Source organism: Cryptosporangium aurantiacum (genome assembly GCF_900143005.1).
In the GTDB taxonomy this organism is placed as follows: Bacteria; Actinomycetota; Actinomycetes; order Mycobacteriales; family Cryptosporangiaceae; genus Cryptosporangium; species Cryptosporangium aurantiacum.
On the sequence record NZ_FRCS01000011.1, the window covers coordinates 228,849 to 279,494 of the forward strand.

At 71.0% G+C, this 50,646-nt stretch carries 49 protein-coding genes and 2 pseudogenes (1 of these 51 cut by a window edge); 27 read left to right on the forward strand and 24 right to left on the reverse strand.

Annotated elements, in window-relative coordinates; all coding sequences use genetic code 11:
* Nucleotides 1–578, reverse strand: partial view of a SigB/SigF/SigG family RNA polymerase sigma factor gene (locus tag BUB75_RS31220; protein ID WP_073261916.1) — the 5' portion only. The gene continues 214 nt to the left of window position 1, outside the view; only the first 578 of its 792 coding nucleotides appear in the window; it begins with the start codon at nucleotides 576–578; the stop codon falls past the left edge of the window.
* A gap of 511 nt (nucleotides 579–1,089) precedes the next feature.
* Nucleotides 1,090–1,935, reverse strand: a complete 846-nt coding sequence (locus tag BUB75_RS31225; protein ID WP_073261918.1) for an SDR family oxidoreductase — start codon at nucleotides 1,933–1,935, stop codon at nucleotides 1,090–1,092.
* A gap of 119 nt (nucleotides 1,936–2,054) precedes the next feature.
* On the opposite strand from BUB75_RS31225, the gene BUB75_RS31230 reads away from it, so the two are divergent.
* Nucleotides 2,055–2,675: a TetR/AcrR family transcriptional regulator gene (locus BUB75_RS31230; protein WP_073261920.1), complete on the forward strand. Its 621-nt coding sequence runs from the start codon at nucleotides 2,055–2,057 to the stop codon at nucleotides 2,673–2,675.
* Here the strand turns inward: BUB75_RS31230 and BUB75_RS31235 are convergent, their stop codons facing one another.
* The 3 genes from BUB75_RS31235 to BUB75_RS31245 form a co-directional block, all read right to left on the reverse strand.
* Nucleotides 2,676–3,827: a serine hydrolase domain-containing protein gene (locus tag BUB75_RS31235; RefSeq protein WP_073261922.1), complete on the reverse strand. Its 1,152-nt coding sequence runs from the start codon at nucleotides 3,825–3,827 to the stop codon at nucleotides 2,676–2,678.
* A 135-nt stretch (nucleotides 3,828–3,962) separates the two neighbouring features.
* Nucleotides 3,963–4,256 carry a putative quinol monooxygenase gene (locus tag BUB75_RS31240; protein ID WP_073261924.1) on the reverse strand — a complete coding sequence of 98 codons (294 nt, stop codon included), beginning with the start codon at nucleotides 4,254–4,256 and terminating at the stop codon, nucleotides 3,963–3,965.
* Between the two features lie 22 nt (nucleotides 4,257–4,278).
* Entirely contained in the window at nucleotides 4,279–5,328 is a 1,050-nt protein-coding gene (locus BUB75_RS31245; RefSeq protein ID WP_073262073.1) for an aldo/keto reductase, read from the reverse strand.
* 102 nt (nucleotides 5,329–5,430) lie between these two features.
* Here BUB75_RS31245 and BUB75_RS31250 point away from each other — a divergent pair, with 102 nt between their 5' ends.
* A complete protein-coding gene (locus tag BUB75_RS31250) occupies nucleotides 5,431–6,339 on the forward strand; it encodes a helix-turn-helix transcriptional regulator (protein ID WP_073261926.1) in 909 nt (302 codons plus the stop codon).
* A 13-nt stretch (nucleotides 6,340–6,352) separates the two neighbouring features.
* Here the strand turns inward: BUB75_RS31250 and BUB75_RS31255 are convergent, their stop codons facing one another.
* From BUB75_RS31255 to BUB75_RS31265, 3 genes are read right to left on the reverse strand one after another with little or no spacing between them, the layout of a single operon-like run.
* The gene (locus BUB75_RS31255; protein ID WP_073261928.1) at nucleotides 6,353–7,681 is read right to left on the reverse strand and encodes a radical SAM protein; all 1,329 of its coding nucleotides are present in this window, start codon (nucleotides 7,679–7,681) and stop codon (nucleotides 6,353–6,355) included.
* Between the two features lie 10 nt (nucleotides 7,682–7,691).
* Nucleotides 7,692–8,186 carry a flavin reductase family protein gene (locus BUB75_RS31260; RefSeq protein ID WP_218617869.1) on the reverse strand — a complete coding sequence of 165 codons (495 nt, stop codon included), beginning with the start codon at nucleotides 8,184–8,186 and terminating at the stop codon, nucleotides 7,692–7,694.
* A gap of 33 nt (nucleotides 8,187–8,219) precedes the next feature.
* On the reverse strand, nucleotides 8,220–8,831 hold the full coding sequence (locus tag BUB75_RS31265; protein ID WP_073262075.1) for a TetR/AcrR family transcriptional regulator: 612 nt from the start codon (nucleotides 8,829–8,831) through the stop codon (nucleotides 8,220–8,222).
* A gap of 63 nt (nucleotides 8,832–8,894) precedes the next feature.
* On the opposite strand from BUB75_RS31265, the gene BUB75_RS31270 reads away from it, so the two are divergent.
* The 3 genes from BUB75_RS31270 to BUB75_RS31280 all read left to right on the forward strand — a co-directional run bounded on the left by BUB75_RS31270 (nucleotide 8,895) and on the right by BUB75_RS31280 (nucleotide 13,921).
* Entirely contained in the window at nucleotides 8,895–11,972 is a 3,078-nt protein-coding gene (locus BUB75_RS31270) for a glycoside hydrolase family 2 TIM barrel-domain containing protein (RefSeq protein WP_073261931.1), read from the forward strand.
* Between the two features lie 2 nt (nucleotides 11,973–11,974).
* Nucleotides 11,975–13,162, forward strand: a complete 1,188-nt coding sequence (locus BUB75_RS31275) for an MFS transporter (RefSeq protein ID WP_073261933.1) — start codon at nucleotides 11,975–11,977, stop codon at nucleotides 13,160–13,162.
* A gap of 99 nt (nucleotides 13,163–13,261) precedes the next feature.
* Nucleotides 13,262–13,921: an HD domain-containing protein gene (locus tag BUB75_RS31280; protein ID WP_073261935.1), complete on the forward strand. Its 660-nt coding sequence runs from the start codon at nucleotides 13,262–13,264 to the stop codon at nucleotides 13,919–13,921.
* A gap of 163 nt (nucleotides 13,922–14,084) precedes the next feature.
* On the opposite strand, the gene BUB75_RS31285 is transcribed toward BUB75_RS31280, so the two are convergent.
* The 4 genes from BUB75_RS31285 to BUB75_RS31300 are packed head-to-tail and all read right to left on the reverse strand — an operon-like array spanning nucleotide 14,085 to nucleotide 20,215.
* Nucleotides 14,085–15,536, reverse strand: a complete 1,452-nt coding sequence (locus tag BUB75_RS31285; protein WP_073261937.1) for a class I adenylate-forming enzyme family protein — start codon at nucleotides 15,534–15,536, stop codon at nucleotides 14,085–14,087.
* Nucleotides 15,526–16,239, reverse strand: coding sequence for an ABC transporter ATP-binding protein (locus BUB75_RS31290; protein ID WP_073261939.1), 714 nt, complete (start codon nucleotides 16,237–16,239; stop codon nucleotides 15,526–15,528). Before BUB75_RS31290 ends, BUB75_RS31285 begins: the two co-directional genes overlap by 11 nt.
* Nucleotides 16,236–18,965, reverse strand: coding sequence for a branched-chain amino acid ABC transporter permease/ATP-binding protein (locus BUB75_RS31295; protein ID WP_073261942.1), 2,730 nt, complete (start codon nucleotides 18,963–18,965; stop codon nucleotides 16,236–16,238). Before BUB75_RS31295 ends, BUB75_RS31290 begins: the two co-directional genes overlap by 4 nt.
* Complete coding sequence (locus tag BUB75_RS31300) at nucleotides 18,965–20,215, reverse strand: ABC transporter substrate-binding protein (RefSeq protein ID WP_143175515.1); 1,251 nt, start codon at nucleotides 20,213–20,215, stop codon at nucleotides 18,965–18,967. Before BUB75_RS31300 ends, BUB75_RS31295 begins: the two co-directional genes overlap by 1 nt.
* Nucleotides 20,216–20,506: 291 nt before the next feature.
* Here BUB75_RS31300 and BUB75_RS31305 point away from each other — a divergent pair, with 291 nt between their 5' ends.
* The 13 genes from BUB75_RS31305 (at nucleotide 20,507) to BUB75_RS31365 (ending at nucleotide 31,830) form a co-directional block, all read left to right on the forward strand.
* Complete coding sequence (locus BUB75_RS31305; RefSeq protein WP_073261946.1) at nucleotides 20,507–21,724, forward strand: CaiB/BaiF CoA transferase family protein; 1,218 nt, start codon at nucleotides 20,507–20,509, stop codon at nucleotides 21,722–21,724.
* A 23-nt stretch (nucleotides 21,725–21,747) separates the two neighbouring features.
* Nucleotides 21,748–22,104 carry a Zn-ribbon domain-containing OB-fold protein gene (locus BUB75_RS31310; RefSeq protein WP_218617871.1) on the forward strand — a complete coding sequence of 119 codons (357 nt, stop codon included), beginning with the start codon at nucleotides 21,748–21,750 and terminating at the stop codon, nucleotides 22,102–22,104.
* On the forward strand, nucleotides 22,097–23,293 hold the full coding sequence (locus tag BUB75_RS31315) for a thiolase family protein (RefSeq protein WP_073261950.1): 1,197 nt from the start codon (nucleotides 22,097–22,099) through the stop codon (nucleotides 23,291–23,293). The genes BUB75_RS31310 and BUB75_RS31315 overlap by 8 nt, the downstream gene beginning before the upstream one ends.
* On the forward strand, nucleotides 23,287–24,741 hold the full coding sequence (locus tag BUB75_RS31320) for an aldehyde dehydrogenase family protein (protein WP_073261952.1): 1,455 nt from the start codon (nucleotides 23,287–23,289) through the stop codon (nucleotides 24,739–24,741). The genes BUB75_RS31315 and BUB75_RS31320 overlap by 7 nt, the downstream gene beginning before the upstream one ends.
* Nucleotides 24,742–24,752: 11 nt before the next feature.
* Nucleotides 24,753–25,952 (forward strand): amidohydrolase family protein, encoded by a 1,200-nt coding sequence (locus BUB75_RS31325; protein ID WP_073261954.1) that lies wholly within the window; start codon nucleotides 24,753–24,755, stop codon nucleotides 25,950–25,952.
* Complete coding sequence (locus BUB75_RS31330; protein ID WP_073261956.1) at nucleotides 25,952–26,143, forward strand: ferredoxin; 192 nt, start codon at nucleotides 25,952–25,954, stop codon at nucleotides 26,141–26,143. Before BUB75_RS31325 ends, BUB75_RS31330 begins: the two co-directional genes overlap by 1 nt.
* 3 nt (nucleotides 26,144–26,146) lie before the next feature.
* Nucleotides 26,147–26,908, forward strand: coding sequence for an SDR family NAD(P)-dependent oxidoreductase (locus tag BUB75_RS31335; RefSeq protein ID WP_073261958.1), 762 nt, complete (start codon nucleotides 26,147–26,149; stop codon nucleotides 26,906–26,908).
* Nucleotides 26,905–28,149 (forward strand): cytochrome P450, encoded by a 1,245-nt coding sequence (locus tag BUB75_RS31340; RefSeq protein ID WP_073261960.1) that lies wholly within the window; start codon nucleotides 26,905–26,907, stop codon nucleotides 28,147–28,149. Before BUB75_RS31335 ends, BUB75_RS31340 begins: the two co-directional genes overlap by 4 nt.
* The gene (locus BUB75_RS31345; RefSeq protein WP_073261962.1) at nucleotides 28,146–28,574 is read left to right on the forward strand and encodes a nitroreductase family deazaflavin-dependent oxidoreductase; all 429 of its coding nucleotides are present in this window, start codon (nucleotides 28,146–28,148) and stop codon (nucleotides 28,572–28,574) included. Before BUB75_RS31340 ends, BUB75_RS31345 begins: the two co-directional genes overlap by 4 nt.
* Entirely contained in the window at nucleotides 28,571–29,284 is a 714-nt protein-coding gene (locus BUB75_RS31350; RefSeq protein WP_073261964.1) for a TetR/AcrR family transcriptional regulator, read from the forward strand. The genes BUB75_RS31345 and BUB75_RS31350 overlap by 4 nt, the downstream gene beginning before the upstream one ends.
* Complete coding sequence (locus tag BUB75_RS31355) at nucleotides 29,250–30,305, forward strand: phosphotransferase family protein (protein ID WP_073261966.1); 1,056 nt, start codon at nucleotides 29,250–29,252, stop codon at nucleotides 30,303–30,305. The genes BUB75_RS31350 and BUB75_RS31355 overlap by 35 nt, the downstream gene beginning before the upstream one ends.
* Nucleotides 30,305–31,294: a phosphotransferase family protein gene (locus BUB75_RS31360; RefSeq protein WP_073261968.1), complete on the forward strand. Its 990-nt coding sequence runs from the start codon at nucleotides 30,305–30,307 to the stop codon at nucleotides 31,292–31,294. The genes BUB75_RS31355 and BUB75_RS31360 overlap by 1 nt, the downstream gene beginning before the upstream one ends.
* 95 nt (nucleotides 31,295–31,389) lie before the next feature.
* The gene (locus tag BUB75_RS31365) at nucleotides 31,390–31,830 is read left to right on the forward strand and encodes a GTP-binding protein (RefSeq protein WP_073261970.1); all 441 of its coding nucleotides are present in this window, start codon (nucleotides 31,390–31,392) and stop codon (nucleotides 31,828–31,830) included.
* A gap of 20 nt (nucleotides 31,831–31,850) precedes the next feature.
* On the opposite strand, the gene BUB75_RS31370 is transcribed toward BUB75_RS31365, so the two are convergent.
* Complete coding sequence (locus tag BUB75_RS31370; RefSeq protein ID WP_073261972.1) at nucleotides 31,851–32,579, reverse strand: class I SAM-dependent methyltransferase; 729 nt, start codon at nucleotides 32,577–32,579, stop codon at nucleotides 31,851–31,853.
* A 130-nt stretch (nucleotides 32,580–32,709) separates the two neighbouring features.
* Between BUB75_RS31370 and BUB75_RS31375 the strand changes: the two genes are divergently transcribed.
* The 3 genes from BUB75_RS31375 to BUB75_RS31385 are packed head-to-tail and all read left to right on the forward strand — an operon-like array spanning nucleotide 32,710 to nucleotide 34,892.
* Nucleotides 32,710–34,119 (forward strand): MFS transporter, encoded by a 1,410-nt coding sequence (locus BUB75_RS31375; RefSeq protein WP_073261974.1) that lies wholly within the window; start codon nucleotides 32,710–32,712, stop codon nucleotides 34,117–34,119.
* Between the two features lie 9 nt (nucleotides 34,120–34,128).
* Entirely contained in the window at nucleotides 34,129–34,575 is a 447-nt protein-coding gene (locus BUB75_RS31380) for an SRPBCC family protein (RefSeq protein ID WP_073261976.1), read from the forward strand.
* Nucleotides 34,572–34,892 (forward strand): ArsR/SmtB family transcription factor, encoded by a 321-nt coding sequence (locus BUB75_RS31385; protein WP_073261978.1) that lies wholly within the window; start codon nucleotides 34,572–34,574, stop codon nucleotides 34,890–34,892. Before BUB75_RS31380 ends, BUB75_RS31385 begins: the two co-directional genes overlap by 4 nt.
* 137 nt (nucleotides 34,893–35,029) lie before the next feature.
* On the opposite strand, the pseudogene BUB75_RS31390 reads toward BUB75_RS31385, so the two are convergent.
* Nucleotides 35,030–35,170, reverse strand: a pseudogene (locus BUB75_RS31390) (serine hydrolase); the annotation flags it as partial.
* Between the two features lie 336 nt (nucleotides 35,171–35,506).
* Between BUB75_RS31390 and BUB75_RS45655 the strand changes: the two are divergent.
* Entirely contained in the window at nucleotides 35,507–36,022 is a 516-nt protein-coding gene (locus tag BUB75_RS45655) for a hypothetical protein (RefSeq protein WP_073262077.1), read from the forward strand.
* Between the two features lie 9 nt (nucleotides 36,023–36,031).
* On the opposite strand, the gene BUB75_RS31405 is transcribed toward BUB75_RS45655, so the two are convergent.
* The 8 genes from BUB75_RS31405 to BUB75_RS31440 form a co-directional block, all read right to left on the reverse strand.
* Nucleotides 36,032–36,859 carry a PaaX family transcriptional regulator gene (locus BUB75_RS31405; RefSeq protein ID WP_073261980.1) on the reverse strand — a complete coding sequence of 276 codons (828 nt, stop codon included), beginning with the start codon at nucleotides 36,857–36,859 and terminating at the stop codon, nucleotides 36,032–36,034.
* Nucleotides 36,856–38,064 carry a kynureninase gene (locus tag BUB75_RS31410; RefSeq protein WP_073261982.1) on the reverse strand — a complete coding sequence of 403 codons (1,209 nt, stop codon included), beginning with the start codon at nucleotides 38,062–38,064 and terminating at the stop codon, nucleotides 36,856–36,858. The genes BUB75_RS31405 and BUB75_RS31410 overlap by 4 nt, the downstream gene beginning before the upstream one ends.
* A gap of 1 nt (nucleotide 38,065) precedes the next feature.
* Nucleotides 38,066–38,857, reverse strand: coding sequence for a tryptophan 2,3-dioxygenase (locus tag BUB75_RS31415; RefSeq protein WP_084741940.1), 792 nt, complete (start codon nucleotides 38,855–38,857; stop codon nucleotides 38,066–38,068).
* 134 nt (nucleotides 38,858–38,991) lie between these two features.
* Nucleotides 38,992–40,578, reverse strand: a complete 1,587-nt coding sequence (locus tag BUB75_RS31420; RefSeq protein WP_073261984.1) for a hypothetical protein — start codon at nucleotides 40,576–40,578, stop codon at nucleotides 38,992–38,994.
* Nucleotides 40,575–42,362 carry a choline/carnitine O-acyltransferase gene (locus BUB75_RS31425; RefSeq protein ID WP_073261986.1) on the reverse strand — a complete coding sequence of 596 codons (1,788 nt, stop codon included), beginning with the start codon at nucleotides 42,360–42,362 and terminating at the stop codon, nucleotides 40,575–40,577. The genes BUB75_RS31420 and BUB75_RS31425 overlap by 4 nt, the downstream gene beginning before the upstream one ends.
* A gap of 2 nt (nucleotides 42,363–42,364) precedes the next feature.
* Nucleotides 42,365–43,198, reverse strand: coding sequence for a methyltransferase type 12 (locus tag BUB75_RS31430; protein WP_073261988.1), 834 nt, complete (start codon nucleotides 43,196–43,198; stop codon nucleotides 42,365–42,367).
* 18 nt (nucleotides 43,199–43,216) lie between these two features.
* Nucleotides 43,217–44,068 carry a HalD/BesD family halogenase gene (locus tag BUB75_RS31435; RefSeq protein WP_073261990.1) on the reverse strand — a complete coding sequence of 284 codons (852 nt, stop codon included), beginning with the start codon at nucleotides 44,066–44,068 and terminating at the stop codon, nucleotides 43,217–43,219.
* A 109-nt stretch (nucleotides 44,069–44,177) separates the two neighbouring features.
* Nucleotides 44,178–44,810 carry a TetR/AcrR family transcriptional regulator gene (locus BUB75_RS31440; protein WP_073261992.1) on the reverse strand — a complete coding sequence of 211 codons (633 nt, stop codon included), beginning with the start codon at nucleotides 44,808–44,810 and terminating at the stop codon, nucleotides 44,178–44,180.
* 74 nt (nucleotides 44,811–44,884) lie between these two features.
* On the opposite strand from BUB75_RS31440, the gene BUB75_RS31445 reads away from it, so the two are divergent.
* Nucleotides 44,885–45,796, forward strand: coding sequence for a zinc-binding dehydrogenase (locus BUB75_RS31445; RefSeq protein WP_073261994.1), 912 nt, complete (start codon nucleotides 44,885–44,887; stop codon nucleotides 45,794–45,796).
* Between the two features lie 115 nt (nucleotides 45,797–45,911).
* A complete protein-coding gene (locus BUB75_RS31450; RefSeq protein WP_084741928.1) occupies nucleotides 45,912–47,273 on the forward strand; it encodes an FAD-dependent oxidoreductase in 1,362 nt (453 codons plus the stop codon).
* Between the two features lie 46 nt (nucleotides 47,274–47,319).
* On the opposite strand, the gene BUB75_RS31455 is transcribed toward BUB75_RS31450, so the two are convergent.
* Together BUB75_RS31455 and BUB75_RS31460 are read right to left on the reverse strand one after the other, a co-directional pair.
* Nucleotides 47,320–48,186: an alpha/beta fold hydrolase gene (locus BUB75_RS31455; protein ID WP_084741929.1), complete on the reverse strand. Its 867-nt coding sequence runs from the start codon at nucleotides 48,184–48,186 to the stop codon at nucleotides 47,320–47,322.
* Between the two features lie 132 nt (nucleotides 48,187–48,318).
* Nucleotides 48,319–49,068, reverse strand: a complete 750-nt coding sequence (locus BUB75_RS31460) for a helix-turn-helix transcriptional regulator (RefSeq protein ID WP_073261998.1) — start codon at nucleotides 49,066–49,068, stop codon at nucleotides 48,319–48,321.
* A gap of 48 nt (nucleotides 49,069–49,116) precedes the next feature.
* On the opposite strand from BUB75_RS31460, the gene BUB75_RS31465 reads away from it, so the two are divergent.
* From BUB75_RS31465 to BUB75_RS31475, 3 genes and pseudogenes are all read left to right on the forward strand, one after another.
* Nucleotides 49,117–49,512, forward strand: a complete 396-nt coding sequence (locus BUB75_RS31465; protein WP_073261999.1) for a hypothetical protein — start codon at nucleotides 49,117–49,119, stop codon at nucleotides 49,510–49,512.
* The gene (locus BUB75_RS31470) at nucleotides 49,509–49,880 is read left to right on the forward strand and encodes a DUF4345 family protein (protein WP_073262001.1); all 372 of its coding nucleotides are present in this window, start codon (nucleotides 49,509–49,511) and stop codon (nucleotides 49,878–49,880) included. Before BUB75_RS31465 ends, BUB75_RS31470 begins: the two co-directional genes overlap by 4 nt.
* 124 nt (nucleotides 49,881–50,004) lie before the next feature.
* Nucleotides 50,005–50,403, forward strand: a pseudogene (locus tag BUB75_RS31475) (VOC family protein).
* Nucleotides 50,404–50,646: the final 243 nt, after the last annotated feature.

The window sequence follows — 50,646 nt, forward strand, 5'->3', positions numbered from 1 at the left end:
TCGACCTCACCCAGCGACTCGGCCAGCGAAGGCCCGTCGGTGATCGGCGCGTCCAGCGCCACCGGCGCGTAGGAGTTCGTCAGTTGCAGGCCCTCGCGGACCGCCTCCACCGGGACGCCGAGGTGCTGCGCGAGCGTCCCGGCCGTCGGCGCCCGGTTGTCCCGGTGACTCAGCTCCGCCGCCGCCGCGTCGAGCCGCAGATACATGTCCTGCATCCGCCGGGGCGGCCGGACATACCAGCCGTGATCCCGGAAGTGACGCCGGATCTCCCCGGCGATCGTCGGCACCGCGAAGGCCAGGAACACCGTGCCCCGGCTCGGGTCGAACCGATCCACCGAGGTCACCAGCCCGATCCGGGCCACCTGGACCAGATCGTCGGTCAGCTCACCACGGCGGACGTAACGACGGGCGATGTGCTCGGCCAACGGCAGATGCACCACGATCAGCCGCTCGCGGAGCATCGACCGCTCCGCGGTGTCCGCGTCCGGTGCCGCCAGACGCTCGAACAGCGGCGCGACCTGAAAATAATCGGAGTAGTCGAGGTGATCGGTGGGCTCGATGACCGGGGCCAGAGTCATGTCCGTCCTTTCTCACGAACGCGATGTCTGACTCTGTTCCGGCTGAGGGTCCGACCGCACCAGGGACCCTCCCGGGCCGATCACTGGTGTGTCACCGGGGGTACCGGGGGCCGGCGGGGGCCGCAGGGCCTGAGTGCACCGGGCCTCGGCGGGCCGGGACTTAGCGGACCGATCACGCGGCGGCTTCCGGCGCGGCCGCCGATCCCGGCGTCCGCGTCGGCCCGGCCGACCGAGTCGGCGCAACCCCGCCTCGGCCTCCGCCGAATGCTGCTCGTCGTCCCGATCGCGACGATCCTCGCCATCGTTCTCGCGCTCATCGCCGCAGCCGTGCAGGTCGCTTTTCCCCGGTATCGCGGGGAAAGCGTTCATCGACTCGACGTGCACAACGGACCATTCACCCGCAACCTTCGGCGGACGCGGAGTGCGCACCTTGCGCTCCGGATCAGGGGTATGCGAGGACGAGGTTGCCGTTGCCAGGGCCGTGCCCAGCCGTGGGACGGACCCGACGCCATCAGGCGTCCCCGGCAGCCGAAACCGCGTGCTCAGCGGCCCGGCTCACCTTCTCCCACCCGGCCCACGTCTCCATGCGCCGACGCGAGATGTCGAACGCCAGGTCGTACACCATGCTGCCGAGCAGCAACCGCAGCGGCGGGTCGTCGCTGTCGACCAGTTCGAGCAGCGCCTCGGCGGCCAGCCGGGGTTCGCTGTCGACCGAGCCTTCCGCCCACTGCTTCTCCAATTCTGCGCGAAGCGGCGCGTACGCCTCCATCGGCGTGGTCGATGCCATGCTCGTGTACAAGTCGGTCCAGTACCCACCGGGCTGCACGATGCTGACCTTGATCCCGAAGGTCGCAGCCTCCATGGCGAGCGCCTCGCTCAGACCTTCCAGCGCGAACTTGCTCGCGCTGTACATCCCGGTGCTCGGGAAACCTCCGAGCGCGGCGATGCTGGAGATCTGCACGATGTGGCCGGAACGCCGCGCACGCAGGTGCGGCATCACGGCTTGGCTGACCCAGAGCGCCCCGAACAAGTTGACCTCGAGCTGGGCCCGCGCCTCGGCCTCGGTGAACTCCTCGACCATGCCCATGGACATCGTCCCGGCGTTGTTGACGACGACGTCGAGCGAACCGAACCGCTCGACCGCGGTGGCCACCGCGGCGAAGACCGCTTCCCGGTCGGTGACGTCGAGCGGCAGCGTGAGCAAGCGGTCGCCATGACGCGGGTCGAAGTCGTCGCGGGTGATCGTCCGGGCCGCCGCGACGACCCGGTCACCGCGGTCGAGCGCGGCCACGGCGAACGCACGACCGAGACCGCGGCTGGCGCCCGTGATGAACCAGGTGCGTGAAGGGGTGCGCATGGAATCTCCGATCTCACGCGACGAGACGGTTCGTCTCGTCCTATGCCGAGGAAAGTAAACCACGCGGAAACCGCTGTCAAGACGGTACGGTCCGTCTCGTCCCCTGCTAAGGTCGTTTCATGACGACGCGACGAGCCTCGCCGAACGCAGCCCGGCGGAACGAAGCCTCGCGGCGAGCCACCCTCACCGCCGCATTCGACCTGCTACAAGAGGTCGGCTACGCCAAGCTCAGCATCGAGGGCATCGCCGCGCGCGCCGGCGTCGGCAAGCAGACCATCTACCGGTGGTGGCCGTCGAAGGGCGCCGTGGTCTTCGATGCGTTTCTGCTGCTCAGCGAGAGCGCCGAGGGCGGGCCGCCGGTCCTGCCCGACACCGGCGACCTGGAAGCGGACCTCACAGCAGTGTTGCTCGCCACGATCGAAGAGTTGAACGACCCCCGGTACGACCAGCCGATGCGCGCGCTGGCCACCGAGATCGCCCATGACCCCGAACTGGCAGCTGCCTACGCGGAACGGCTCGACGGGCCGTTGAAGGACGCCAAGCGGCAACGGCTGCGCAGTGCCCAGCAGGCCGGGCAACTCGCCGACGACCTCGACCTCGACGTCGCGGTCGAGATGATCTGGGGACCCGTCCTCAACCGATGGCTCCAACGCAGCGGACCGCTGACCGCCGACTACATCGACCGCGTCATCACGACGGCCCTCAACGGCCTGCGCCCCCGCCCACCGGCAGCGGGATGATCACTCCCGCCGGGCCACCGCCCGAAGAAACGCGACGGTCTCCAGTTCCCGGTTGTCGGCCTCCTCCGTCGAGGTGCCGTACCTGCGGTTGGCCGAGAGCTTCACGATCGTCGTACTGCTCACCCGGTCGACGTAGACGAACTGGTTGTAGACGCCGATCGCGCTGAACTCGCCGCGATCACCGGCGGGCAGCCACCACTGATAGCCGTACCCGAGGTCCACGTGCTCACCACCGACCAGCGGCTGACCGGCCTCCAGGTGAGGAGCCGCGACCGTGATCGAGGCGTCCACCCAGGCGGCCGGGACGATCTGCTCGCCCTGCCATCGGCCTCCGCTGCGGTAGAGCTCTCCGACCTTGGCGTAGTCGCGCGCGGTGAGGTTGAGCCCCCCGAACGCCACTTCGGTACCGACGGCGTCCAGCAGCCAGTATCCGGCCGACTCCATTCCGAGCGGCTCGACCAGCTTCTCGCGCATGTAGTCGGTGAGCGAGCGGCCGGTCGCCCGGGCGACCAGCGCGCCCAGCACCTGGGTCTCGCCGGAGTTGTAACGGCAGACCGTCCCCGGAGGGTTCTCCCGCACCATCGACGCGACGAACTCGTCGAGAGTGCCGATACCGGCCATCGCGGCGGTCAGGCGGAAGATGTCGGACTTCGGGTCGTTGTAGTCCTCGTTCCAGCGCGCGCCCGACGACATCCGCAGCACGTCGCGAATCGACACCTGGTCGTAGGCCGAGCCCGGTTGGACCGGCACGTAGTCGCTGATCGGCTCGTTGATGTCGGTGATGTGCCCCTCGGCGACCGCGATGCCGGCCAGCGCCGAGACGAAGCTCTTCGCCACGGACATCGACAGCCACTGGACGTCCGGTCCACCGGTCAACCAGTAGCTCTCGTACCGCACGGCGCCGTCGACGAGTACCAGCAGCGCGGCGGTGTCGGTGTCGGCGAGGAAATCGGCGGTCGAGCGTGTTTGCCGCCCGAACGGGAACGTGGCCGGCAGGCGGATCGGATCGCCCTGCGGCCAGGAATACGGCTTCGACGAGGGAGCCATCTCGCTGGTGGGGACCAGGTCCTTCATCCGGCAGAAGTTCTCGTGCTGGGGCGCCCCGGTGAACAGCCCGAGCTCGGCCATCGAACTGCGCGGTAGGTCTGTCACGGTTCTCTCCTCAACGGCGAGGTTCGCCGCGGACAGGGCCTCGGCTCGCCGGCGACGGTGGATCTCGACGCCTTCCCGGCCGCGCTCGGCGCGCCGATCGAGAAGAGCGATCGAGACCCACCGTAATGAGACCGATCAGTCTTCGATGGTGGTCCCGCGAACCAGCCAGGTCGGGCCCTCGGCGATCGGCTCGATCACGGCGAAGAACGCCGCGAAGTACGGGCCCGCGCAGTGGGCGTCGAACGCGGCTTCGTCCGCATAGGCCTCGTTGAGGTAGAAGCGCTCCGGCCGCTCTGGGTCCTTGATCAGCTCGAACCGGAGCGTGCCCGGCTCGTTGGCCGCCGAGTCGCGGCCGTCCTGCAACGCGGCGGTGATGAACTTGTCGTGGTGCTCGGTGGGAACGTCGAACGCGACAGCGATGTGGTACATGGTTTCTCCTCGGTGCGGATGGTCAGGCTGCGGGACGGAGGGGGCCTTCGCCGGCGCCGGAGCCGGCCAGGGCGGCGGTGATCGTGTCGAGGTCGTCAGCGGTCAGACGCAGGTCGGCCGCGGGTGTCCAACCGGCTACCTGGTCCGCTCGGCGGGCGCCGACGATCGCGCCGGTGACGCCTGGCCAGGCCAACACCCAGGCGACGGCCACCGTGGCCACCGGCACGTCGTGACGCGCGGCGACGGTGCGGAGCGCGTCCGCGACCAGGAGGTTCGCCGCCAACCGGTCGGTGAAGTCCGGATGCGCGCGCCGCCAGTCGTCGGCGGGGAGCGACGCGACGCGTCCGACGTCGAACGCGCCGCTCAGCAAGCCGGAGGCCATCGGCGAGTACGCGATCACGCCGGTGTCGTGCGCGGCGGCCCAGGCGATCTCCGGTGCCGCGCCGCGGTGGATCGCCGAGAACGGCGGCTGAATCGCGTCGACGTGCGCGATGGCTTCCGCACGGTCCAGCAGCGCGACGTCGTGGTTGGACAGTCCGATCGCGCGGATCTTCCCCTCGGCACGGAGGTCGGCCATCAGCTGCCAGTAGTCCTCGACCGGGGTGGCGAGCCGTGACCCGCCGAGGTCTCCGACGCCGCCGAGCAGCTCGCCGTCGCCCGGCCAGTGAACCTGGTAGAGGTCGATGGCGTCCACGCCGAGCCGCCGGAGCGACGCCTCCAGGTCCCGCCGGACGACGTCCGGGTGCATGGTCTTGCGGACCGGCCCGAACGGATCGTCGGACACCAGCCCGCACTTCGTGAACACCAGCGGCCGGTCCGCGGCGGGAAGAGCACGCAGCGCGCGGCCGACGACTTCCTCGGAGTGGCCCGCGCCGTAGATCGGGGCCGTGTCGATCCAGCTCACCCCGGCCTCGACGGCAGCGTGAACGGCGGCGACCGAGTCGGCGTCGTCCTGTGGACCCCAGCCGAAGCCCCAGCCCTGGCCGGCGATCGCCCAGGCGCCGAAGCCCACCGGTGTGATCGGAATGCCGCTCCGGCCGAGTGGCCGGGCGGCGAGCGTCGTGTTGGTCATGGCGTTGATGCTCAGCGGTTGTGGCCGCGGCAGGCAGTTGGCGTCCACCCTGGGGCTGCGAACCCCTGGCACTCGGGCCGCCGCCGGAGGGACGATTCCGGCATGGATCGTCGTACCGAGTTCGGTGCCTACCTGCGTTCCCGTCGAGCGCGCTTGCGTCCGCAGGACGTCGGGCTCTCCGAGGGCATCGGCAACCGCCGCGTTCCCGGCTTGCGCCGGGAAGAGCTCGCGTTGCTGGCCGGCGTCAGCGTCGACTACTACGTCGAGCTCGAGCAGGGCCGCGCAGGCGCGGTGTCCGACGTCGTGCTCGACGCGATCGCCCGTGCACTTCGTTTGGACGACGCCGAGCGCGCCCATTTGGCCAACCTGGCTCGCCCCGAACCGCCCGCGCGACGGCGGCGCGTTCCGCGGGCGACGGTGCGGCCGGGGTTACGGCTCCTCCTGGACACCGTCGACGGCCATCCCGCGTACATCGTCGGGCCGCGCACCGAGGTACTCGCGTGGAGCCCGCTCGCGGCGGCGCTGTTCACCGACTTCGGCGCGCTCCCGGCCCAGCAGCGGTACATGGCGCGGCTGGTCTACCTCGACGAGAGCTGGCAGACGCTATACGTCGACTGGGAGAGCAAGGCCGCCGACGTCGTCGGGTTCCTCCGCCTGCAGGCCGGTCGCCTGCCCGACGACCCGGACCTCGCCGCGCTGGTCGGCGAGCTGTCGGTCAAGAGCGACGCGTTCCGCACCCGATGGGCCTCGCAGAACGTCCGCGAGAAGACGTTCGGCACGGTCGCGCTCCACCACCCGGCCGTCGGCGACCTGGACCTGTCCTGGGAGAGCCTGCGCTCCCCGACCTCCGACGACCAGACGCTCGTCGTCTACTCCGCGACGCCGGGGACGCCGACCGCGGAGCGCCTGCGCCTTCTGGAGAGCTGGAACGCGCCGGCCGCGGCTCCGCAGCGAACCGCCGATCGACCGACCAGTACTCCGCAGCCCTCCGACCCGGGCCGACCGCGGTGACGGCGGCCGGGGCTCATCCGGCGGAAGTAGCCTTCTCCGGCTCAGCGGGCAGGCTGTCCATGAACGAGCTGACCGAGAACACCGCGTTCCCCGGCCCGGGCGGGCCGTAGCCGGGCGGGCTGGTCAGGCCGTTGGCCTCCATGACCGCCCGGTAGGTCTGCAGCAGCCGCACGTGGTACTCCAGCGGCGCACCCTGCGGGTTGGACTTCCCGAGCGGTGTCGTCGGCTCCGGGCACCAGGTGGTGAACCGCGGAGTGATACCGCGCGACATGAAGTACTGCAGGCCCTCGGCGGTGGAGTCGATCGCCTCGTCAACGCTGGTGAAGCCGTGCGGCGCGGCCATCTCGATGCCCGCGACGAAGTTCGGAATGACGTTGCGCGGCCCGAACACCTCAGCGGAGTCGAGGATGCGGCGGTGCCACTCTTCGCGTCCGACATATCGTTCTTTGCCGGGGCAGTGAAGCTCGAAGAGCTTCTTGTCCCACACCTCATAGTTGGGGTGGTAGATCTGGATGCCGTAGTCCTTGAAGCGCTGCACGTCGGCGCGCGGCAACGCCTGGGCCACGACCTTGCCGATCCACCGGCCCGGGAAGCGCTCCTCGATCGCCTGGGCGTAGCGGCCGTAGAAGTCGGCCTCGGCCAGCCCGTCGACCTTCCGCGTGATGCTGCCGCCGGTCAGCGTGTACGCCTTCGACGTGCGTGCGGTGTCGTACTTGTCGATGATCGCCAGCGCTTCGAGGATCTCGTCGGTCGGCTTGACGGCCGTGTACGGACGCCCGGCCGCCTTGTGCTGGCGGTAGTTGTGGTTGATGTCGCAGTACTGGCACTCCTCGGTGGCGCCGAAGTACTGACAGAGCCGGTACGCCGTCAGGTAGATGAGGTAGCCCCACTGGATCGTGGGCGCGACCTCCATCACGGACTTCCCGTTGGGGAGCGTGTGCCGGTAGTAGTCGGGCATCGGCGGCAGGCCGACGTCCGCGATCGGTCGATCGTCCAGGTACAGGCGCATCCGACCGTCATCATCGGTTTTGACGCGATACGGCGAGCCGGGGTTCACCCGCACCGACACGACCGTGCGGCGCAGCTCGTACGGACCGCCGGTGAGCACGATCTCCTCCGGCGGGCGGCGTAGCGCCGCACTGCCCAGCTCAGGCAGGGTCCGGTGGTCGAACGAGAAGATGAAGTACGACTTCGGCTTGACGTCGCCGTCCTCGTTGTCGGTCAGGGCCGAGTCGTCGAAGGCCAGCCCGCCTCGCAGCAGATCCTCCTTGATGACCGCTTCCTTCGGCACGTGCGGAAAGCGACCCATCAGGTCTTCGACGAGGTCAGTACGGGTTGGCATAGGCACGATTTTACGCCGGTGACGTGACGAACTCCCTGCGGTGGTAGATCAGCCGCCCGTCGTCCGGGCCGTGGAACACCTCGAGCACGGCCGCGACCACCACCGTGGAGTCGCCGACCGGGAGGCGGTGCAGCGGAGCCGCGCGGAGTGCGGCCAGCGCACCCGGCAGGATCGGCTCGCCCGACGGCAGCGTGTCCCATCCCTGGTCGGGCGTGAAGCGGCGCCCGTCGGTGTGCGCGAACTCGTGCGCCAGGCCGGCGTGCGTGGAGCCGAGCAGGTGGACGACGAAGCTCGGCGCCTCGAGGATCGCGCCCGCGGCCGACGTCCCCATGACCGAGAACGACAGGGCAGGCGGAGCGAGCGAGACCGACGCCACACTGGAGGCGGTCAGCCCGACGGGACCGTCCGGCCCGGCCGTGCTGATGACCGCTACACCCGTGGGGTACCGGCGGAAAGCCGCCTTCATCCCCTCGGTGACCTGGTCTGTTGCCGTTACGAGATCCACGGGCGGAGGCTAAAACCTCAACCTAGGTGCAGGTCAAGTGGAGGGCGCCGGGCTCTCCGCGGGTAGCACGATCACGTCGAAGAAGCTCTGCAGGTGGGACGCGATATCGACCGCGTCAGGGTCGAGCAGCCACTGGAGCTGCAGACCGTCCCAGAGCGCCACCAGCGATGCGGCCGCGACCTCCGGCGTCATCCCTGGCCGGAGCCGGCCCGCGTCCGCCAGGTCCCGGAACTTGCGCGTGTACTCGTCCCGGATGCCCGCGAGGCGTCGGCTCATGTACTCGCGGCCCGGGTTGCCGCGGGTGACCGCCTCACCGGCCAGCACCGTGTACAGCTCGATGACGCCCTGGATCGTCTCGTTCGCGCGGACCTGGCGAAGCACCGCGTCGATGAACGCCCCGCCGGGGGGTAGCACGACCTCGCCCATCTCGTCGCGCTTTCGGAGCACGGCCAGCAGCAGGTCGCTCTTCTTCGGGAAGTAGTGCAGGAGGCTCGTCTGGCTCATGCCGACCAGGTCAGCGACCTTCTGCAGCGAACCGCCCGCGTACCCGTGCGCGGCGAACACCGTGAAAGCGGCGTCGACGATCGCGGCCCGGCGTTCGGCTGCTCCCGCGTACGGCCCGCGTGGGCGCCCGGCACTGACCACCGCACCAATGTAGGTCACCCGAACTTCGAGTAGCTACTCGAAGTTCGTGCTAGCGTCGCCCCCATGTCTTCCGACTACCTCACCGACCGCGGTCCGGGGCGTGGCCGCCGCAGCCCCGCTCGCTCCTGGCTGCACAGCGACGCCCCGGCGCTGTCGCTGGACGGGGACTGGTCGTTCCGGCTGCTCCCGGCGGCGCCGTCGACGCCGGCCGGGCGCGGTGTGCTGCCGGAGGACGAGGCGATCGACGGTTTCGCCGCGGTCGGCTACGACGACGCGGCGTGGGGCGCGATCGGCGTCCCGTCGCACTGGGTCCTTCCCGCCGATGGCCGCCGTGGTGCGCCGATCTACACGAACGTGCAGTTCCCGTTCCCGACCGAGCCGCCGTTCGTGCCCGACGAGAACCCGACCGGGGACTACCGGCGGCGGTTCGACCTGCCCGATTCGTTCGCCGACACTGAGCGGACCCTGCTGCGCTTCGACGGCGTCGAGTCGCGGTACGTCGTCTGGGTGAACGGCACCGAGGTCGGCGTCGGCGTGGGCAGCCGGCTGGTGCAGGAGTTCGACGTCACCGGGCTCCTCGTCCCCGGCGAGAACGTCGTCGCGGTGCGGGTGCACCAGTGGTCGGCGTCCAGCTACCTCGAGGACCAGGACCAGTGGTGGCTGCCCGGAATCTTCCGCAGCGTCACGCTGCTGGGCCGCCCGGCGGGCGGGATCGACGACGTCTGGCTGCAGACGCCGTTCCACGGCACGGCCGGGGCCGCGGGCCCTGCCTCGATCGTCCCCGAGATCTCGGCCGGCCTCGCCGCGTTCCCGGTCACGCTGTCGGTGCCCGAGCTCGGGGTGCACACGACCTGGAACCGTCCGGAGGACGTCGGCGCGATCGAGCTGGCCGAGGTCCGGCCCTGGTCGGCGGAGGATCCGCAGCTGTACGACGCGACGGTGTCGAGCACGAGCGAGCGCGTCACGCTGCGCCTGGGCTTCCGGACCGTCCACATCGACGGCGACGCGTTCACGGTCAACGGCCGCCGCGTCGTGTTCCACGGCATCAACCGGCCGGAGATCCACCCGGATCGCGGGCGGGTGTTCGACGAGGATTTCGCGCGCCGGGACCTCGCGCTGATGAAGCGCTTCAACGTCAACGCGATCCGCACCGCGCACTACCCGCCGCACCCCCGGCTGCTCGATCTCTGCGACGAGCTGGGCTTCTGGGTGGTGCTGGAGAACGACCTGGAGACCCACGGGTTCGAACGGGACGCCTGGGCCGAGAACCCGAGCGACGACCCCGCCTGGCACGACGCGTACGTCGACCGCATGGTGCGCGCCGTCGAGCGCGACAAGAACCACCCGTCGATCGTCCTGTGGTCGCTCGGGAACGAGGCGGGCACCGGGAGGAATCTCGCGGCGATGGCCGCGTGGGTGCACGGGCGTGACGCCACGCGTCCCGTCCACTACGAGGGTGACTACACGGGCGTCTACACCGACGTCTACTCGCGGATGTACGCGTGGGTCGACGAGGTCAGAGCGATCGGGGCCGGGGACGCATCGGTCACGCTGCTCGGCTGCACGCCGGCCGAGGCGGCCCGGCAGCGCGCGAAGCCGTTCCTCCTCTGCGAATACGTGCACGCGATGGGCAACGGGCCGGGAGCGATCGACGACTACGAAGCGCTGGTCGACGAGTACCCGCGGCTGCACGGCGGGTTCGTCTGGGAGTGGCGCGACCACGGTCTGCGCACACGGACGCCCGACGGCGTCGAGTACTTCGCCTACGGCGGCGACTTCGGCGAGGTCGTGCACGACGGCAACTTCTTGCTGGACGGCATGCTGCTGAGCGACGGGACGCCGTCACCGGGTCTGTACGAGTGGGCGCAGGTTGTCGCCCCGATCCGGCTGCGGGTGGTGCGCGGTGAGGCGGGCGGCGTCGACGTCCGGGTGGAGAACCGGAGGCACTCCACCGACGCGTCCGACGTCGAACTGCGCTACGCGGTGACGCACGACGGGGTGGCCGCGCACGGCGGGGTCATCGCGCTGGCCGGGGGCGCGCCCCGGGCCGGAGCCAGCGCGGTGTTCTCGCTGCCCGACCTCGACGTCGCCGCGTCCGGCGAGACCTGGCTCACCGTCGAGGCCGTGCTGGCGCGGGAGACCGCGTGGGCCCCCGCCGGGCACCGGATCAGCGCCGCGCAGCTCGACCTGACGCCACCCCGGCGCACGGTCGCGCGGGTGTCGACCGTGGGCCGCGAGATCCCGGTGCCGCCCCGGACCGACCTCGGCCCGGCGACGTTCACCCACGGACGGCTGTCCGCGCTCGCCGGTCGGCCGGTGGTGGGTCCCCGCCTCGAACTCTGGCGGGCCCCGACCGACAACGACCGCGGTCAGTGGATCCCTCCCCGCGACCGCGATGTGGACGTGATGCGCGACCGGCATCGCAAGGACCTCTACCTGCAGAGCCGGTATCCCAGCGCGGTCTCGACCTGGCGGCACGAGGGGCTGCACCGCCTGGTCGGGCGGCTCGAGTCGATCCGCGCGACCGAGCAGGCAGTTCACACCCGCACCCGGTACGGCGCGGCGAACTCCCGGCGGGCGGTCACCGTGCACGAGTCGTGGAGCCTCGCGGACGGGGACCTGTGGCTGGACCTCGACCTCGTTCCGACCGCCGGGTGGGACACGTCGTGGCCGCGGCTCGGCGTCCGGTTCGACCTGCCGACCGACGTGCACAGCGTGTCCTGGTTCGGCACCGGCCCCCGGGAGTCCTACCCGGACAGCCGGCACGCCGCGCTCGTCGGCCGGTACTCCTCGACCGTCGACGACCTCACCGTCGACTACGGCCGCCCGCAGGAGAGCGGCCACCGCAGCGACGTGCGCAGCCTCGAACTGGCGACCGCCGACGACCGCGCCTGGCTCCGGATCGACGCGACCCGGGACGCGGCCGGGCGGCTGCCCGGATTCACGCTCCGGCGGCACACACCCCAGCAGGTCGACGCCGCCGCGCACTCGTACGAGTTACCGGAGCCCTCGGCGACCTACCTGTGGCTGGACGCCGCCCAGCACGGTCTCGGTAGCCGCGCCTGCGGGCCGGATGTCGCTGCCCGCTCCACGCTCCGCCCCACCGCCCGGTCGCTGCGCCTGAAGTTCGGCGCCGTCTGACCGTGGCGAACACGCTCGCGGACACCGACGACAGACAGGGGCTCGGCGACGCGCGCCCCGGGCTGCTGATCCTGGCGCTGGCGGTGTTCGCCGGTGTGACGACCGAGGTGCTGCCGGTCGGTCTGCTGCCCACGATCAGCCGGACGTTCGCGGTGAGCGAGTCCACGACCGGTCTGCTGGTCAGCCTCTATGCCGGGCTCGTCGCGGTGCTGGCGGTCCCGCTCACGCTGGTGACGCGGCGCATCCCCCGCAAGCGGCTGCTGCTGATCGCGACCGGCATCTTCGCGGTGAGCAACGCCCTGTCCGCGATCGCGTCGAGCCTTGCCGTCCTCGCCGTCGCCAGAGCGCTCGGCGGCGCCACCCACGCGGTGTTCTTCTCGCTCTGCATCGGTTACGCCGCGCGTCTGGTGCCTCCGGCCAAGACCGGTAAGGCGCTCGCCCTCGCCTCCACCGGCATCTCGGCGGGTTTTGTTCTCGGTGTGCCGCTGGCAACCGCGCTCGGTAACGCGGTCGGCTGGCGGGGCTCGTTCGCCGCCCTCGCGGCGCTGATGACACTGACCCTCGTGCTCATCGCGATCACGCTGCCCGCCGTCGACGCACCGGTGACCCGGCAGGCGGGGGCACCGGGCGGCCGGCGGCGGCTGCTCGCCGCGGTCAGCTCGAACGCGCTGCTCTACACCGGCCACAACACGCTCTACACGTACGTATCGGTGCTCCTGCTGCGCGCGGGAGCCACCCCGGACGCGATCGGGCTGATCCTGCTGCTCTTCGGCGGCCTCGGCCTGGTCGGGGTCTCGCTGGCCGGTCCGCAACTCGATCGGCGCTTCCGCCACACCGCGCTCGCGGTTCTCGTCGTCCTCGGATTCGGGATCCTCGGAACCGGCGCGGCCTTCCCGTCGCTGGTACTGGTGATCGCCGCGGGCGCGGTCTGGAACGGCGCGTTCGGCCCGACCGCGTCGATCTACCAGACCGCTGCGGTCCGCACCGAGGCCACGACCGCCGAGCTCGCCGGCGCCTGGATCGTCGCCACGAGCAACGTCGGCATCGCCGCGGGCGCCGCGCTCGGCGGCGTCGTCCTGGAATCCGCGGGCATCCGCGCGGTGGCCTGGGCGGCAGCGTCGACGGTCGCGCTCGCGGCCGTGGTCGTGGTGGTCGCCCGCGGCGCCTTCCCGACCCGCTCGGCCCACTGACCCGGCCGGCCGACTGACCCGCTCGGCTGACTGACCTGGCCCGGCGGCGGGCACCGGCGCCGCGGGGACGAGCGTCGCGGGCGCCGTAGGGTGAGGCACATGGACGACCCGGGCCTGCTGATCGACCGCAACCCACTGCCCGACGACCTCGACGAACGGCTCCGGCAGCAGCTGACGTTCATCGCGGAGGTCGACCGGCTCAAGACGATCCTGCGCGCCTCACCGCTCGCGGCGGCCGAGCGGCGCGAGAATGACGCCGAGCACTCGTGGCACCTCGCGCTCATGGTGATGCTGCTGTCCGAGTACGCCGACGAGCCGATCGACGTCGGCCACGCGATGCGGCTCGTCGTCGTGCACGATCTGGTGGAAATTTACGCGGGCGACAGCCCGGTGTTCGACGCTGCTGCCGTCGTCGACCAGCGGGAACGCGAGGAGGCCGCGGCCGACCGGCTGTTCGCATTGCTGCCGGACGACCAGGCGACGTACGTCCGGGCGCTGTGGGACGAGTTCGAGGCCGCGAAGACACCCGAGGCGCGGTTCTGCAAGGCGATGGACCGGCTCGAGCCGATGCTGCTCAACTGGCTCGACCGGGGCGGCACGTGGCAGATGCCCGGTGCGACCGAAGCCGCGGTGCGGGCCAGGGAGGCCGGTGTCGTCGCCGCGTCGACGACGCTGGGCGCGGCGACGAACCGGCTGGTCGAGGAGGGGCTACGGCGAGGCTGGATCCGCTCCGACCGCCCCACCCGAAGCCCCGCCTGACCCGCTCCGGGGACGCCCCACCGGTCCGCCGAGGCCGCGCGGCCCGCTGGATGACGGGTTCTGGGCCTCTAACAGGTCCTTAGAGGCCAGTTTCGCGTGCCTCAGCGGCGGGCGTCCGGTGGTGGAGCGCGCCGCGCTCGTCGTCGGCACCCCAGCGGCCCCATCACGCCTCCCGGGCCGCGACCAGCGCGCCGCGGTTGACCTTCGTCGCCTCGCTCCGCGGGACCGCGTCGACGATCTCGACCGTCTTCGGCACCTTGTACGCCGCGATGCGGCTCTTGGCGTACGCGATGATCTCTCCCGTCTCCGGGGGTGCGGAGGCGTCGGACGGTTGGATGATCGCGTGCACCCGGCGCCCCCACTCCGGGTCCCGAAGACCGATGACGACGACGTCAGCGACGCCGGGATGATCGATCAGCGCGGCCTCGACCTCCGCGGGGTAGACGTTCGCGCCGCCGGTGATGATCATGTCCACCCGCCGGTCCACCAGGTGCAGGTAACCGTCCTCGTCGAGGAACCCGAGGTCACCGGCGGTCTTGAAGCCGTCGGCGGTCTCCTTGAGCTGCGGCACCGGGCCCAGGTAGTGCGACGACGCCGGAAACGAGGAACGCAGGTAGATCTCGCCGATGGCGCCCGGGGGTTGCTCGGCGCCGTCGGAGTCCAGGATGCGCACCTCGGTACCGCGGATGCCCCGCCCGACCGTGCCCTGGTGGGTCATCCACTCGTCGCCGCGGATCGCGGTCAGCCCGAGGCCTTCGGTCATGCCGTAGGCCATGTAGATCTTCTCGGCGCCGACCAGCCCGGCCCAGCGGTGCACCAGCGAGGCCGGCATCGGCGCCGCCCCCTGGGTGATCCAGACGAGGCTCGCGAGGTCGGCGGCGTCGATGCCGGGCAGGTCGGCGATCCGCTTGAGCATCGTCGGGGTCGCGGTGAAGTTCGTGACGCGCAGCCGCTCGATCGCGTCGGCGATCCGCGTCGCGTCGAACTTCTCGCAGACGATCAGCTGGTCACCGGCGAGCAGGTTGTGCAGCGGCGCGAACCCGTTGGTGTGGTACATCGGCGCCGGGACCAGGATCGTCTGCGGCCGCGGCACCGGACCCCAGGCATCGGCGAGCGGACTGGCGAGCAGCGGGCTGTAGTAGCCGGGCCGGTCGCTGACGATCACCTTGGGCGTACCGGTCGAGCCACTGCTGCAGATGCCGTTGAGCTGCGGCGAGACGACGTCGGGCAGGTCCGGCGCGGGGCCGGGCGTCGAGAGCCAGGACAGATCGTCCGGTCCGAGGTAGAGCCGGGGCGCGATCACCTCCCGGAGCCGTTCCAACTCCCAGTCCGGCACGTCCCAGCGCACCGGCACCGGTACCGCGCCGAGCTTCCAGGCGGCGAGCACGCTCAGCACGAACTCCGGCGAGTTGCGCAACCCGATGCCCAGCCGGTCGCCGTGCGCGAGCCCGCGGTCGGCGAACGCGCCGGCGAGCCGCGAGGAGCGGTCGTGCAGCTCGGGCCAGGTGAACGTCGGCTCGCTGCCGTCGAGGCACAGCACCCGTAAGGCGGTTCCGGACGGCCGCTCCGCGGCCAACGACGCGATCCGGCGGGCGATGCTGATCTCAACGCTCAAGGGTGCCTCCGAAGTACGCCTGCTCCATCCGATCCCGGTCCGCGGCCAGCTCGCTCGCGGCGCCCTGCAGGGTGATCCGGCCCCGGTTGAGCACGATCGCGTCGTCCGCGAACTCCAGCGCGAGGTCGACGTGCTGCTCGACGAGGACCACCGCGCAGCCGTTCGTGTCCGCGCTCTCCCGGACGGTCCGCAGCAGCGTCTCGACGATCTGCGGCGCCAGACCCATGCTCAGCTCGTCGACCAGCAGCACCTTGGGCTGTTGGATCAGCGCCCTGGCCATCGCGAGCATCTGCTGTTCACCGCCCGACAGCGATTCGGCGGCCAGGCCGATCCGGGGGCGCAGCGCCGGAAAGACGTCCAGCAGGTCGCTCGGTGTGGGCCCGCCACGGCGGGCCGCGACCTGCAGGTTCTCCCGGACGGTGAGGCCGGTGAACAGGCAGCGGTCGTCCGGTACCAGGACGACGCCCGCCCGGCTGGCGGCGCGCGGACGCCCGGACCGCACCGGCTCGCCGTCGACCCGGACCTCCCCGTCGGCGAGCGGGAGCACACCGGCGAGCGTCAGCAGCAGCGTGGTCTTGCCCGCGCCGTTGGCGCCGACCAGCGCGAGGATCCGGCCGCTCTCCAGCGACAGGTCGAGCTCGCGGAACACCGTGCTGATGCCCCGCCCGCCGGTCAGGCCCGTGCACTCCAACCGTGGATTCATTCCGCCACCGCCTCGTGGACGCGTCCCAGGTAGGCCGCGACGACGGCCCGATCGGCGCGGATCTCCTCCGGGGTGCCCGCGGCGATCGTGTGTCCGAAGTCGAGCACGTAGACGCGATCGCAGACGTCGAGCACGAGCGAGACGTCGTGGTCGACGAGGAGCACGCCGGCGCCGCTGTCCCGCGCGATCGCCCGGATCCGTTCGCCGAGCCGCCGGCTCTCGGTGCTGTCCAGACCCGCGGCCGGCTCGTCGAGCAGCACCACCCGGGGCCGGGCGGCGCAGGCGCGGGCGAGCGAGACGAGTTGGCGTTCGCCCTGGCTGAGGTCCTCGGCGACCCGATCGGCCAGGTGCCCGATGCCGACGACGTCCAGGGCCTCCGCGACGGCCGCCGAGCGCGATCCGCTGTGCACCGCGATGCCGACGTTCTCCTCGACGGTGAGGTCGTCGTGCAGCTCCAGGGCCTGGAACGTGCGGCCGAGGCCCCGGCGGGCCCGGACGTGCGGTGCCAGGCCGTCGATCGAGGTTCCGTCGAGCCGGACCGTGCCGGACGCGCGAGCGAAGCCGGTCAACGCGTCGATGACGCTGGTCTTACCCGCACCGTTCGGCCCGATCAACCCGACGACTTCTCCGGACGCCACCCGGATCGCGAAGTCCTCCACGGCCGTGACCCCGCCGTACCGCACGGTCAGCCCCGAGACCTCGAGCCGCGGCCCGCCTCCAGGCCCGACGGCCCCGAGCCCGGCCCCGCGCGCAGCCCCGAGCCCGGCGTCGGACGTAGCTGCGGGCGCGGCGGCTCGGCGGCGGCCGAAGCGGCGGCGGACGCGTTCCACCAGGTCGTGACCGCCACCGGCCAGCCCTTCGGGGTTGGTCAGCAGCACCGCGATCAACCCGAGGCCGCTGACCACCTGGTACCAGTCCCCCAGGTGCACCCACCGGTCCATCGCGATCGCCGTGATGCCCCCGGCCGCCATCACCCCGGCCAGCACCCCGCCGTACACCGACGTGATGCCGGCCAGGTACGCGGTGGACAGCAGCGCGAGCCCGGCCAGCGTCGTGAACGAATCGAACGTGACGACGCTCTGCCGGTAGGCCAGCAGACACCCGCCGATCCCCGCGATGAACGATGCCAACCCGAACGCGAGGATCTTGACCCGCACCACGTCGACGCCGATGCCCGCGGCGGAGCGCTCGTTGGCCCGCACCGCCAGCATCGCCGAACCCAGCCCGCTCATCCGCAGCTTCGCGACACCCCAGGCCGTGACGACCAGCACGAACAGACAGAGCAGCCCGAACGGCAACCGCGGGAACTCCTCTCCGGTCCCGACGCTCAGGTCGAGGCCGAACAGCGTCGGCTGGGTCACGCGCGCGCCGCTGGTGCCGACCAGGTCGGTGTTGCGGAACCAGGCCGCCTCGATCGCGTACGCGAGCGCGAGCGTCACGATGCCGAGCGACAGCCCGCGCAACCGCAGCGCGGGTAGCCCGACGACCACCCCGACGACCGTGGCGACGGCCGCCGCCAGCAACGGCGCGATCGGGAACGGCAGGTCGCTGAGCGCGCTGAGGACAAACGCGGCGGTGCCGGCCAGCGCGAGCTGCGCGAGCGACACCTGCCCGGCGTACCCGGTCACGACCACCAGCGAGAGCCCGATCACGGCCAGGATGAACGTCGCGATCACCGCGCTGCGCCAGGTGCCCTCGGTGAAGACCAGCGCGACGACGCCGAGCGCCGTACCCGCGACCGTCGGCACGACGAGCCCCCGTGGACGCCCGGCACGCCCCAGCCGTTGCCGCAGCAGCTGCCCGCGCGCCGGAATGCCCCGGCGGGTGTACAGCAGCGCGACCAGGATGACCGCCAGCGGGATCAACGCGGCCGAACCGGCCTGCGGCATCCATGAGTGCTCCGCCGCCAGCGTCAGCGCTTCGGACTGCAGCATGCCGATCGCCAGCCCGGCCAGCACGGTCGGTACCAGGTGCTGGAAGCCGCCGACCACGGCCGCCGCCAGCGCCGGGACGATGAACAGCGTGTAGGTGCCGGGCGTCAGCGGGGTCAGCGGTGCGATCAGGATGCCGGCCGCCCCGGCGACGGTGGCGCTGAGCATCCAGTTGGCCAGCGCCACCCGGTCGGTGGAAACCCCGGAGAGGTAGGCACCGAGCCGGGTCTCGGCCGTCGCCCTGGTCAGCAGCCCGAACCGGGTGTACCGGAACGCCAGCGTCAGGACGACGGTCAGCACGAGCACCGACACCGCCAGCCAGAAGCGGTCGGAGAGCACGGTGAGCGATCCGAGTTCCCAGCGGGAGGCCGGGAAGATCGCCTCGACGCTCACCGGCGCGCCGCCGAGCCGGATCGCCAGCAGCGCCTGGATGACGACCAGCACCCCCAGCGACGCGACGGCCTGGGCCAGCGGCGGCGCGGCCCGCAGCGGCCGGAACACCGCCGCGTACAGCAGCGCCCCGAGCCCCGCGCCCACCAGCAGCGCCAGCACGACCGCGGGCATCAGCCCCCACGGCTGTCCGATGTCGACCGTGGGCGGCAGGCCGGGCACGACGAGCACGAGCAGCTCACCGTCGCGGAGCCCGGCGTAGACGTACGCGACGGTCAGCGCGACCGCACCGGTGGCGAAGTTGATCACCCCGGAGCTGCGGAACGTCAGCACCAGGGCCAGCGCCAGCGCCGCGAAGACGGCGCCGTTCCCGAGCCCGAGCAGCAGCGCGGCGAGGTGACTCATCACGAGCCCGCAGGCTCGGTGCCGCGCGCGTCGTACTTCTCGGGTTTGCCCTTCTCGTCGAGCGTCGCGATCAGGCCGCCGCGCAGGCACACGGCCGGCGTCGCGGGGTAGAAGGAGCCGTTGCACTGGAACGTCAGCGGCTGGGCTCCGGGCATCTCGGCCTTGGGCGCCGCCTTGATCGCCGCGGTGACCGACTGCGGCGTGACCTCGCCGGTGAGGTTCTGCAGGGCGGCGTGGAACGCGGTGATCGTCGAGAACAGCGACATCCCGGCGGGCGAGCCCAGATCGATGTCCTTGCCGTAGGTGGCGGCCACGGCCTCGTAGAGCTGCATCGACGGGTTGTCGGTTCCCAGTGGCGTCGCCGCGGAGACCGTCATGCCCTCGAGCTGGTCCTTCGGGGTCGCTTTGCGGGTGGCGTCGGTGATGCAGGGACCCGCCGCGTGGATCTTGCCGGTGAAGCCGACCGCGCGGAGGCCGCTGAACGCGGCGACGCAGAACGAGTCGTTGCCGACCACGTGGACGATGCCCGGATCACCCTTCGCGAGCTTCTGCAGCTGCGGGGTCATGTCGGCGGTGTCGAGCGGCACCGCGATCACCGTGTGCTCGATCCCGGCCTTGGCGTAGACCGGCGGCGCGACGGTCGAGTACAGGCCCACGGCCGTCGGCACGTCGACCACGATCGTCGTCACGGTCTTCTCGTCCGCGTCCTTGGCCAGCTCGATCGGGAGCGTGACGTTGGCGAAGACCGGGTCGCTCAGCACGAACGTGGACTTGGCGTCCCGCAGTACCGGGGCGTCGCTCGCGGCGAAGAGCATGGTCGGGATGCCGGCGGCGTGCAGCGGATCCCAGACGCTCTCGGCGACCGACGTCGAGCCGATCACGACGCCGGCCACGCGGTCCTGGATCATCCGGTTGGCGCAGTCGGTGGCCGTGCTCGGGTCGGCGGTGGTGTCGCAGACGAAGAGCTCGATCGGGCGCCCGCCGATGCCGGACTTCCGGGCGTTGAGGTACTTGATCGTCGCCTCCGCGACGTCACGTTCGACGGCTCGCTGGCCGGTCGCGGCCTTGCCGGTCACCACCCCGATCCGGACCGGTTCGCCCTTGGCGGGCGCCGACGGGCCGAGCACCGCGGCGGCGTTCACGGGCTTCTTTGATGTGTCGTCCTCGGCCGCACCGCAGGCGGCGGTGGCGGTCAGCGTGAGTGCGGCGAAAGCCGCGGTCAACAGTCGTCGGGCAGGCTTCATTGCCATAGGTCAGCCACCTCGTCGAGCCGTTTCGGCCCTGCCGACGGCACGACGCCGGGCAGGGAGCTCCCGGGTCGGCAGGCAGGGTGGGGATGAGCGGCTCCGGACGAGCGAACGGGCCGCTACCAGCAACAATCGGCCCGCTACGGGGGCCTCGAGTCAGGCCATGCTCGCAATCGGACGCAGCAAAGTCAACATTTACATTTCTAAAAGTGTTGTGTTCTCTTAACGAGAGCGACGTTCTACATCGCTACCGCACCACGTTCTGCGACAACGCCGACGTAGCGGAGGTGCTCCATGAACTCCCAGATCGATCCAGCATTCGACGGAATCCGTGTCGTCGAGTTGGCGCAGTGGGTCTTCGTCCCGGTTGCCGGCGCGCTGCTGGCCGATTGGGGCGCGGACGTGATCCGGATCGAACGCCCGGAAGGCGACCCCTACCGAGCCCTGTCCACACAGGGCATCGGAGCGGACGCCAACGGGGTGAACCTGTCGGTCGCACTGGCGAACCGCGGCAAGCGTTCGATCGCGATCGACCTGCGGACGGAGGCCGGGCGCGCGGTCCTCGACGACCTGCTGGCCAGCGCGGACGTCTTCCTCACGAACTTCCGTCCCGGCGCGTTACGCCGTCTCGGGCTGGACGCGGAAACCCTCACCGACCGCTACCCCACGCTGATCTACGCCCGCGGCCACGGGTACGGCGTCCGCGGCCCGGACGCCGAGCGGGCCGGCTACGACTCCTCGGCGTTCTGGGCGCGGGGCGGGATGGCGCACGTGCTCACCCCACCGGGCCAGGACTGGCCGCTCAACCAGCGTGGCGCGATGGGCGACCGCAACGGCGCGATGGCGCTCGCGTTCGGCATGGCCGCGGCGCTGCTGCGCCGGGTCCGCACCGGCCGCGGGTCCATCGTGGACGTCTCGCTGCTCGGCACCGCGATGTGGACGCTCTCCTCGGACGTGCTGGCCGCGCTGGCCGGTGGGCAACCGCGCGCGGCCGGTCCGTCCGCGGGCCCGAACCCGGTCGTCGGCGCGTACCGGACCAAGGACGGCCGCCACATCCAGCTGGTCTTCCTCCAGTCCGACCGCTACTGGGCACCGTTCTGCGAATTGTTCGGCCGCGAGGACCTCGCCGCTGACCCCCGGTTCGCCGATCTGGCCGCCCGCGCGGCGAACCGGGAAGCCTGCGTCGCGGAGCTGGAGAAGGAGTTCGAATCCCGGACGTTCGCCGAGTGCAAGGACCTGCTCAGCCGCCTCGACGCCCCGTGGGCACCGGTGCAGGCGGTGGAGGAACTGCTCACCGACCCGCAGGTCGAGGCGAACGGCTACCTGGGTGACGTGCACGTCGACGGCGGCCCGTCCTACCGGTTGCCGACCGTGCCGGTGCAGTTCGACGAGCAGCCGCCGGTGCCCCGCCGCGCGCCCGAACACGGCGAGCACACCGAGGCGATCCTGCTCGAGCTCGGTTACGACTGGGAGCGCATCACCGCACTCCGCGACACCGGGGCGCTGCCCTGATCCCGCCCGGAGGGATCCCGCCGGTGCCGGACGCGCTGTCCACGCCGCACTGGGACGCCGCCGCCCGCGGCGAACTCGCCCTCCCTCGCTGCGGCGACTGCGAGCGGCTCGTGCTGCCGCCCGAACCGGTGTGCCCGCACTGTGGCAGCACCGCGCCCGCCTACACGTACGAGCAGCTCAGCGGCCGGGGCGTGATCCGCTCGTGGACCGTCGTCCGCCGGTCGTTCCTCGGCGAGCCCACCCCCTTCACGCTCGTCGACGTCGAGCTGGCCGAGCAGGCCGACCTCCGGATGATCGGACATCTCGACGGCGAACCACACCCCGGCGCAGCCGTCACCGCCACCTTCCACCACGGCATCCCGGGGTGGTCCCGTGCGTAACACCGTCGCCGTGGTGGGCTACGCCCACAGCCGGGTCGTCCGCCACGCCGAACGACCCCTCGGCGCGATCGCCGTCGAAACCGCAAAAAACGCCATCTCGGACGCCGGTCTCCAGCCCGCCGACATCGACGGTTACGTCACCTCGGCGCTGTTCCCCACGGCAGGCAACCACGCGGTCGTCGACGGCGTCAGCACGGTCTCGGCCGACTGGATGGCGCGCCACCTGCGCACCAAGACCGAGCCCCGCTACGTCGCCGGTTTCCAGGGCATCGGCCAGATCCCCGGCTCGGTGGGGCTCGCGGCCAACGCGCTGGCCGCCGGCGCCGCGGACTACGTCGTCCTGCACCGCGCACTGCACAACCCGCGCGGCAGCTACCACGCGAACCCGATCCGACAGGCCGAAGGCCCGCAGCAGTGGACGGTCCCCCAGGGTTACTTCGGCCCGCTGACGATGATCGCGCTGCCCACGACCGAGTACTTCCACCGCTACGGCGCGAGCCGCGACGACCTGGCGCACGTGGCCGTGGAGGCCCGCAAGAACGGCGCCCGGATCCCCTGGTCCTACTGGTACGGCACGCCGCTGAGCGCAGCGGAGTACACGAACGCCGGACCCCTCACCGACCCGATCTGCCGCTACGACTGCGACTTCCCGGTCGACGGGGTCGCCGCGTTCGTGCTCACCACCGCCGAACGCGCCCGCGACCTGCCGCACCGGCCGGTGTACGTCAGCGGATACGCGACCAGCCCGCCGCCACCGCACCGCCTGCCCCAGCACTGGCCACTCGACGACATCATGGCCGGCGCGGCCGTCACCGTGAACCGGCTCCGGGAACAGACCGGCTGGGGCCCGGACGACATCGACCTGCCGCAGGCGTACGACGGGTTCTCGCCGTTCGTCTGGTTCTGGCTGGAGGCGCTCGGGTTCGCACCCGTCGGCGAGGCGCACCGGTTCGTCGCCGACGGCGGGATCGACAGCGACCGGCTGGGCGCGGTCCCCGCACTCTCCGGCGGTGGCGCGCTCGGGAACGGACGGATGCACGGCATTCCCCAGATGCTCGAGTGCTACCTGCAGCTCTCCGGCCGGGCCGGAAAGCGCCAGCGCGAGACCGCGACCCGTGCGGTGGCCTGCGCGTCCTCCCCTCACTACGGCGGCGCGGTCGCCTACAGCTCCGAGGAGTCACCGTGTTGAGAAGTTCCTACGTCGCCGGCGCCTGGGTCGACGGCGACGAGACGTTCAGCGTCGAGAACCCCGCCGACGAGACCACCGTGACCGAGCTCCCGGCGACCCCGCTGCCCGAGATCGAGCGGGCGATCCTCGAGGCGCGACGCAGCTTCGACCGCGGCGTCTGGGCCGATCTGCCGGTCGCCGAGCGCGCGAAAACCCTGCACGCGTTCTTCGACGCGTTCGCCGCCCACCACGACGCGCTGATCGCCACGATGGTCGCCGAGGCCGGTCAACCGGCCCGGTTCGCCGAGATGGCCCAGTTCCAGGCCGGTCTCGCCGGGGCGCGCGGCACGATCGACCTCTATCTGTCGATGCGGCACGAGGACACCAACCCGGTGCCGATCGACGACCTGGTCCGCGGCCGGGTGGCGCTGTCCGTCCGGCGGCACGAGCCGGTCGGCGTCGTCACGGCGATCACGCCCTACAACGGCGCGATCATCATGGCGCTGCAGAAGCTGGCACCGGCGCTGATGGCGGGCAACTCGGTGATCCTGCGGCCGAGCCCGCTGACCCCGCTGAGCTCGCTGATCTTCGGAGCGGCGGCGGACGCAGCCGGCCTTCCGCCCGGCGTCCTCAGTGTGGTCGTGGAAGGCGGGTCGGCAGGCGCCGAGCTGCTGACGACGCACAAGGCCGTCGACATGGTGTCGTTCACCGGGTCCACGACCGTCGGCCGGGCCATTCTGGCCCAGGCCGCGCCCACCGTGAAGCGGGTGGCGCTCGAGCTCGGCGGCAAATCCGCTCAAATCTATTTGCCGGACGCCGTGGAGCGCGCCGCCGCAGGCGCGATCGCGGTGGTGGCGGCCACCGCCGGTCAGGCCTGCGTCGCCGCGACCCGCATGCTCGTCCCGCAGGACCGCAAGGACGACGTGCTGGACGCCGTCGCCAAGGCGTACGGGGCGCTGCGTGTCGGTCCGCCCGACGATCCGACCGCCGCGCTGGGTCCGGTGATCAACGCGGTGGCCCGGGAGCGCTGCGAGCGGATCGTCGCGGCAGCGGTCGCGGACGGCGCCACGGTGGTCGCCGGTGGGGGCCGCCCGGCCGGGCTGGAGCGCGGCTACTACGTCGAACCGACGGTTCTGGACCTGCCGGACAACGCCAACCCGGCGGCCCAGCAGGAGATCTTCGGGCCGGTCCTCGGGGTGCTGGGTTACCGCGACCTGGACGAGGCGGTGGCGATCGCCAACGACAGCGACTACGGCCTCTCCGGTCAGGTCTACGGCGCCGACACCGCCGCCGCCACCGCTGTCGCCCGTCGGCTGCGCACCGGCGCGGTCAACGTCAACACCGGCATGTACAGCGCGTACGCACCCAGCGGGGGCTACAAGCAGAGCGGCCTCGGCCGCGAGCGGGGCCTAGAAGGCATCCGCGCATTCCAAGAGGTCAAGCACCTCGCCATCGGCGAGCTGAAGTGAGGGAGAACCCCATGGCATCCGAGTACAACCTGGACTGGCTGATCTCCGTCGACGACCACGTGCTCGAGCCGCCGAGGCTCTGGCTGGACCGGCTGCCGAAGAAGGACCACGACCGGGCTCCGCACATGGAGGTCGACGACTCCGGGATGGATTTCTGGGTCTACGACGGCAAGAAGTTCGCCAGCTCGGGGCTGTCGGCCGTGGTGGGCAAGTCCAAGGAGGAGTTCAGCCCGGAGCCGCTGCCGTACAGCGAGATGGCGCCCGGCTGTTACGACGCCACCGCCCGGATCGCGGACATGAACCAGGCAGGCATCCTCGCGTCGCTGTGTTTCCCGACCGTGACGCGGTTCTGCGGGCAGCTGTTCTCCGAGGCCAGCGACCGCGAGTTCGGGTTCACCTGCCTGCAGGCCTACAACGACTGGATGATCGAGGAGTGGTGCGGTGCGGCGCCGGGGCGCTACATCCCGCTGATCCTGATCCCGCTGTGGGACCCGAAGCTGGCCGCGAAGGAGATGGAGCGCTGCGCTGCCAAGGGCGCGACCACGTTCGCGTTCTCCGAGAACACCGAGCCGCTGGGCCTGCCGACGATCCACGACAAGAACCGGTACTGGGATCCGGTGTTCGCCGCGGCCAACGAGCTGCGAATGGTCGCGTCGATGCACGTCGGCTCGTCCTCGCAGCTGCCGCAGATCACCAAGGACGCGCCGTTCATGGCGAACCTGGCCTGGGGTGCGACCCGCACCTCCGGAACCATGCTCGCCTGGCTGTTCAGCGGCCTGTTCCAGCGTTTCCCGAACCTGAAGATCGCGCTCTCGGAGGGGAACATCGGCTGGATGCCGTACTTCCTCGAGCGGGCGGAGCAGGTCTACGACAAGCAGCGGTACTGGGTCCAGCGCGGCGTCACGTTCTCCGACCACGCCGGCACCGACGTCGACCTGAGCGAGCTCAACATCCGGCAGCTGTTCCGTGACCACGTCTACGGCTGCTTCATCGAGGACCAGCACGGCGTCGACAGCATCGACGTGATCGGCGAGGACAACATCATGTGCGAGACCGACTACCCGCACTCGGACTCGACCTGGCCGGACAGCATCGACGTGGTCAAGCGCCTGATCAAGGGGCTCTCGCCGGAGGTGCAGTACAAGGTCCTGCGCGGCAACGCGGAGAAGCTCTACCGGTTCACGCCGGCCGAACCGCCGGTTCTCGGTTGATGACCACGATCGACATCGATCGGGACGTGTGCATCGGCTCCGGGATGTGCGTCGTCGCCGCCCCGGGCGCCTTCGGCCAGGACGACAGCGCGGTGGCCGTTGTCGTGGACCCGGACGGCGAACCGGCCGGAGTGATCGCCGGAGCCGTGGAGGCGTGCCCGACCGGCGCCCTGACCCTGCGGGAGGACTGAGCAATGCTGCTCAACGGCAAGACGGCGATCGTCACCGGCTCCGGTTCCGGGGTCGGGCGCGCGATCGCGCTGCGGTTCGCGTCGGAGGGAGCGCAGGTCGTGTGCGCGGACCTGCGGCTGGACTGGGCGAAGGAGACCGTCCGGCAGGCCGAGTCGGCCGGTGGGACGGCGGTGGCCGTGGAGTGCGACGTCGCGGACGAGCCCTCGGTGGCCCACGTCGTCGACGGCGTCCCGGACCGGTTGGACATCATCGTGAACAACGTCGGGATCGCCACCCCGCGGCCCGGCCTGAAGCTCGAAGAGCACACCGGCGAGGACTTCGAACGACTGGTCGCGGTCAACTTCCGCGGGGTCTTCCACGGCACCAAGCACGGCATTCGCCGGTTCAAGGAGCAGGGCAGTGGTGGGGTCATCCTCAACACCGGTTCGGTGGCCGGGCTGGTCGGCTGGGGTGGCTCGGTGTACGGGGCGACCAAGGGCGCGGTCCACCAGCTGACGCGGGCAGCCGCGATCGAGGGCGCTCCGTTCAAGATCCGGGCCAACGCGCTGGCCCCGGCCGGGATGCCGTACACGAACTTCGCGGCCGGGTTCGGTCTTTCGGGGGACGTAGACGCGCTCGCGCGGCAGGTCGGGGCGCAACACCCGCTGGGCGATCCGATCACCGCCGAGGACTGCGCGGAGGCCGCCGTGTACCTCTGCTCGGACCGGGCCGCGAACGTCACCGGCGTGTTGTTGCCCATCGACGGCGGGTACGTGGCCAAATGACGACCGAAACCTTGGACCGGGACCGCGTCCGTGAGCTGTTCGACCTGCGGGGGGCCTACCTCGCGGCGATGGGCGGCGCGTACACCGACGACCCGTACCCGGTGTGGCACCGCCTGCGCGAAGAGAAAGCGGTGCACGAGGGCACCGTGCACGAACTGACCGGGTACCCCGGGCCGGCGATGTTCTCCGGGTTGCCGTTTCCCGACCGGCCGCACTTCTCGGTGTTCAGTTACGCCGCCTGCGACGAGGCGTACCGCAACCCCGACGTGTTCGCGTCCTCCCCGGAGCCGGTCGACCCCGTGCACGGCGAGCCCGGGGCGCTGAACAGCATGCTCTCGATGGGTGGGGTCCAGCACCGTCGCTACCGGGCGCTGGTGCAGCCCTCGTTCGTGCCTGCCAAGGCCCAGTGGTGGATCCGCAACTGGATCGAGCAGACCGTCCACCTGCTGATCGACGGGTTCGCCGGGGACGGCCGCGCCGAACTCAACGTCGATTTCTGCGCGGCGATCCCGGTGCTGACGATCACCGGCAGCTTCGGCGTACCGGTGGAGCAGGCGCTGGACATCCGGGCCGCGCTGCGCGATCCGCGGCGGATCATCGAGATGATCGCCCCGATCGTGGCCGCGCGCCGCCGCGAACCGAAAGACGACCTGATCAGCATCCTGGTGCAGGCCGAGATGACCGACGAGGACGGCGTCGTGCACCGCCTCTCCGACGCCGAGATCAACTCGTTCGCGTTCCTGCTGCTCGCGGCCGGGTCGGGCACGACGTGGAAGCAGATGGGGATCACGCTCACCGCGCTGCTGCAGCGGCCGTCCGTGCTGGAGGAAGTGCGGCGCGATCGGAAGCTCCTGAAGCCCGCGATCGAGGAATCGCTGCGCTGGATGGCGACCGACCCGATGTTCTCCCGGTACGTGATGCGTGACGTCGACTTCCACGGCGTCCGGCTTCCGGCCGGGTCGGTGCTGCACCTGTGTATCGGCGCGGCCAACCGGGACCCGGCGCGGTGGGCCGATCCCGACACCTACGACATCCACCGTCCGCTCCGGGCGTCGTTCGCGTTCGGCGGCGGCGCGCACGTCTGCCTCGGCATGCACGTGGCCAGGGCGGAGATGACCGTGGGGCTGAACGCCCTGCTCGACCGGCTGCCCGGGCTGCGGCTGGACCCCGACGCCGAACCGCCGCGCTTCATCGGCATGTACGAGCGCGGTGCGACCGAGATTCCGGTGGTGTTCTCATGAGTACGTACAAGGCTCCCGACCTCGCTCTCGTCGGCGAGGAACACGTCCGGCGCTACCGGGAGACCGGCGGCGAGGTCGGCTACGAGTGGAACGGCGCCCAGATCCTGCTGCTGACCAGCACCGGCAGGCAGACCGGGCAGCCCCGCACGTCCGCGCTGATCTTCGGCCGCGACGGCGAGGACTACCTGGTCGTCGCGTCCACCGGAGGCGCACCGAGGCACCCGGCCTGGTACCAGAACCTGACCGCGAACCCGGACGCGGAGATCCAGGTCAAGACCGAGCGGCTGCGCGTGCGGGCACGCACGGCTGGCGACGCCGAGAAACCCCGACTGTGGAGGATCATGACCGAGGTCTGGCCCAACTACGACACCTACCAGACGCGCACGAGCCGCGTGATTCCGGTGGTCGTACTCTCGCCTATGTGACGAGTGCCGCGGACAACGGGCCCGCCTGGCTCGACCGGGCCGCCGACCGCTCCCCCGCCGTGCAACGCTCCCGGGACCGCAGCGCCCGCCGGGCCGCAGCGCTGGTGGACGCGGCACACCGCCTGATGACCCGCAAGGGCAGCGCGTTCACCACCCAGGAGCTAGTCAAGGAAGCCGGGGTAGCGCTGCAGACGTTCTACCGGCACTTCGCCGGCAAGGACCAGCTGCTGCTCGCAGTGTTCGAACGGATCATCAGCGAGGAGGCGGCCCGCTCGGCCAGGGCCGCCCGCCGGCTGAAGGACCCGGTGGACCGGCTGCGCCTGCACGTGACCGAGCCGTTCACCAGCCTGCGTGGCCGCCGCAACACGACCCAGGCGCGATTCATGACCGCCGAGCACTGGCGGCTCTACCAACTCTTTCCCGACGAGATGAACCGGGCGCGACAGGCGTACACCGACCTGATCGAGCAGGCGCTCCGCACGGCGACCGCTGCCGGGCGGCTCTCCTCGACCGATCCGGCCAAGGACGCCTGGCTCATCAACCAGCTGGTGACCTCGGCGTACCACCACTTCTCGTTCGCCGAGGACCCGCGACGCGTCGACGAGATCGTCGACCAACTCTGGACGTTCTGCCTGGCCGCCGTGGGCGGCCGGCCCGAGGTGAAGGGACCGACGGATGGGAGGCGCGAGGGTCTTTCCCAAGGGCCGTGATCTGGACGCCACGGCCCGGACGTTAGGGCCGTGGCTCGCCGCCCGGTTGGGCGCCGACGAGGCCACACTGGACAGCTTCAACTACCCGCGCGGTGCCGGGATCTCCAACGAGACGATTCTCTTTCACGCCCGCACGGCCGGACGCAACGAGCGGTACGTACTCCGGGTCGCGCCGCGGCCGGAGTACCAGATGTTTCTCGAACCGCGGTTCCGGATGCAGTACGACCTGCTCACGACGCTCCGCCGGCTGGGAACGGTCCGGGTTCCGGAGCCGCTCTGGTACTGCGAGGACACGTCGCTGCTCGGCCAGGAATTCTTCCTGATGCGCCGTTCCTACGGACGCGTGCCGGTGAGCATCCCGGTCTACAACGCCACCGGCTGGCTCACCGAGGCCACGCCCGCCCAGCGCCGGACGCTCTGGGAGAGCGCGATGCGGCAATTCGCCGCCATCCACCGGGTGCCGCCGTCGGAGGTGGAGTTCGTCGGGGGCGACGGGCTCTCCGGGCAGCTGGACTACTGGTCGGCGTTCGCCTCGTGGGCGCTCGGGGACTCGATTCCACCGCTGGTGCGGCGTCTGCTCGACTGGCTCCGCGACCACCGGCCTTCGCGCGAGGAACCGGGCCTGGCCTGGGGTGACGCCCGGATCGGCAACATGATGTTCGACGACGACTACCACGTCGTCGCGGTCATGGACTGGGAGCAGGCCGCGCTCTGCGACCCGATGGCCGACCTCGGCTGGTGGCTGATGTTCGACGAGATCCACAGCGTCTACAGCGAGGTCCCGCGGCTGGACGGGCTCGGTAGCCGCGCGGAGACCCTGGACGCGTGGCAGGAGCTGACCGGGCGGAAGGTCACCGACCTGCACTGGCACGAGGTCTTCGCGTGCGTCAAAACCGGCCTGCTGGGACTGCACACCCGCCGCTCGATGATCTTCGACGGCGCCGACCGGTCCGCCGCGCCGAGCGCGTTTCTGCAGCGCGCCTGTCACCTGCTCGACCTCGCCGTACCGGAGGAAATCTGATGACGCTCGCGCCCTCGGACGAGGCAGTGGTTCTCTCGCCCACCTGGCTGACGTCGGTGCTCGGCGAGACCGTGGCTGACGTCGTCGTCACACAGCGGTTGGAGACCGTGGCCACCAAGACGCGGTTCACGGTCACCTATGCCTCGGGCGGCGTAGCCGCCTTCTGCGCGAAGGGCTACTTCAATCCGACGCTGCGCCGGGCGCCGACCCGGACCGAGGCCGACTTCTACTCGCTGCTCGCCGAGAAGCTCCCAGTGCGCACGCCACCGTGTGTCCACTCGGCCGTCGACCCCGACACCGGGCACGCGCTGATCCTGATGGAGGACCTGGTCGCCGCCGGCGCCCAGTTCCTCGATCCGCTGATCGGCTACCGTGCCTCGGACGCCGCGGGCACGCTCGACCAGCTCGCGCAACTCCACGCGGCGACCTGGGGATCCCCGAACGCAGCGTTCCCGCCGCGGCTGGCGTCGCTGGCGAACGTCCTGCCTGCCGAGCGGCTCCAGCAGCAACTCGACGACGGCCGCGCGCCCGACCTGCCGCCCTCGGTCCGGCGCGCCGACCGGCTGCTCGCCGCGGTGCGGGCGCTGGCCGCCCCGTCCGGCGACGAGTGCCTGGTGCACGGTGACCTGCACACCGGCAACGTCTACCGGCTGGCCGACGGCAGCCCCGGGCTGATCGACTGGCAGGTCGTCCAGTACGGACGCTGGGCGCTCGACGTCAGCTACCACCTGGCCGCGGTGCTGGACCCCGGCGAGCGGCAGCGTTCCGAGCGTGACCTGCTCGACCACTACCTCGACCGGCTCGGTTCGCACGGCGCCGCACCACCGTCGCGTGAGGACGCCTGGCACGCGTACCGCGCGTCGCTGCCGTACGGCTTCTACCTGTGGGCGATCACCCGCGCGGTGGACCGCCCGGTCATCGAGCACCTCACCGCGCGCCTCGGACAAGCGGTCGCCGACCACCGGAGCTTGGATCTCCTGGGCGTCTAACCCGCGCAACCAATGGTTGCGTCTCGCGCGGTCGCTCTCCGCCTGCCCTGGACGGCTACCCGATCGGCGACCACGACCCCGTTCCCGAGTGCGGCGTGGCGTCTCTCCTGTTCGAATCCCGGAGGCCGTTCCACCCCCAGCGGCTCCACGACGCGCTCGAGGAGCTGGCCGACCGGGCCCTGCGCGCCCGCGGCCAGCTCTGGATCGCCAGCCAACCCGACACCGCCCTCGGTTTCGAGGTCGCCGGTGGCGGTGCGGTGATGGACAGGCTCGGCCGCTGGCTGGCAGCCCTTCCGCCGAGCCGCTGGAACGACGCGCCGCCGAGCCGCCTGCTGACCGTCGACGCCACCTGGGACCCGTACTACGGCGATCGCCGCACCGAACTCGCCTTCATCGGCGTCGACCTGGCCGCGGACGCCGTGACGACGATCCTGACCGACTGCCTGCTGACCGACGACGAACTCGCCGACGGCTGGGGTGCCTGGAGCGCCCTGCCGGATCCCTTCGCGGGCTGCTTCAGCGTTCCCGAGCCGTAAACCTTCGACGAGGGCGACGGTCAGCCCGCGGCGACCGCGCGGACGACGTCGAGCGAGCCGATCTGAGCCTCGAACCCGGCCGCCGACAGCTCCGCCAGCAGCGTGGACGGCGCCACGACGTACCACTGGTAGTCCGCCGTCGTCTCCTGTACGACGCGATCCGCGTGGTCGCGCACCCGGTAGCGCATGCGCCACCGCACAGCCTCTGCGCCGGCCGGCGTCGCTGCGCCGCTGCCCTGGTAGGTGCGCCCCCCGACGCGTACCGACACGAAGACCGACTCCGGCAGCTCCACCGGCTCGGCGGGCGGCTGGAGGTTGAGTACCAGCGGGGCGCCCGGCGCGAGGCGTGCCCCGATGCGCTCCCAGAGCGCGCGCCGGTCGTCCGGTCGCAGGTGGCCGATCATGTTCATCGCCAGCACGCCGCCGAGCCGGTCGGGTAGCTCGACGCCTGCCGCGTCGGCGGCGACGACCGTGACCCGTTCGCGGACCGCCGGCTCCGAGCCGAGGCGGGCGAACAGGGCTGCGCGCTGAATCGCCGACGGCTCGACCGCGACGATGTGCGCCTCGGGTAGCACTCCGGCGAGCAGCTCGGTGCCCAGACCACTGCCGGCGCCCAGATCCACGAGCGGGCCGGCGTCCGCCGCCGCACCGTTCAACGCGCCCAGGACGGGCCCGCGTAACGCCTGCCACGCCTCGCGGCTGAAGAGATCCAGGAACTCTCCGGACTCGGCGTACTCGTCGCGATTCATCGGTCCTCCACTCGGGCTCAGATCGTAATGATAATCATCACCATTACGGCAGGTGCAACCCTGCAGTTGCAGGTGCCCGATCGATGTGCAACTGTTGGGTTGCACTAGACGAGACGAAGGGAACCGCCTCATGACCCTCGATCCGGACTCGCCGGCACAGCTGCGCGGTCGACAGCGACTGGCGCTGGTCGTGCTCCTCGGCGCCGGATTCATGCTGTCCGTCGACTTCTCCATCCTCAACGTGGCGCTCCCGCAGATGGGCGAGGGCGCCGGCATCACGCTCGCCGACCTGCCCTGGATCGCCAGCGCCTACGCATTGCCCGCGGCCGGCTTCACGTTGCTGTTCGGCCGGGTCGCCGACCTGTTCGGACGCCGCAGGCTGTTCCTGGTCGCGATGGTCCTGCTCCTCGCGGCCTCGCTGCTGGGCGGGTTCGCCACCAACGCCGCGACGCTGCTGACCGCACGTGTCCTGCAGGGCTTCGCCAACGCGATCGCGATCCCGGCCGCGATGGCCCTGCTGATCACCGCGGTCACGGACGACCGGGCCCGCGCCCGCGTTCTCGGCCTCAACGGCGCCCTGCTCTCCGGCGGCTTCACCGTGGGCGCGCTGGTCGGCGGCAGCCTGGTCAGCGCGCTCGACTGGCGGTGGGCGTTCTGGATCAACGTGCCGGTGGCGCTCGTCATCGTCGCGCTGACCCCGTTCGTGGTGCGCGAGAGCGCCCGCCCGGCCGGCGTGAAGCTCGACGTGCCCGGTGCCGTCGCGGTGACGACCGGTCTGCTCGCGCTCGTTTACGGTGTTCTGCTGCGCGACTGGATCGCGTTCGTCGTCGGCGTCGTTCTCCTGGGCGTCTTCTGGTTCATCGAGACGCGCGCCACGGCTCCTCTGGTGTCGCTGCAGCTGCTCAACCGGCCGTCGGTCAAGTGGGGCAACTTCGGTGGCGTCGTCGCGTTCGTCATGGCCACCGGCCTCAACTTCGTCCTCACCGTCTACCTGCAGGAAGTACTCGACCTCACGCCGTTCGCGACCGGCCTGGTCTTCGGCCTCCCCGGCCTCGCCGCGGTGTTCGCCGGGATCCTCGCCGGACGGCTGATCGGTCGGTACGGCTACCGGCCGGTGCTCGCCGCCGGGCTGCTCACGCAGGGGCTCATGGTCGCTCCGATGCTGCTGATCGGCGACTCGACGACGAGCCTGTACCTCGTCGTCCCGTCGCTGTTCCTGCTGTACTTCGGGCACGTCACCGCGATCGTCGCCTACACGGTCACGGCCACATCGGACCTGGAGGAGGGCGAGGCCGGCCTGGCGACCGGCCTCACGTCGCTCGCTCAGCAGATCGCGGTCACGATCGGGATCCCGATCTTCGGTGCGATCGCCGCCACCCGGTCGGACCTGACCGAGGGCGTTCACCTGGCGATGCGCGTGCAGGTCGTCGCGGTCACGCTGGCCGTCGTACTCATCTGGATCGGGCTGCGCACACCGCGCCGGGGACAGCCGACCGCGACGAGCAACACTAAGGTTGCGCATGAGCGGGCTTCGAGCTGAGGTGGGGTCGTGAACCGGGACAGGATCCAGCGCGAGACGTTCGTGAAGGCGCCGGTGGAGCGGGTGTGGGCGGTGATCACCGAACCGAAGCACGTCGGCGTGTGGTTCGGGCAGGGCGCGCCGGCCGAGGTCGACCTGCGGCCGGGTGGGATCATGCGCCTCGATCACGGGGAACACGGCGTGTACCCGACGCTGATCGTGGCGGTCGACCCGCCGCGCTACCTCGCCTATCGGTGGGCCGGCGGGTACCCGGGCGAGGTCGCCGACGAGGCCAACTCGACGCTGGTCGAGTTCTTTCTCGACGCCGAGGAGGACGGCACCCGGCTGCGGGTCACCGAGTCAGGCTTCGCCGCGCTCACGATCCCGGCCGAGCGCGAGCGCAGCGCCGGGTACGACAGCCACGACCGCGGATGGCGCGAGGTCGTGGACAACCTCAAGGAGTACGCGGAGCGATGATCGCCGAACTGGAGGTGCTCTCGGCCCTGTCCGACCCGACCCGGTGGGAACTGCTCAACGAGATCGCCGACCGGGGCGGCAGCACCGCGACCGTCCTCGCCGTCGGACGGCCGGTGAGCCGGCAGGCGGTGGTGAAACATCTCGGCGTCCTGGAGCGCGCCGGCCTGGTGACGGGCCGGCGCGCCGGGCGGGAGATGCGCTACGTCGTCCGGGCTGAACGGCTCGACCAGACCGCGCGGTGGATGGCCGAGGCGGCGAGCCGGTGGGACGCGCGGCTGGCCACGATCAAGGAACTGGCCGAGAATCCGGACGCCTGAACGCGCTGAGCGCCCGGCACTCAGCTGAACACTTCGGCGACGAGGCGCTTCTTCGCCTGCTCGAGGGCCCCCGATGGCGCCGAGGTCCAGGTCGGCGTCCCCGAAGGTCAGCGAGCCGGTCAGCGTCCGGCTGCCGTCCGGCGCTGCATTTCGTCGGCGTAGGAGTGGCCGGTGACGCTCTCGACCAGCAGCTTGGCCAGCACGTAGTTGGTGTTGGAGTAACTCCACCCCGCGCCCGGCTCGAACCGCGGAGGCTTGGACAACGCCAGCCGGACCATTCCAGAACCAGTCCGACGCCGCCTCGCGCTACGGGTTGGTCAACAATCACCGGGAAGACCGAGAACCGTCGATAGCCCGGTTGAACGCACTGGTCGAGGCCAAGCTGCGCGCTGCGGGCATCGACGTCCCCCACCAGTGACACCCGCCTGCGCGGTCAGACGAGCGGGCTGGGCAGCGCCTGGCTGAGGTACTGCGCGGCCCCGACGCCGAGGAAAGGTTCCCTCGACGAGCCACCGCAACACGATCGCCGTCGATCAACGGTGCCGTGCCTGCCGCAGAAAACGGCGGCCGCCGATGCACTGGCGTGCAGCAGCGCCCGCTGGTTCGATGTCGCGATGACTACACAGCTAATCACAGCAACTGCAGCCGTGCTGGGCGCAGCCATCGGAATGGGTGGCGCCATTCTTGCCGCTTTCACGAATGGCCGAAATCAACGCGAACTTGCCCATGTCCAGCAAAGGGTAGCGTGGCTCAAAGAAGAGCGAGTCTCATGCCAGTCACTTCTTGCTTGTTTGGATATCTACCGCATGGTCGTTGAGGAAATAGCCTGGGCGGCACCCGGTGCAAGAGCACAGCTGAAAAACTACTACTGGGAGGCGTGGAAGGAGCTCGTATCAGCCAACGCAACGCTCCAGCTTGCCTCACGACATGACTTAGTCAAGACGGCTGACGGGATCATGAATTCCGCGCGGGAAGTTGACAATTGCGCATGGGACATGATCCATAAAGGCCAAGTGGACGAGAACGAATACAAGCGCGTCAAGAACACGCTGACTGAGCTTCGGGACCGGTTCGTTGCCGAAGTTCGGCCCCTCGCCGCGGGCAGCATAGGCCGCGATTTGGCGACGTGAGGGGGCACGTTAGGGCGCCACGTGCGCGGCGCCGGTGACCTGTTCGGCGTAGGCGTGGGCGCGGGGCAGGACGTGGTCGCGCAGCTCGAGGAAGAGCGCGACGCTGCGGTGCCCGGGCCAGTCCGCGGGCAGTAACCGGGCCGGCAGGCCGGGGTCGATGTACGGGATGATCCGCCAGCTGTCCAACCCGTGGATCCAGGCCCGGAACGCGTCCTCGGGTGTGTCGCCGAGCGTCGTTGGCGTGTCCCCGTGCGCCGCGAGGAACGCGTCGTGCCGGGCGCGGATGGAGCCCAGGTCCCACCAGCGGGTCACGTCGGCGGGTCCGCGGACCTCGGTCGCCAGGAACACCGTCGCGTTGGACGACAGCCCCAGGTCGGCCAGGATCTCCTCGACCTCCCCGGTCAGGTACTCCGGGCAGATCCAGAGCGCCGGCGACACCGCGCCGCAGCCGATCCACGTCAGCCGCCGGCGGAGCTGGTGACGCAGGTCGCGGTTCTCCTCCGGCACCGAGTAGGAAATCAGGCACCAGCGGTCGCCGTCGGCCATCGTCCGGGGGTGGAAGATCCGCCGGTCGCCGCGTTCGAGCATCGGGATCGCGTCCGGGACGAGCGCGTAACCCGGCACCCCGTCCCGGCTCTGCGCGGCGAGCAGCCCCTTGGCCTTGATGCGGGCCAGCGCGGTCCGCGTGCGTGCCTCCGGCAAGCCGACCGTTCCCGCCAGCTCGACCAGGTGCGCGACCGCGATCCAGCCGCCGAGCCGCCGCAGCGAGGTGCCGACGATCGTCCGGAGCAGCGACGTCGTACTGCCCGGCGAGGACTCCGTGTCGTCCAGGATCACTGTTGCTGCCCCAACTCGTCGCCGACGATCTGCAGGCCCTCAGCCACCTCGGTGAAGCTGGTGGACAACGGCGAGAGGCCGACCCGCATGCCGTGCGGGGGACGGAAGTCCGGCAGCACGCCGCGCTTCCAGAGCAGCGGAACGATCTCCCGGAACGCCGGGTGGTCGAGCGTCACGTGGCCGCCGCGCAGCGCGGCGTCGCGCGGCGTGGAGACGCGGACCCCCAGCGGAACGAGCAGCTCGTCGGCGAGCTCCAGCACGAACTCGGTGAGCGCGACCGACTTGGCGCGGATCGCGTCCAGGCCCGCCTCGTCGATGAGGTTCAGCATGTCGCGCATCGGCAGCATCCCGAGCACCGGCGGTGTGCCGCTGACGAACTGGCGGATGCCCGGCGCCGGTTCGTACCGCGGCCCCATCGCGAACGGGTCGGCCGAGCCCATCCAGCCCTGGATCGGCTGCCGGGCGGTCTCCTGGAGTGCGGTGGTGACGTAGGCGAACGCTGGTGCTCCGGGGCCGCCGTTGAGGTACTTGTAGGTGCATCCGACGGCGATGTCGACGCCCCAGGCGTCCACCTCCATCGGGACGACGCCCACCGAGTGGCACAGGTCCCAGATCACCAGCGCGCCGGCATCGTGAGCGACCGCGGTGATCGCGGGCACGTCGGCGAGGTAACCGGAGCGGTAGGCGACGTGGCTGAGCAGGACGATCGCAGTCTCCGGCCCGACGACCCCGGCCACCTGCGAGGCGGTGACGCCGGTCGCCGGGTCGGCGTCGATCCAGCGCAGGGTCGCGCCGCGCTCGGCGGCGATCCCCTCCAGGACGTAGCGGTCGGTCGGGAAGTTCTCGGTGTCCAGCACGATCTCGGTACGGGCGGGGCGCGCGTCGAGCGCGGCCCTGGCCACCTTGTAGAGCATCACGGTCGTCGAGTCGCCGACGACGGTCTGCCCCGGTGCGGCGCCCAGCGCGACCCGGCCTATCGTGTCGCCCAGCGTCGTCGGCGTTTCGGTCCAGCCCTCGTCCCAGGCGCGGATCAGCCGGTCGCCCCAGTCCTGGTCGACGAACCGCACGAGGTTGTCGCGGGTGGCCAGCAGCGGACGCCCCAGCGAGTTGCCGTCGAGGTAGGCGACGACCGGGGCGGGCACGAACCGGTCCCGGTACGCCGCCAGCGGGTCCGCGGCGTCGAGCGCTGCCGCGCGTTCCATCATCTCAGCCACCGATCCGCGCGCGAACGCTGTAGAGCTCCGGGAAGAACGTGAGGTCGAGCGCGCGGCGCAGGAACGGCACGCCGGACGAGCCGCCGGTGCCGGGCTGGGTGCCGATCATGCGCTGCACGGTGCGCAGATGCCGGAACCGCCAGAACTGGAACGCGTCCTCCAGGTCGACCAGGTCCTCGCAGGCCTCGTAGACGTCCCAAGCCACCGCGGGGTCGTCATAGACGCCCTCGAACACCGGGATCAGGTCCGGTGCCTCCACCCAGGCCTGCCGGACGTCCCGGTCGAGCAGGTCCGCCGGGATCGCGTAGCCACGGCGGGCGAGCATCCGCAGGAACGCGTCGTAGAGGCTGGGTTCCTCCAGCAGCGTGTGCAGCGTCTCGTGTGCCGGCGGGTCGGCCTCGAAGACCGCGAGCATGTCCGCGTTCTTGTTCCCGAGCATGAACTCGACCGCGCGGTACTGGTACGACTGAAATCCGGACGACGGGCCGAGGATCGTGCGGAACTCCGCGTACTCGCTGGGGGTCATCGTGGCCAGGACCGACCACTGCTCGGTCATCGTCTCCAGGATCCGTTTGACCCGGGCCAGCCGCTTGAGCGACCACGACAGCTGATCGGCGTCGAGCAGATCGCGGGCCGCGCGGAGCTCGTGCAGCATCAGCTTGAGCCACAGCTCCGAGGTCTGGTGCTGGATGATGAACAGCATTTCGTCGTGGTGAGCCGGGGCGCTGAGCGGCTGCTGGGCACCGAGGATCAGATCCAGGCGGAGGTAGGAGCCGTAGCTCATCGCGTCCCGGAAGTCCGTCCGCACCCCGCTCTCGAGCGGGCGTTCGCCTTTGCTGATGTTCACGACAAGTCTCCGTCCCCCTGGTCGTCACCAGCGTATCTCACGCTGGTGACGACCGTAAGGAACGTGAGAGATCAGTCGCCGGTCAGCGCGGGAAAAGCGACCCGCACGCTGGTGAGGAACGGCTGGTAGCCGTCGAAGCCGGAAGCGCCCGCAGCCGCCCAGAGCGCGTCGAACGCCGCGGCGAGCGGATCCTCGTGCGCGGCGGCGAACACCGCGGGCAGCGCCATCGCCTGCTGCGAGAAGTTCGGCGTGCCCTGCGGCCGGACCGGGCTCGGCGGGGACGTGACCACGGTCCGGGGAGCACGCGGGTCGGACCACAACCGGTCCCAGGTCGCGGCCTCGTCCTCGAACGGCTGCTCGCCGCGTTCGAGGCTCGACAGCCCGGCCGCGATCCAACCGACGGTGTCCAGCCCGGAGATCGCGCAGGCCCGGCGCGCGGCCCAGCGGGCGATGTCGCGCTGGAGGCCGGGGTCAGCGGCCGCGATCACGTCGACGAGGTCCCGGTCGTAGTTCGCCAGACCCCGCGCGTTGGATCGAAGCGCACGCAGGCGATCCGTCGGCGGTCGGCCGCCCCACTCCTTGGCCTCCGCCCGTTCCCGCCTGCGGACGGCGGCCGCGTGCGCCTCGGCGACTTCCGCCGCGAGTTCGGCCAGGGTCCGCTCCCACGGATGCGGGGTCTCCGACCCGGTGGACGCCCGGTCGAGCAGGTGATCCCAGATCAGTCCGAGCGGAATCGCGTCACCACCACGGACGCCACGGTGGTGGACGGTCAGTTCTCCGTCCGAGCGGCCCGGCACGGACTCGACCGTGAGTTCCACCGAGCCGGGCACCTCGTCGGGAACCGGCCCGGCGGCGTTCTCCCAGCGCCACTCGGACACCGTCGTGCCGGTTCCCAGGCGCGCGGTGAGCGGGCCGGCACTCAGCCGCAGGTCACGGAGCCCCAGCGCCCCGTCGGGATCGGCCACGATCGCGGCCGCACGGGCCGCGGGCAGGGTCCGGCTGCGGCGCACCGCCACCCGCGGCTCCGGCGCGGTCGACCGTCCGGGGACGCGCGGCACGAACGCCGGATGCGGCGCCGTCCGCCGCCGTCGCACCACCGCCTCGCGCAGGACGTCGTCGACGCCGGTGACGAGGTGCACCATCGCCCAGCCCGCCGCACCGGCCGGAGGGGCGCTCCACGGTTGCGCCGACAGCCGGTCGGCGCACAGCGTCCGGAAGCCGGTGTCGGTCGTGACCGGCCACAGCACGATCTCGTACTGCTCGGCGGGCCCGCCGGCGTCCTCCTCACCCTCAGGTGTGCGGTTCCGCGCCCGCACCTGCACCCGGAGCAGGCCCGGTCCGGGCACCGCGATCGCCCTGAAGGCCTCCGGGCTCTCCCCCATCAGGCCGTGCACGGACAGCTCACCCTCCGGGCACCACAGCGTGGTCTCGGTGACCGCGTCCCACCCCGCAGGGTCGGCGGGTGCCGCCGTCCGCACCGTCACCCGGACGTCGACCCACCCGGTGTGCGGGCCGGTCATCACGGTCAGGTCGCCCGCGCCGGTGAGGTGCACGAGGTCGTCACCGGCCTGGTAGATGCCCAGCTCGGAGTGCGTATCGACGCACGTGGTGACCTGCATCTGGTGGTAGGAGACGAAGACCCGTTCGAAACCGGTCACAGCAGATCGGCGAGCTCGCCCAGCGCCCGGCCGAGTTCGGTGGCGAACCGCTCCATACCGTCGGCCACCGCACGCGGCGTGCTGAGATGGACCGCCAGCCGGTCGGGCAGCAGCACGTAGCCGACGCCGATGCACTGGCTGCTGGTCGAGCCGAACCCGAAGTAGTCGATCGAGGTCGACGGCGCCGAGCTGGTGCTCAGGTAGTCGTCCCGCAGGATCGTCCAGCCCGGCGAGCGGAACAGCGCGGGCTCGGCGTCCACACCGATGGCCTCGCCGCGCCGCTGGATGAGCTGCAGCTCCCACAGGTGCTGCTCGGGCGCCTGGATGGCCTGGCACTCCTTGGCCCGCCGGACGTGCGCCTCGGCCGCGGCCCGGAACGCGGCGCGCCGGGCGTCGGGTGTGGCGTCCGGGTCGTCCATCGCGGCGACGAACTCCACCGCCTCGGGGGTGACGACCCGCATCGCCTCGGTGCGACCGCGCTGGTACTGCCGGGTGGCGATCGACTCGTAGGTGGCGCCGGTAAGCCCCTTCGCCCGCCGGTGCGCCAGCTGGTAGGCCATCTGGACGAAGGCGTCCGGCGACATCCGGAGCTGCTTGGCCCGGTCGGAGCCGAAGTCGGTGAACGTGAGCACGGTCGTCGCGGTCGCCGCCGCGTAGTCGGCGAAGTCCGCTCCGGCCGCCCGGACGGCGGTTCGCAGGGCGTCATCCAGCACGAACGTCACCGGCGCGACGGTCGGGGAGCCCTGGGAGCGGGCGCCGGCGGCCACCGCGTGTTCGGCCGCCGAAGAGCCCAGCACCGCGTCGACGAACCGGAGGATCGTGGTGCCGTCGAGCTCGCAGTGCTCGACGTTGATGCCGGCCCGCCCGTTGGCGAACACCACGAACGACACGGCCTTGTCGAACCAGCGGTTGCCGCTGTCGCCGTGCAGGAGGTGGTCGGCCGCGATCAGGTCGTCGGTCGGTGCGACGTCCTCGAGGCAGACGCAGAACAGCGCGCTCTCGACGTCGTCCAGAGCGGCGGCGTTCGCGGGGTCGAGCGCGAGCAGCGCCTGCCGGTCGGCGGCCCAGGCGGCCCTGGCCTTGGTGGTCAGGTGCCCGACCGGGTGTGACGCAGCGTCCGAACCGGCGTCCAGGACGCTCTGCAGCGCACCGGCGATCTCGTCGAGCGCGTACGGCTCGCCGCCCGGCCCGAGCACGTCGACCTTGCGGGCGACGCCCCGGTGGAGCACCAGGATGTGCCGGGCCCGGGACGGTCCGTCCCAGCCGTTGCCGTAGGGGCCGCGCACGGTGTCCTGCACCTCTCCCGGGATCCGGGTGGTGGAGAACAGGTACTTGTTCTGCTCCATCGTCTGCGGTACACCGCGCACCACCGCTGGTGCGAGCGTTTCGGCGTCCACCGAATGCTTGAAGGCGAGCGCGCCCGCGATGAGAGCCGTCGCGCGTTCGACCTGGGTCTGACCGGAGTCGGCGAACAAGAAGAAGAAGTTCGCGTTGAGCGCGATCCGGTCGCGGCGCCCGAGGTACCGGTACGGCCAGAACGTGTCGAGCCAGCTGTGGACGCCCTCGGTGGCGTCGAACTTCTCCAGCACCTGGTGCAGCGGGCGGCCGGGCCCGTCAGGGGCGAGGAAAGCCGCGACCTCGGCCTCGGTCTGCGCGAGTTGCTCGGGGGTGAGCAGCGGCGCGCACCACTGCAGGAAGCGCTCGCAGGACGCTTCGAGCGTCGGGAGCGGTACCCGCGGAAGGAGGTCCTCGTTGCCGAACGTGCGGGTCGACCACTCGGGCACGGCTATGCAGCCTTTCTGTTGCGCGGGCGGGAGAGGTAGAGCTGGGCGTAGAACCAACCGTCCGCTTCCAGGCCGGTGGCGTCAACGCCCAGGTCGGACAGTCGGTCGAGGACCGAGGTCCGCTCGTGGTCGGTAGCGAACCGCCGCTGCCGGAACGGACGGTCGATGCGGACCGTGGTGTAGCCGAGGTCGCCGAGCTCGGCGGCGATCGCGTCGTAGGGGAACATCCGCAGGCAGAAGTGAGCCATCCACGGCAGCCTGCCGCCGGCCGCGTCGACGACCCGCAACAGCGTCTTCTCGGTGACGTACCCGAGGCAGCCGGTGGACACGACCAGGTCGGTACCGGCCAGTTCGGAGCGTTGCGCGTCGGTCGGCTCGTCCGCCTCGAAGTCGGCGTGCAGGGCGCCGTCGAGGAACCCGGCCGCGACCGCGTAGTCCAGCGCCGGCCGGGAGACGTCCAGACCGACACAACGCGGAGCGTCGGGCCTGCGGCGCGCGTCGACGAACGCCCGGTCGGCGGCGACCAGCTCGGCGCGGGAGAGGGAGGCGGCCGCGGCGTACCGCTCGGTCAGCTCGGCGACGCTCGTGCCGCACCGCAGCAGCGCGCCGTTGACCCCGTAGGAACTGCCGATGTCGAGCACGGTGGGCGTGGCGATCCCGGTTTCGGTTCGGTACTCGCCGATCAGACGCTCGAAATGCGGCAGGGCGAGGTCGGGGATGCGGTAGTCGAACTGCTGGAGGGTCGCGTAGAACGCGCGTGGATCAGGGCGGGTGTAGATGTCGTCGAAGGAGACTTTCCCGGTCCGGTCATGGGCAACGGTGTCTTCGGTCGGCACTACGAGGTCCCTCCGTGGTTAGTCGAGCAGTTCGTCGACGCGCACGGCCCGGGCCCGATGTTCGGGCAGGACGCGGCCGAACAACTGGCGGGTGCGGGCCGGGCTGCCCACGACGCCGGGGCGCTCCGAGTAGGAGAAAATCGCGGTGTGGCGCTGGCGTTCGCCCTCGACGGTGGTCACGCGGTGCAACGCGTAGCGGCCACGAAAGAGTTGGAGGTCGCCGGGGCGCAACGTCAGGCGATGCGCCCGCTGCTGGTCGCGGCCCTCGATCACGGCCTTGACGTCCGCGAAGTTCTCGGCCGATGCCGACCGGATCTCCGGGCAGTACTCGAACACCCCACCGCGCTCGGGTTCCTGGGTGAGCAGGCTGACCGCGAACTCGTTGGTGTCGAAGTGCCACGGGTGGCCCTTGCCCGGCGCCACGACGTTGAGGCAGAGACCGGCGAGCGGATCGGCCAGCTCATACACCTCGGGCAGTCCGAAGCAGGCCGCGACGAACCGCTGGAACCGCGAGTCGGTGTAGAGCCGGTGGATGATCGTGTCGCGGGGAATCAGATCCCGGGCGGTGAAGGCGTTCTCCCGGCGCATCGGGGTGCGTGCCGGGTGGTCCTGCGGTAAGTCGTCGTCGACGTCCACGTTGTAGACGTTCACGGTCTCCACGTCGAAATGGGCCAGTGGTGCCACCGTCGCGCACTCGGCGCGGAGCGCCTCGTGCAGCGCGGGCCGGATGAAGTCGGGGACGACGCTGCAGCCCTCGGTGGCCAGCTCGGCCCGCACCCGCTCGACCACCGCCCACCAGGCCGGGCTCTCCGGTTCCGACACCGGATAACGCCCGGTGTCGACCACGTCCAGATCGGTCGTCGCGCCCATCTACCGCCTCGCCTGTGGATCCGCCGTCGGGTCCCTAACTGGGTAGCACACTGGTCGAAATAGGACCGGGGCACTCAAAGGGATGTGACCCTTCCCACCGGGCGATGGGTTACCGCGGAATCGCGGTCAGCGTGAGGCTGCCGGGCAGCGCGGCGACGGCGGTTCGCACCCGGGCGGCCAGGTCGGCGCTGTCCGGCCGAGCGGTGCCCGCCCCCCAGCCCTCGATCGCGTAGTGAAAAGCCGAGACGAGCATGTCCGCCGCGAGCCGTGGCCGCGGATCGTCCAGGGCTCCGACGTCGAACCGCCGGTGCGCGATCTCCAGCAGCGCGCGGGTGGTGCGCTCACAGAACTCGCGGTTGTGCGCGTCCATCGACGGGGTGTTCTGCGCGAGCCGGTGACTCTGCCGCGCCCGCCGTGCCCACTCCTCGTCGCCGATCCGGTCCAGCGCGGCGACCAAACACTCCTCCAGCAGCGTCAACAGCGTGCGGCCGGGGTTTTCTGCGGTCTCCAGTTCGGCCAAGACAGCGAGCCACATGTCCTGCAACGGAGCCATCGCGACGTCTTCCTTGCTCACGAAGTTGCGGAAGAACGTGCGCTTGGAGACGTCGACTCCGTCACAGAGCTCGTCGAGCGTGACGTCGGCGAAACCCCGAGCGGTGAACAGCTCCAGGGCGGAATCGATCAGCGCTTGGCGGGTGCGCTGCTTCTTGCGTTCGCGGAGCGGGGCGGGGAGCTCGGTCACGACGGAAGGGTAGCTCGGCAGCAACTGCCTCCTATAGGCTTTCGCCACTCAGTGGCACTTGTTGGGAGATCACCGTGCGCGCCTTGCTCGTCGACCGCTCCACCCCGTCCGGCCTGCGTTTAGGCCAGGCCGATGACCCGATACCCGGCGCCGGACAGGCGCTCGTCCGAACGACGGCGACCTCGCTCAACGCGGGAGAAGTCGTGCACGCGGTCCCGAACGCGCCGGACGGCACGGTGCTGGGCTGGGACGCGGCCGGTGTTGTGGAGCGCGCGGCAGCCGACGGCTCCGGGCCACCGGCGGGCACCCCGGTAGTCACGGTCGGCCCGGCCGGAGCGTGGGCGGAACTGCGTGCGGTCGACACCGCGATGCTCGGCGTGGCGCCGGCCGGCGCCGACCTAGGTGCGCTCAGCACGGTCCCGGTGGCCGGAGTCAGCGCGTTGCTTGCCCTGCGCCGGATCGGCCCGCTGCTCGGCAAGCGGATTCTGATCACCGGCGCGACCGGCGGGGTAGGACGGTACGCCGTGCAGCTGGCTCACCTCGCGGGCGCCCGCGTGACGGCGTCCACCGCCGACCCCGCCCGGCAGGGCGAGAGCCTGCGGACGCTGGGTGCCGACGACGTCGTCGTCGAGGGGCGTTTTGACGGCGTCGTCGACCTGGTCGGCGGCGAACAACTGGTCGACGCGTTCGGCCGGCTGACGCCCGGCGGAACGCTGGTGGCTGTCGGACATTCGGCCGGGCAACCGGCGATGTTCCCGTTCGGAGCGCTCTTCGGCGACGTCGGCCACGACCGCACCCTGGTCACGTTCTACCTGCTGGATTGCCCACGCTTCGACGACGAGCTGAGCTGGCTGGCCGGCCGGGTGGCCTCCGGAGCTCTGGATCCGCAGATCTCGTGGCGCGGCAGCTGGGAAGCCGCCGACGACGCCCTGGCCGCCCTCCGGGAACGCCGTTTGCACGGCAAGGCGGTTCTGGACATCAGCTAGTGCCCACCTGATCGGGGCGAATCAGGCTCTATCGGATCGGCGACTGAGTCGTCTTCTTGCGTTGAAGTGACGCCAGGATCACCTGCCGTAATGAAAGTCCACGAAGGGATCCCCCGTGAGCGCATCACCGGCGCACGTGTTCAGGAGGCTGAGCAGTACGCACCAACCGCACGTTCCGAACAAACGCTTGCGGCACGCGGTGGTGCTCGGTGGCAGCGTCGCCGGTCTGCTCGCCGCGCGGGTACTGGCCGACCACGCCGAGGACGTCGTCGTCGTCGAGCGCGACGACTCGGTGGACGGCGAGCGGCGGGGCGTGCCGCAGCGTTTTCAGGTCCACGCGCTGCTGCCGGGCGGGCGTGCGCAGATCGAACGCTGGTTCCCCGGGTTCACCGACGAGGCGATCGGCCACGGTGCGGTGTTCACGAACGCGCACCAGACCCAGCAGTGGGCCGACGACGTCTGCTCGGTGACGACTCCCAACGCCGTGCTGCTGAACGCCAGCCGCAGCTTCATCGAGGCACAGTTGCGCCGTCACACCCGGGCGCTGCCGAACGTCCGGCTGCTCACCGCGTTCGCCACCGGGCTGGAATACCGCGACGGCCGGGTCAGCGGCGTCCGGCTCGACGCGGGCGAGTCGCTGCCCGCCGCCTTCGTGGTGGACGCCATGGGCCGGTCCAGCCGCTTGTCGGACTGGCTGGAGCGGGACGGCTGGGAGGCGCCGGAGCTCGAGCGGATGCAGATCGACGTCAACTACGCGACGGCGTACTTCAAGCGCTCCCAGGTTCAGCCACCGGTCGGTGCCGCGATCTCACGCTTCACCCCCGGCTATCACAAGAAGACGCAGGCCGCACTCAACGGCATCGAGGACGGCCAGTGGATGCTGATGCTGATGACCTACGGCGACGACCGGCTGTCCCGCGACTGGGACGAGTTCCTGACACGCTGCGCGGACCTGCCGCCGGTCTTCGCCGCCGTCGCGCGGGAAGAACCGGTCGGCGAGGTCCACACCTACCGGATGGCCGACGCCCGGCGACGCCGCTACGACCGGGCGGCTCGGCTCCCGGGCGGCCTGGTCAGCGTCGGCGACGCCGTGGCGTCGTTCAACCCCGTCTACGGACAGGGCATGTCCTCGGCGACGCTGCACGCGTCCTGCCTGTCGGAGTACCTCTGTGACGGTGCGGACCCCTCCGCCGCCGCGACCGATTTCCTCCGGCTGCAGAAAGTCGTGGTGGACGCTGCCTGGGACCTCTCCACCTCGGGCGACGCCGAGCGGCTGGAGACCGGCAAGCCCCCACTGCCGGTCCGGCTGCAGCGTGCCCTGATCAACCAGGTGATCGCGGCCTCGGTCGTCGACGTGACGATCGGGACGAAGTTCAACGACGTCGCGTTCATGAACACGCACCCGAGCACGCTGGCCGCGCCGTCGGTCCTGCTCAGGTCCGTGTGGGCTAATCGCCGGCGGCAACCGCCACGGTGACGACGGCCCGGAGCCCGGCCTCCCCGTGCAGGCCGGGCTCCGCTACCTACTTGGTGGACGCCACGAGCTCGGCAATCGCGGCGGCGAACCGCTCCGGCTCCTCGACGTGACCGAGATGGCCGCTCTCCTCGAGGATGACCAGCCGGGATCCGGGAACCAGATCGTGGATCTCCCGGGCCCAGCGCTCACCGCAGATGACGTCGTACCGGCCGCCGATCACGAGCGTCGGCACGGTGAGCCCGGCCAGCAGCTCGCGGTCCTGCACGGTGTCGGGGTTGCCGTCGGCGTCGAGGCCGGAGATGTAGGTGACGCTGGTGTTGTCGCGGTACGGCGCCAGCTCCTGCTCCCGCTCCCAGTAGTGCGCGAAGTACGCCGGCAGCAGGCCGCGCAACGTCCGCGTGAGTTGCTCGTCGTCGGTGATCGACCCGACCGAACCGATCGCCTCCAGCACCGCGGGCAGCTCGGGGTTGCCGTCGTTGCGCCGGGCGAACTCCCCCACCTGACGTGCCGCCTCGGCCTGGTGCTCCGCCCCGGTGACCGGAGCGCTCTCGTACAGCACCACCCCGGCGAGCCGCTCGGGGTGGTGCGCGGCGTAGTACTGCGCGACGAAGCCGCCGTACGAGTGCCCGAGCAAATAGACCCGCTCTTCGCCGACGTCGTCGAGAACCCGGTCCAGGGCCGCGGCGTACACCGCCCGGGTGTAGCCGTTCGGATGCGTCGGGAGACGCCCGGATTCACCGGTGCCGAGCGGTTCGACGTAGACCACGGTCGTGGCCCGCTCGACCTCGGGCATCCGAAGCGAGTCCCAGGAGACACCGGGGCCTCCGGGCACCGCCACCAGCACCGCGGCCCCCTGGCCGTGGACGTGGTAGCGCTGCGCGATCCCGTTCACCTCGACGGTGCGGGTAGTCATCGTGAATCCCGTTCCTTCCGGCTGCTCAGCACGGGCAGCTGCCCATGGCCCGACCGTGCCGGACCAGGGCCGCACGCCGAACCGGTGCCGGACCCTGGCGGGTGACCCCAGGGGTCCCGGGTCAGCCTGGCTTCACCCGCAGATCGTGATGTCGGTGCCCAGCAGATGACGCGGTGGCAGACCGAACATGGCGTGGAACGCGCTGGTGAAATGCGATGGGCTGGCGAACCCGGCGTCGACGGCGGCCGTCGTCAGGTCGGCTCCGTCGCGGATCAGCCCGGCGGCGCGGCGCATGCGCACCCACAGGCGGTAGCGGCGGAAGCTGGTGCCGGTTGCCTCGCCGAACAGGTGCAGGAACCGTGACGGGGACAGCCCGACGAGCGCGGCCAGGTCGGCGGCGCTGCGGTCGGCGTGTTCGTACAGGGCGCTGACCGCGGTACGGATCCGCGGGTCCATGGCACCGTGAGGCCCCGTGGCGGTGTCCAGCCAGCCCTGGGCCGTCTCATCGGTGAGGTCACCGGCGGTCGCGGCCAGGACGTCCTCGTGCCGGTGCCGGTAAGCGATCATCGTGTCCGACGTCGTCATGACGCGGACGCAGTCGCGGTACCGGCTTGAGGCGGGGTCGAGGTAGCAGAACGCCATCCGGTCGGCCGCGGCGATGACCTGATGAGTCAGCCGCGGCGGGATCAGCGCGCTGCGCACCGGTGGCCCGGGCACGCCGTCGACGCCGACCGTGAACGTTCCACCGATCGCGATCGCCAGGCAGGCCACCGAGCCGCGGTGCGGGTCGAGCCCGAGGGACGGTCCGACGTACACCGCTTGGCCGGGCCACAGCCAGAGCCGCGGCCGGTAGCACGTTCGTGAAAGCGGCCCCGCCTGCATCAGCCCATCGTGGCAGGAACAGGTCCTCACGAAGAGCGGAGTACAGGCATGCGGTGGCGCGCGCGGGTGAAACAGCTGCTGCTCGTCGGCATCGGTACGGCGATCGGCTTCAACGGCGTGGCGGTGGCCGTTGCTCCCGGGCGTATGCAGACGGCCTACGGCATCGACGACCCCACGCCCGACCTCACGGTGCTGTTACGCCATCGGGCGGTGATGCTGGCGCTGATCGGCGCCGTGGTGGTGGTCTCCGCCTGGCGTCCACCGCTGCGCCCGACCGCGCGCGTCGTCGCCGCGGTGAGCATGACGTCGTTCGTGCTGTTCGCCTTCGGCACCGGAGTCAACGCCGCTCAGCAGCGGGTCGCGATCGCCGATATGGTCCTGTTGGTGGCGCTGGCCACCGCGACCGCGCTGCCCGACGAGCCCCGGCCGGCGGCGCGCCCGTGACCAGCGTCCTCATCGTTGTTGTTGCAGTGTTCTTCGCGGGCATGGGCATCGTCGGCCTGGCCGCGCCGGTGGCGCTGGTCAAGCCGTTCGGCATCACGCTGTCCGGCGCGGCGGCCCGGACCGAGATCCGCGCCGTCTACGGCGGATTCGGCGTCGCGATCGCTGTCGTGCTGGCAGTGGCGGTCACCGACCTGGGCGGCATCCGCACCGGAGCCGTGACCACCGTGGCCGCCGCGTTGCTCGGCATGGCCGGCGGCCGGTTGGTCGCCCGCGTCGTCGAGACACCTCGTTGCTTCTACCCGACGTGGTTCTATTTCTGGGTGGAGGTGGCCGGCGCGGCCGGGCTGCTGCTCGCCGCATGGGCCTGAGGCGGCGCCGCGTCGAGATGCGGGGTCGGCGCGGCCATGGCCGCCGTTCTCATCGTGCTCGGCGCTCACACAATCCCGCAGATCCATCGCCGCGGCGCGAACGCAGGAGTGGGATCATCGTCGGGTGCTAGGCCATCTGGGAGTCAACGTGCCCGATCTGGCGGCCGCGAAGGCATACTACGACCAGATTCTGCCGATGGCGGGTTTCGAGGAGTTCTTCGCGGCCGACGAAGAGTTCTCCTACCGGCCCGCGAACGGTAAGCCGGGCACCTACCTGTTCTTCTATCCGGCGCAGAAACCCGGCGACTACTCCCGGCACCGCACCGGCCTCCAGCACTTGGCCTTCACGGTACGGACGCGGTCGGCGGTGGAAGCCCTGCACGCTCGGGCGATCGAGCTCGGCAGCCTGATCCTGCACGCGCCGCGGCACTTCCCGGAGTATCCGGCTCCGTGATACGCCACGTTCTGGCTGGACCCGTTCGGATTCAAGCTGGAAGCCGTCTGCCATCACGACCGCGACTAGGGCGCCGTTCCCGCCGTCGGACGCGGATCGGTGCTGCTCCGGCTGAAGTCCGCGTTCCTTTCGGGACCCACCTAGCGGCTCCCACGAAGCGGCCGGGGAGCCCGTTGGGGCTTCCCGGCCGTTTGTTTGTGTTGGGGGGGTTCGGCTTAGTAGCCGTAGTCCCAGCAGTAGTCACGCTTCTTGTGGTGGCGGCGACGGCGGCGCGGCTTGTAGCAGTCGTTGTAGTCGTAGTCGTTGCAGTGG

What these genes read in the sequence shown, in the direction of transcription:
- BUB75_RS31270 (WP_073261931.1), top strand. Translation starts at nt 8,895, where the DNA reads ATGTCTTCCGACTACCTCACCGACCGCGGTCCGGGGCGTGGCCGCCGC.
- BUB75_RS31335 (WP_073261958.1), top strand. Translation starts at nt 26,147, where the DNA reads ATGCTGCTCAACGGCAAGACGGCGATCGTCACCGGCTCCGGTTCCGGG.
- BUB75_RS31345 (WP_073261962.1), top strand. Translation starts at nt 28,146, where the DNA reads ATGAGTACGTACAAGGCTCCCGACCTCGCTCTCGTCGGCGAGGAACAC.
- BUB75_RS31295 (WP_073261942.1), bottom strand. Translation starts at nt 18,965, where the DNA reads ATGAGTCACCTCGCCGCGCTGCTGCTCGGGCTCGGGAACGGCGCCGTC.
- BUB75_RS31290 (WP_073261939.1), bottom strand. Translation starts at nt 16,239, where the DNA reads ATGAATCCACGGTTGGAGTGCACGGGCCTGACCGGCGGGCGGGGCATC.
- BUB75_RS31280 (WP_073261935.1), top strand. Translation starts at nt 13,262, where the DNA reads ATGGACGACCCGGGCCTGCTGATCGACCGCAACCCACTGCCCGACGAC.
- BUB75_RS31245 (WP_073262073.1), bottom strand. Translation starts at nt 5,328, where the DNA reads ATGACCAACACGACGCTCGCCGCCCGGCCACTCGGCCGGAGCGGCATT.
- BUB75_RS31340 (WP_073261960.1), top strand. Translation starts at nt 26,905, where the DNA reads ATGACGACCGAAACCTTGGACCGGGACCGCGTCCGTGAGCTGTTCGAC.
- BUB75_RS31465 (WP_073261999.1), top strand. Translation starts at nt 49,117, where the DNA reads ATGCGGTGGCGCGCGCGGGTGAAACAGCTGCTGCTCGTCGGCATCGGT.
- BUB75_RS31360 (WP_073261968.1), top strand. Translation starts at nt 30,305, where the DNA reads ATGACGCTCGCGCCCTCGGACGAGGCAGTGGTTCTCTCGCCCACCTGG.
- BUB75_RS31435 (WP_073261990.1), bottom strand. Translation starts at nt 44,068, where the DNA reads ATGGGCGCGACGACCGATCTGGACGTGGTCGACACCGGGCGTTATCCG.
- BUB75_RS31300 (WP_143175515.1), bottom strand. Translation starts at nt 20,215, where the DNA reads ATGGCAATGAAGCCTGCCCGACGACTGTTGACCGCGGCTTTCGCCGCA.
- BUB75_RS31330 (WP_073261956.1), top strand. Translation starts at nt 25,952, where the DNA reads ATGACCACGATCGACATCGATCGGGACGTGTGCATCGGCTCCGGGATG.
- BUB75_RS31375 (WP_073261974.1), top strand. Translation starts at nt 32,710, where the DNA reads ATGACCCTCGATCCGGACTCGCCGGCACAGCTGCGCGGTCGACAGCGA.
- BUB75_RS31225 (WP_073261918.1), bottom strand. Translation starts at nt 1,935, where the DNA reads ATGCGCACCCCTTCACGCACCTGGTTCATCACGGGCGCCAGCCGCGGT.
- BUB75_RS31415 (WP_084741940.1), bottom strand. Translation starts at nt 38,857, where the DNA reads ATGAGCTACGGCTCCTACCTCCGCCTGGATCTGATCCTCGGTGCCCAG.
- BUB75_RS31255 (WP_073261928.1), bottom strand. Translation starts at nt 7,681, where the DNA reads ATGCCAACCCGTACTGACCTCGTCGAAGACCTGATGGGTCGCTTTCCG.
- BUB75_RS31250 (WP_073261926.1), top strand. Translation starts at nt 5,431, where the DNA reads ATGGATCGTCGTACCGAGTTCGGTGCCTACCTGCGTTCCCGTCGAGCG.
- BUB75_RS31460 (WP_073261998.1), bottom strand. Translation starts at nt 49,068, where the DNA reads ATGCAGGCGGGGCCGCTTTCACGAACGTGCTACCGGCCGCGGCTCTGG.
- BUB75_RS31385 (WP_073261978.1), top strand. Translation starts at nt 34,572, where the DNA reads ATGATCGCCGAACTGGAGGTGCTCTCGGCCCTGTCCGACCCGACCCGG.
- BUB75_RS31410 (WP_073261982.1), bottom strand. Translation starts at nt 38,064, where the DNA reads ATGATGGAACGCGCGGCAGCGCTCGACGCCGCGGACCCGCTGGCGGCG.
- BUB75_RS31305 (WP_073261946.1), top strand. Translation starts at nt 20,507, where the DNA reads ATGAACTCCCAGATCGATCCAGCATTCGACGGAATCCGTGTCGTCGAG.
- BUB75_RS45655 (WP_073262077.1), top strand. Translation starts at nt 35,507, where the DNA reads ATGACTACACAGCTAATCACAGCAACTGCAGCCGTGCTGGGCGCAGCC.
- BUB75_RS31325 (WP_073261954.1), top strand. Translation starts at nt 24,753, where the DNA reads ATGGCATCCGAGTACAACCTGGACTGGCTGATCTCCGTCGACGACCAC.
- BUB75_RS31230 (WP_073261920.1), top strand. Translation starts at nt 2,055, where the DNA reads ATGACGACGCGACGAGCCTCGCCGAACGCAGCCCGGCGGAACGAAGCC.
- BUB75_RS31455 (WP_084741929.1), bottom strand. Translation starts at nt 48,186, where the DNA reads ATGACTACCCGCACCGTCGAGGTGAACGGGATCGCGCAGCGCTACCAC.
- BUB75_RS31370 (WP_073261972.1), bottom strand. Translation starts at nt 32,579, where the DNA reads ATGAATCGCGACGAGTACGCCGAGTCCGGAGAGTTCCTGGATCTCTTC.
- BUB75_RS31355 (WP_073261966.1), top strand. Translation starts at nt 29,250, where the DNA reads ATGGGAGGCGCGAGGGTCTTTCCCAAGGGCCGTGATCTGGACGCCACG.
- BUB75_RS31240 (WP_073261924.1), bottom strand. Translation starts at nt 4,256, where the DNA reads ATGTACCACATCGCTGTCGCGTTCGACGTTCCCACCGAGCACCACGAC.